At 72.2% G+C, this 57,671-nt stretch carries 42 protein-coding genes and 1 other RNA gene (1 of these 43 running past the window's edge); 14 read left to right on the top strand and 29 right to left on the bottom strand.

Annotation, left to right across the window (positions count from 1 at the left end):
- From ACFVT1_RS24885 to ACFVT1_RS24860, 6 genes are all read right to left on the bottom strand, one after another.
- Positions 1-1,567, bottom strand: the 5' portion of a protein-coding gene (locus tag ACFVT1_RS24885) for a beta-N-acetylhexosaminidase (protein WP_389799203.1). It extends 95 nt beyond the left edge of the window; 1,567 of the gene's 1,662 nt are visible here — the first part of the coding sequence; it begins with the start codon at positions 1,565-1,567; its stop codon lies beyond the left edge, outside the window.
- Positions 1,568-1,571: 4 nt separating this feature from the next.
- Entirely contained in the window at positions 1,572-2,420 is an 849-nt protein-coding gene (locus tag ACFVT1_RS24880; protein WP_389799201.1) for a carbohydrate ABC transporter permease, read from the bottom strand.
- Positions 2,417-3,385, bottom strand: a complete 969-nt coding sequence (locus ACFVT1_RS24875; protein WP_389799198.1) for a carbohydrate ABC transporter permease — start codon at positions 3,383-3,385, stop codon at positions 2,417-2,419. Before ACFVT1_RS24875 ends, ACFVT1_RS24880 begins: the two co-directional genes overlap by 4 nt.
- A gap of 2 nt (positions 3,386-3,387) precedes the next feature.
- Positions 3,388-4,692 (bottom strand): extracellular solute-binding protein, encoded by a 1,305-nt coding sequence (locus ACFVT1_RS24870; RefSeq protein WP_389799196.1) that lies wholly within the window; start codon positions 4,690-4,692, stop codon positions 3,388-3,390.
- 211 nt (positions 4,693-4,903) lie between these two features.
- Positions 4,904-5,197: a DUF3039 domain-containing protein gene (locus ACFVT1_RS24865; RefSeq protein ID WP_072484142.1), complete on the bottom strand. Its 294-nt coding sequence runs from the start codon at positions 5,195-5,197 to the stop codon at positions 4,904-4,906.
- 30 nt (positions 5,198-5,227) lie between these two features.
- Positions 5,228-5,827 (bottom strand): YqgE/AlgH family protein, encoded by a 600-nt coding sequence (locus ACFVT1_RS24860; RefSeq protein WP_389799194.1) that lies wholly within the window; start codon positions 5,825-5,827, stop codon positions 5,228-5,230.
- A 288-nt stretch (positions 5,828-6,115) separates the two neighbouring features.
- On the opposite strand from ACFVT1_RS24860, the gene murA reads away from it, so the two are divergent.
- The gene (gene murA, locus ACFVT1_RS24855; RefSeq protein ID WP_362205375.1) at positions 6,116-7,456 is read left to right on the top strand and encodes a UDP-N-acetylglucosamine 1-carboxyvinyltransferase; all 1,341 of its coding nucleotides are present in this window, start codon (positions 6,116-6,118) and stop codon (positions 7,454-7,456) included.
- Positions 7,457-7,651: 195 nt separating this feature from the next.
- Here the strand turns inward: murA and ACFVT1_RS24850 are convergent, their stop codons facing one another.
- The 4 genes from ACFVT1_RS24850 to ACFVT1_RS24835 form a co-directional block, all read right to left on the bottom strand.
- Positions 7,652-7,933: an HU family DNA-binding protein gene (locus tag ACFVT1_RS24850; RefSeq protein WP_003968811.1), complete on the bottom strand. Its 282-nt coding sequence runs from the start codon at positions 7,931-7,933 to the stop codon at positions 7,652-7,654.
- A gap of 389 nt (positions 7,934-8,322) precedes the next feature.
- Positions 8,323-9,759, bottom strand: a complete 1,437-nt coding sequence (locus ACFVT1_RS24845; protein ID WP_389799192.1) for an NAD-dependent malic enzyme — start codon at positions 9,757-9,759, stop codon at positions 8,323-8,325.
- 501 nt (positions 9,760-10,260) lie between these two features.
- The gene (locus ACFVT1_RS24840; RefSeq protein ID WP_389799190.1) at positions 10,261-12,681 is read right to left on the bottom strand and encodes a HelD family protein; all 2,421 of its coding nucleotides are present in this window, start codon (positions 12,679-12,681) and stop codon (positions 10,261-10,263) included.
- Between the two features lie 144 nt (positions 12,682-12,825).
- A complete protein-coding gene (locus tag ACFVT1_RS24835) occupies positions 12,826-13,479 on the bottom strand; it encodes a CGNR zinc finger domain-containing protein (RefSeq protein ID WP_389799187.1) in 654 nt (217 codons plus the stop codon).
- Between the two features lie 121 nt (positions 13,480-13,600).
- On the opposite strand from ACFVT1_RS24835, the gene ACFVT1_RS24830 reads away from it, so the two are divergent.
- Positions 13,601-14,155 carry a GNAT family N-acetyltransferase gene (locus tag ACFVT1_RS24830; RefSeq protein ID WP_389799184.1) on the top strand — a complete coding sequence of 185 codons (555 nt, stop codon included), beginning with the start codon at positions 13,601-13,603 and terminating at the stop codon, positions 14,153-14,155.
- Between the two features lie 72 nt (positions 14,156-14,227).
- Here the strand turns inward: ACFVT1_RS24830 and ACFVT1_RS24825 are convergent, their stop codons facing one another.
- Both ACFVT1_RS24825 and ACFVT1_RS24820 read right to left on the bottom strand, forming a co-directional pair.
- Positions 14,228-14,794 carry a GNAT family N-acetyltransferase gene (locus ACFVT1_RS24825; RefSeq protein WP_389799182.1) on the bottom strand — a complete coding sequence of 189 codons (567 nt, stop codon included), beginning with the start codon at positions 14,792-14,794 and terminating at the stop codon, positions 14,228-14,230.
- Positions 14,795-14,817: 23 nt separating this feature from the next.
- Positions 14,818-15,192 carry a DUF4259 domain-containing protein gene (locus ACFVT1_RS24820; protein WP_389799181.1) on the bottom strand — a complete coding sequence of 125 codons (375 nt, stop codon included), beginning with the start codon at positions 15,190-15,192 and terminating at the stop codon, positions 14,818-14,820.
- Positions 15,193-15,352: 160 nt separating this feature from the next.
- On the opposite strand from ACFVT1_RS24820, the gene ACFVT1_RS24815 reads away from it, so the two are divergent.
- Positions 15,353-15,931, top strand: a complete 579-nt coding sequence (locus ACFVT1_RS24815) for a DUF1772 domain-containing protein (protein WP_389799179.1) — start codon at positions 15,353-15,355, stop codon at positions 15,929-15,931.
- Here ACFVT1_RS24815 and ACFVT1_RS24810 read toward each other — a convergent pair.
- Complete coding sequence (locus tag ACFVT1_RS24810; RefSeq protein WP_389799695.1) at positions 15,880-17,022, bottom strand: uroporphyrinogen-III synthase; 1,143 nt, start codon at positions 17,020-17,022, stop codon at positions 15,880-15,882. The two genes, ACFVT1_RS24815 and ACFVT1_RS24810, sit on opposite strands and share 52 nt — an antisense overlap.
- A gap of 234 nt (positions 17,023-17,256) precedes the next feature.
- Positions 17,257-18,201, bottom strand: a complete 945-nt coding sequence (locus tag ACFVT1_RS24805) for a LysR family transcriptional regulator (RefSeq protein WP_389799693.1) — start codon at positions 18,199-18,201, stop codon at positions 17,257-17,259.
- Positions 18,202-18,389: 188 nt separating this feature from the next.
- On the opposite strand from ACFVT1_RS24805, the gene ACFVT1_RS24800 reads away from it, so the two are divergent.
- Positions 18,390-19,619 (top strand): MFS transporter, encoded by a 1,230-nt coding sequence (locus tag ACFVT1_RS24800; protein ID WP_389799691.1) that lies wholly within the window; start codon positions 18,390-18,392, stop codon positions 19,617-19,619.
- 79 nt (positions 19,620-19,698) lie between these two features.
- Here the strand turns inward: ACFVT1_RS24800 and ssrA are convergent.
- From ssrA to ftsE, 5 genes are all read right to left on the bottom strand, one after another.
- Positions 19,699-20,068: a transfer-messenger RNA gene (gene ssrA / locus ACFVT1_RS24795) on the bottom strand.
- A 125-nt stretch (positions 20,069-20,193) separates the two neighbouring features.
- Entirely contained in the window at positions 20,194-20,682 is a 489-nt protein-coding gene (gene smpB / locus ACFVT1_RS24790; protein ID WP_072484162.1) for an SsrA-binding protein SmpB, read from the bottom strand.
- Positions 20,683-20,700: 18 nt separating this feature from the next.
- Positions 20,701-21,888 (bottom strand): S41 family peptidase, encoded by a 1,188-nt coding sequence (locus ACFVT1_RS24785; protein ID WP_389799177.1) that lies wholly within the window; start codon positions 21,886-21,888, stop codon positions 20,701-20,703.
- 67 nt (positions 21,889-21,955) lie between these two features.
- The gene (gene ftsX / locus ACFVT1_RS24780) at positions 21,956-22,873 is read right to left on the bottom strand and encodes a permease-like cell division protein FtsX (protein WP_389799175.1); all 918 of its coding nucleotides are present in this window, start codon (positions 22,871-22,873) and stop codon (positions 21,956-21,958) included.
- Between the two features lie 23 nt (positions 22,874-22,896).
- A complete protein-coding gene (gene ftsE, locus ACFVT1_RS24775; RefSeq protein WP_362205399.1) occupies positions 22,897-23,586 on the bottom strand; it encodes a cell division ATP-binding protein FtsE in 690 nt (229 codons plus the stop codon).
- A 269-nt stretch (positions 23,587-23,855) separates the two neighbouring features.
- Here ftsE and ACFVT1_RS24770 point away from each other — a divergent pair, with 269 nt between their 5' ends.
- Positions 23,856-24,056 (top strand): hypothetical protein, encoded by a 201-nt coding sequence (locus ACFVT1_RS24770; protein ID WP_266746502.1) that lies wholly within the window; start codon positions 23,856-23,858, stop codon positions 24,054-24,056.
- Positions 24,057-24,168: 112 nt separating this feature from the next.
- Here the strand turns inward: ACFVT1_RS24770 and ACFVT1_RS24765 are convergent, their stop codons facing one another.
- The 4 genes from ACFVT1_RS24765 to ACFVT1_RS24750 all read right to left on the bottom strand — a co-directional run bounded on the left by ACFVT1_RS24765 (position 24,169) and on the right by ACFVT1_RS24750 (position 29,886).
- Positions 24,169-25,128 (bottom strand): hypothetical protein, encoded by a 960-nt coding sequence (locus tag ACFVT1_RS24765; protein WP_389799173.1) that lies wholly within the window; start codon positions 25,126-25,128, stop codon positions 24,169-24,171.
- A 405-nt stretch (positions 25,129-25,533) separates the two neighbouring features.
- Positions 25,534-26,640: a peptide chain release factor 2 gene (gene prfB, locus ACFVT1_RS24760; RefSeq protein WP_389799171.1), complete on the bottom strand. Its 1,107-nt coding sequence runs from the start codon at positions 26,638-26,640 to the stop codon at positions 25,534-25,536.
- 173 nt (positions 26,641-26,813) lie between these two features.
- The gene (locus tag ACFVT1_RS24755; RefSeq protein ID WP_389799168.1) at positions 26,814-28,052 is read right to left on the bottom strand and encodes a serine/threonine-protein kinase; all 1,239 of its coding nucleotides are present in this window, start codon (positions 28,050-28,052) and stop codon (positions 26,814-26,816) included.
- 181 nt (positions 28,053-28,233) lie between these two features.
- Complete coding sequence (locus tag ACFVT1_RS24750; RefSeq protein WP_389799167.1) at positions 28,234-29,886, bottom strand: serine/threonine-protein kinase; 1,653 nt, start codon at positions 29,884-29,886, stop codon at positions 28,234-28,236.
- 521 nt (positions 29,887-30,407) lie between these two features.
- Between ACFVT1_RS24750 and ACFVT1_RS24745 the strand changes: the two genes are divergently transcribed.
- The 6 genes from ACFVT1_RS24745 to ACFVT1_RS24720 all read left to right on the top strand — a co-directional run bounded on the left by ACFVT1_RS24745 (position 30,408) and on the right by ACFVT1_RS24720 (position 42,570).
- On the top strand, positions 30,408-34,010 hold the full coding sequence (locus ACFVT1_RS24745; RefSeq protein ID WP_389799165.1) for an FHA domain-containing protein: 3,603 nt from the start codon (positions 30,408-30,410) through the stop codon (positions 34,008-34,010).
- Between the two features lie 138 nt (positions 34,011-34,148).
- On the top strand, positions 34,149-35,516 hold the full coding sequence (locus ACFVT1_RS24740) for an ABC transporter substrate-binding protein (RefSeq protein ID WP_389799163.1): 1,368 nt from the start codon (positions 34,149-34,151) through the stop codon (positions 35,514-35,516).
- A 4-nt stretch (positions 35,517-35,520) separates the two neighbouring features.
- Positions 35,521-36,939 (top strand): carbohydrate ABC transporter permease, encoded by a 1,419-nt coding sequence (locus ACFVT1_RS24735; RefSeq protein WP_389799161.1) that lies wholly within the window; start codon positions 35,521-35,523, stop codon positions 36,937-36,939.
- Positions 36,936-37,865 carry a carbohydrate ABC transporter permease gene (locus tag ACFVT1_RS24730; protein ID WP_389799158.1) on the top strand — a complete coding sequence of 310 codons (930 nt, stop codon included), beginning with the start codon at positions 36,936-36,938 and terminating at the stop codon, positions 37,863-37,865. The genes ACFVT1_RS24735 and ACFVT1_RS24730 overlap by 4 nt, the downstream gene beginning before the upstream one ends.
- A gap of 174 nt (positions 37,866-38,039) precedes the next feature.
- On the top strand, positions 38,040-40,340 hold the full coding sequence (locus ACFVT1_RS24725; protein ID WP_389799155.1) for a CDP-glycerol glycerophosphotransferase family protein: 2,301 nt from the start codon (positions 38,040-38,042) through the stop codon (positions 40,338-40,340).
- Between the two features lie 55 nt (positions 40,341-40,395).
- Complete coding sequence (locus tag ACFVT1_RS24720) at positions 40,396-42,570, top strand: CDP-glycerol glycerophosphotransferase family protein (protein WP_389799153.1); 2,175 nt, start codon at positions 40,396-40,398, stop codon at positions 42,568-42,570.
- Positions 42,571-42,597: 27 nt separating this feature from the next.
- Here ACFVT1_RS24720 and ACFVT1_RS24715 read toward each other — a convergent pair whose 3' ends face one another.
- The 5 genes from ACFVT1_RS24715 to ACFVT1_RS24695 all read right to left on the bottom strand — a co-directional run bounded on the left by ACFVT1_RS24715 (position 42,598) and on the right by ACFVT1_RS24695 (position 51,760).
- A complete protein-coding gene (locus ACFVT1_RS24715) occupies positions 42,598-42,972 on the bottom strand; it encodes a hypothetical protein (protein WP_389799152.1) in 375 nt (124 codons plus the stop codon).
- A 70-nt stretch (positions 42,973-43,042) separates the two neighbouring features.
- Positions 43,043-44,557 carry a methyltransferase domain-containing protein gene (locus ACFVT1_RS24710; RefSeq protein WP_389799150.1) on the bottom strand — a complete coding sequence of 505 codons (1,515 nt, stop codon included), beginning with the start codon at positions 44,555-44,557 and terminating at the stop codon, positions 43,043-43,045.
- Positions 44,558-44,597: 40 nt separating this feature from the next.
- Positions 44,598-45,644, bottom strand: a complete 1,047-nt coding sequence (locus ACFVT1_RS24705; RefSeq protein ID WP_389799148.1) for a hypothetical protein — start codon at positions 45,642-45,644, stop codon at positions 44,598-44,600.
- Positions 45,645-46,003: 359 nt separating this feature from the next.
- Entirely contained in the window at positions 46,004-49,570 is a 3,567-nt protein-coding gene (locus ACFVT1_RS24700; protein ID WP_389799689.1) for a CDP-glycerol glycerophosphotransferase family protein, read from the bottom strand.
- Between the two features lie 150 nt (positions 49,571-49,720).
- Positions 49,721-51,760, bottom strand: a complete 2,040-nt coding sequence (locus ACFVT1_RS24695; RefSeq protein WP_389799146.1) for a CDP-glycerol glycerophosphotransferase family protein — start codon at positions 51,758-51,760, stop codon at positions 49,721-49,723.
- Between the two features lie 101 nt (positions 51,761-51,861).
- On the opposite strand from ACFVT1_RS24695, the gene ACFVT1_RS24690 reads away from it, so the two are divergent.
- Positions 51,862-55,464: a CDP-glycerol glycerophosphotransferase family protein gene (locus ACFVT1_RS24690; protein WP_389799143.1), complete on the top strand. Its 3,603-nt coding sequence runs from the start codon at positions 51,862-51,864 to the stop codon at positions 55,462-55,464.
- A 24-nt stretch (positions 55,465-55,488) separates the two neighbouring features.
- On the opposite strand, the gene ACFVT1_RS24685 is transcribed toward ACFVT1_RS24690, so the two are convergent.
- Positions 55,489-56,094, bottom strand: a complete 606-nt coding sequence (locus ACFVT1_RS24685) for a TetR/AcrR family transcriptional regulator (RefSeq protein WP_389799140.1) — start codon at positions 56,092-56,094, stop codon at positions 55,489-55,491.
- A 128-nt stretch (positions 56,095-56,222) separates the two neighbouring features.
- Between ACFVT1_RS24685 and ACFVT1_RS24680 the strand changes: the two genes are divergently transcribed.
- Together ACFVT1_RS24680 and ACFVT1_RS24675 are read left to right on the top strand one after the other, a co-directional pair.
- On the top strand, positions 56,223-57,164 hold the full coding sequence (locus tag ACFVT1_RS24680; protein WP_389799138.1) for an ABC transporter permease: 942 nt from the start codon (positions 56,223-56,225) through the stop codon (positions 57,162-57,164).
- Positions 57,157-57,671, top strand: a 515-nt coding sequence (locus ACFVT1_RS24675; RefSeq protein ID WP_389799136.1) for an ABC transporter ATP-binding protein, incomplete at its 3' end; no start/stop codon positions are given. The genes ACFVT1_RS24680 and ACFVT1_RS24675, both read left to right, overlap by 8 nt.

The raw sequence follows: 57,671 nt of genomic DNA, 5'->3' as shown, positions 1-57,671 counted from the left end.
CGAGGGCGTCGAGCCGGGCGTAGTGCGTGGTCATGCGCCGTTCGAAGTCCGCGAAGTCGCGGTCGGCGGAGGCGCGCAGGGGGGACCAGGCGACCTCGGCGAACGCCGCGAGGCGCGGGAAGACCTGGTAGTCGACGCGGGACCGGTTCTGCATGACCTCGGTCCAGACATTGACCTGGGTGCCGAGGATGTGACGGGCCGCCGCCTCGGAGAGGCCCGGGGGTACGGGTTCGAAGCGGTAGACGTCCTCCAGGGTGCGGACGAAGCCGATGGGCATCGGCTCGTCGGGGCCGCCGTCCTGACGGTGGTCCAGGTAGACGTGCTGTTCCGGGCACATCACCACGTCGTGGCCTGCCTCGGCGGCCGTGATGCCTCCGCCGTAACCCCGCCAGGACGACACGGCGGCGCCCGCCGGGAGGCCGCCTTCGAGGATCTCGTCCCAGCCGATGAGCCGGCGGCCGCGGGCGGTGAGCCAGGTGTCGAAGTGCCGGATGATCCAGGACTGCAGCTCGTCCTCGTTGGCCAGGCCGAATTCGTCGATCCGGGCCTGGGCGGCCGGGGACTCCTTCCACTGGTCCTTGCGGCACTCGTCGCCGCCGATGTGGATGAACGGCGAGGTGGCGGCGGGGAAAAGAGCCAGGACCTCTTCGAGGACGCCCTCGAAGAAGCGCAGGGTGTTGTCGGTGGGGGCGAGTACATTCGCGTTGATGCCCCAGGTGTCCCAGACGGAGAGGGCGGTGGTGTCGACGACGTCGGCGTTGCCCAGTTCGGGGTAGGCGGCGATGGCGGCCTGCGAGTGGCCCGGGATGTCGATCTCGGGGACGACCCGGATGTGCCGCTCGGCCGCGTACGCGACGATCTCGCGGATGTCGTCCTGTGTGTAGTAACCGCCGTGCGGGGTCTCGTCCCAGAGCTCGGAGGCCCGGTGTCCGTGCTTGGTACGGGACCGCCAGGAGCCGACCTCGGTGAGCCGGGGGTAGCGCCTGATCTCGATGCGCCAGCCCTGGTCGTCGGTGAGGTGGAAGTGGAAGACGTTCAGCTTGTGCGCGGCGAGGAGGTCGAGATAGCGCAGGACGTCGTCCTTGGGCAGGAAGTGCCGCGCCACGTCGAGCATCATGCCGCGCCAGGCGAAGCGGGGGCCGTCCTCGATGTCCGTGACGGGGACGACGGGCCCGCTGCCGGGGCTGACGGGTGCGCGGCGGAAGGCTTCGGGCCCGAGGAGCTGACGGAGGGTCTGCGCGCCCCAGAAGACTCCGGCGGCGCTCCCTCCGGTGATCTCGACGCCGGTGGCCGGTCCCGCGCACAGCCGGTAGCCCTCGGGTTCCAGGGCCGGGTCCAGGCGCAGCCGGACGGTGTTCGCGGCGCCCCCGGCGTCCCTGCCGCCCGGTGCGAGCGGCAGGCCGAAGGCGGCTCCGAGCGTGGAGCGCAGCCAGCGTTCGGTGCTCTCGGTGCCCGGGGCCGCCGTGAGGGTGGTGGACGGGTCCAGCACGAATCCGGCCCGCCCCTCGTCACCGGTGTCGGCGCAGCCGCCGATGTGCACGGGGGCCGGAATCAGTTCCATGTCCATGGGGTCAGTCCTTTACCGCTCCGCCCAGTCCCGAGACCAGGCGGCGCTGTACGAGTACGAAGAAGACCAGCACGGGAATGGTCATCACCGTCGAGGCTGCCATGATCCCTCCCCAGTCGTTCTCCTCGGGCTTGAAGAAGACCAGCAACGCCATCGGGAGCGTCGACTGGGAGATGTCGCTGATGATGAACGACTTCGCGAACAGGAAGTCGTTCCAGGTCGAGATGAAGGAGAAGACGCTGGTCGCCACCAGGCCGGGGAAGACCAGCGGGAAGAGGATCTGCCACAGGAAGCGCGTGCGGCTCGCGCCGTCGACGCAGGCGGCTTCCTCCAGTGCTTCCGGGACGGCCTTGACGAAGCCGCGCAGCATCCAGATCGCGAACGGCAGCGAGAAGGCGAGGTGCGGCAGGATCAGCGAGCCGAGCGTGTTCAGCTGGCCGAAGTCCCGCATCAGGAAGAACAGCGGGATGGTCAGCGCCTCGACCGGCACCATCTGCGCGACCAGGAACATGATCAGCAGCGTGGTGCGGAAGCGGAATCTGAACCGGGTCACAGCCGTCGCCGCCAGGAAGGCGATCAGCGCGGAGACGATGACGACCGTGCCGGCGACGAGCAGGCTGTTGAGGAAGTACCGCCCGAAGTCGTGCTGCTCGAAGACCCGGCGGAACGAGTCCAGGGACGGTGACAGCGTCCACGGGCGGGGGTTCGCCGACTGGATCTCGCCGGCCGGTTTGAGGGCGGAGAGAACCATCCAGTACAGCGGGAAGGCGACGGCGGCGGCGATCAGCAGGGTCGCGGCCTCGGCGGCCAGCCGGCCGGGACGGCGGATACGCGGCACGCTCCGTGCGCTCACAGTTCCTCCCCCTGACGCCGCACCAGGCGCAGATGGACGAGCGTGACGGCCAGCAGGATCACCAGCATCACGACGCCGATCGCCGAGCCGAGGCTGTACTGCGAGGACGCGAACGCCTTCTGGTACGCGTACACGTTGAGCACCAGGTTCTGGCCGGCGATGCCGCCGCCGTTCGTCATGACGTAGATCTGGGTGAAGATCTTGAAGTCCCAGATGATCGACTGGATCGTGACGACGACGAGGATCGGCCGCAGCATCGGGGCCATGACCGACCGCCAGATCCGCCACTGCGAGGCCCCGTCCAGCGCGGCCGCTTCCAGCACCTCGGTGGGGATCGCCCGGATGCCCGCGTACACGGTCACCATCACGAACGGGAACGAGCACCACAGGACTTCGAGGAGCACCAGGGCGAAGGCGCTGTAGCGCCCGTACGTCCAGGAGAAGTCACCGAGCCCCAGCACCCGGTCGACGGGGCCGAAGTCCGGGTCGAAGAGGAACACCCAGACGGTGGAACCGGTGATCGCGGGGGTCGCCCAGGCGCCGAGCGCGGCCATCATCAGCGCGAGGCGCGGCACGGCCCGGACCCGGGTGAGCAGGACGGCGAGCGCGCAGCCGACCAGCAGGGTGGCCAGTACGCAGACCGCGGCGAAGACCACGGTCGCCAGGAGCACCTGCCGGAACTGGCTGTCGGCGAAGAGCGTCGCGTAGTTCCCGAACCCTTGGAAGGTGGTCGGTTCACCGCCGCTGACCTGGGCCTGGGTGTACTCCAGGAAGGAGATCAGGCCGAGCTGAAAGATCGGGTAGACGAGCAGCCCGCCGAGGAGGACGAGCGCGGGCAGGAGGTAGAGCCAGGGGGTCCAGCCGGGGTGGCGCGCGGACGGGGCCGGGCGGCGGGGCGCCCGGGGGGACGTGCCGCCCGCCCCCGGGGTGCCGGGCGTCTTGTACGCCGTGCTGTTCGCGGTCATCGTCAGCCCGCTTCGGAGAACGCCGCGTCCATCTTCTTCGCCGCGTCGTCCGAGGCCCTCGCCACGTCCTTGCGGCCGCTGACGATCTCCTGGAACATCGTCGGCAGGACCAGCGAGGAGTCGATCCGGCCCCAGCCGGGCGAGGCCGGGACGGACTTGGCGCCCGCGTCGAGCGTCCTGACGAACGGTTCGGCGAACGGTTCCTTCTTCGCGACCTCGGCCCGCACGTCCGTGTACGTGGGCAGGAAGCCCATCGCGTCGAACATCTCCGCCTGGGTCTGCTTGCCGGTCAGGGACTTCATCAGCCCGACGGCGAGGGTGCGGTGCGAGCTGCTCCTGAGTACGCCGATGTTGTTGCCGCCCGCGAACGCGGGGGCGATGGAGCCCTCCGCGACGCCGGGCAGCGGCACCACCGCGTACCTGCCCTTCACCGCGCCCGCCTCGACGGCGGCGTGGCTGAAGTCGCCGCCGATCGCCATGGCGGCCTTGCCGGAGGCGAAGGCGGTGACGGTCGCGTTGCCGCCCATGGCCGCGCACTTGGCGGCCGGGCAGTTGTCGTCGCCGAAGAGCGAGGTGTACGCCTCGATGCCCTTGCGGGCCTCGTCGCTGTTGATGGCCGCCTTGTACGTGCCACCGCTCTCGTCGGCCAGTTCGCCGCCGCCGGCCCAGATGAACGGCATGGCGCCGTAGGTGTAGGCGCCGCCGACCGCCAGCCCGTACAGGTCCGGCTTCTTCCTGTGGATCTTCTTCGCGGTGGAGATCAGCTCGGCCTGGGACTTGGGGGCCTCGATCCCCAGGTCCACGAAGACGTCGGTGCGGTAGTACAGCGCGCGTACGCCGACGAAGAGCGGCGCCCCGTAGACCTTGCCGCCGACCGTCACGGACTGCCGGGCCGCCGGGTCGGTGTCCTTGGCCTCGTCCCAGGCGGCGAACTCGGCGCCCACCTCGGCGAGTCCCCCGTCCTTGACGTATCCGGCGGTGTCCGTGTTGCCGTACTCGATGAGGTCCGGGGCGCTCTTCGGGTCGTTGAACGCCGCCTTGATGCGCTGGGCCCGGGTCTCGACCGGTATGTACTCGACCTCGGCCTTCGCGCCCTTGTGGGCCTTCTCGAACTCCGCGACCGCCGCGTCGACGACCTGCTCCTTGGGCTTGTTCCCGACCTCCTGGAACAGCCAGACGCGCAGCGTGCCGGTCTTCTCGTCCCCCTCGGCCCCGGTGCCGGAGGTCTGCGGCGCACAGGCGGTGGCGGCGAGACCCGCCAGCACAAGCGCCGCGGCCGGGGCGGCAGTTCGGGCAGACAGCTTCATGCGGAACCCCTACCGGTAGGCGTTGCAACATGCGCAACGTGCATTTCGTTCTGCACAACTGGCAGGAGAGTAGGTGCGCGCGCAGACGCCGACAAGTGGTCTCAACCACTCTGTGACCCGGTGAAGCAGCCCGTGCAACGCGAAAAGCCCCCGGGGCACGCGTGACGCGCGTCCCGGGGGCCCGAAGCAAGAGTGGCCGAACGGCCCCGGACTACTTCTTGTCCTTGCCGCCCTTGCCCTTGTCCTTGTCGCCGCCGGCGCCCATGGACTCGTAGATCTCCTTGCACATGGGACAGACCGGATACTTCTTCGGGTCGCGGCCCGGTACCCAGACCTTTCCGCACAGTGCGACCACGGGTGTGCCCTCCAGGGCACTCGCCATGATCTTGTCCTTCTGGACGTAATGGGCGTAGCGCTCGTGGTCGCCGTCGCCGTTCGACACCTGCGGCGTCGGCTCTACGAGGGTGCCCGTACCTGCCCCGCGCTCGGGCTCAAGAGTGCTCATAACCGCCAAGGGTACTGAAAGCCCGGCGGATCAGTTCAGCGAAGGGTCGTCCGGATAGGTGGCGATCATCGCCAGTTCGCTGCGCTGGCGGCGCAGGACCGCCCGCCAGAGGTGCTCCGGACGCGGGGAGGAGACGTCTCCGGGCTCGGACTCGACGACGTACCAGGCCCCCTCGGACAGTTCCGTCTCCAGCTGCCCGGGGCCCCAGCCGGCGTACCCGGCGAAGATCCGCAGCGAGCCGAGCGCCGCGGCCAGCAGCTCCGGCGGGGCCTCCAGGTCCACCAGGCCGATCGCCCCGTGCACCCGGCGGAAGCCGACGGGGTCCGCCCGGTTCGATCGGGGCCGCGCGCTCGGGGAGGGGCCCTCGTCGCCGGGGATGACGGCCACACCGAGTGCCGAGTCGAGCGAGACCGGGCCGCCCTGGAAGACGACGCCCGGTTCACCGGTCAGACCGGCCCACGATGTGAGGATGTCGCCCACGCCGACCGGGGTCGGCCGGTTCAGGACCACGCCGAGTGAGCCCTCCTCGTCGTGGTCGAGGAGCAGCACCACCGCGCGGTCGAAATTCGGATCCGCGAGCGCGGGTGTGGCCACGAGCAGTCGCCCTGTGAGCGAGGACACCTCGGTCATGGCAGAAATGATCCCGCATCTTCGGTCTCCGCGGGCACCAAGTGGGCCGACCGGCCACCGGGGAGAGCCGAGCCCGGCTCAGGGCGCAGCTCAGGGCGCACGGACGCATGGGGAGCGCACCCCTGGGAGGCGTTTGCGGATGGTAACCCTCCGCAAGAGTGGGGGAGCAGAGCGTGTTGTGGCGAATTCATGACGTTCGCGCACCCCCCGTCCCCTTACGGAAGGGGGGCCGCGGGCCATTACCCTTTCGGTTGGCCCCCTGCCCGACCACTCCGGAACGCGAGATTCATGACCGGCACAGACGATGTCCTGCTTGTCCACGGCGGAACCCCGCTGGAGGGCGAGATCCGCGTCAGAGGCGCCAAGAACCTGGTGCCGAAGGCAATGGTCGCCGCGCTGCTCGGCAGCGGGCCCAGCCGGCTGCGCAATGTGCCCGACATCCGCGACGTGCGGGTGGTGCGAGGACTGCTGCAGCTGCACGGTGTGACGGTCCGGCCGGGTGACGAACCGGGCGAGCTGATCCTGGACCCGACCCATGTCGAGAGCGCCAACGTCGCCGACATCGACGCCCACGCGGGCTCGTCGCGCATCCCGATCCTCTTCTGCGGCCCGCTGCTGCACCGGCTGGGTCACGCGTTCATTCCGGGACTCGGCGGCTGCGACATCGGCGGCCGGCCGATCGACTTCCACTTCGACGTGCTGCGGCAGTTCGGCGCGACCATCGAGAAGCGGGCGGACGGCCAGTACCTGGAGGCGCCGCAGCGGCTGCGCGGCACGAAGATCCGGCTGCCGTACCCGTCGGTGGGCTCCACCGAGCAGGTACTGCTGACGGCGGTGCTCGCCGAGGGCGTCACCGAACTGTCCAACGCGGCCGTGGAGCCGGAGATCGAGGACCTCATCTGCGTACTGCAGAAGATGGGCGCGATCATCTCGATGGACACCGACCGGACGATCCGGATCACCGGTGTCGACCGGCTGGACGGCTATACGCACCGGGCGATCCCGGACCGCCTGGAGGCGGCCTCCTGGGCGTCCGCGGCACTGGCCACCGAGGGCAACATCTACGTGCGGGGCGCACAGCAGCGCTCGATGATGACGTTCCTGAACACCTTCCGCCGGGTCGGCGGCGCGTTCGAGATCGACGACGAGGGCATCCGCTTCTGGCACCCGGGCGGCGCACTGAACGCCATCGCCCTGGAGACGGACGTGCACCCGGGTTTCCAGACCGACTGGCAGCAGCCGCTGGTCGTGGCCCTGACCCAGGCCTCGGGCCTGTCCATCGTCCACGAGACGGTGTACGAGTCCCGGCTCGGCTTCACCTCCGCCCTCAACCAGATGGGCGCACACATCCAGCTCTACCGCGAGTGCCTGGGCGGCTCCGACTGCCGCTTCGGGCAGCGCAACTTCCTGCACTCGGCGGTCGTGTCCGGACCCACGAGACTGCAGGGTGCGGATCTGGTCATCCCGGACCTGCGCGGTGGTTTCTCGTACCTGATCGCCGCCCTGGCGGCACAGGGCACGTCGCGGGTGCACGGCATCGACCTGATCAACCGCGGCTACGAGAACTTCATGGAGAAGCTGGAGAAGCTCGGCGCGAAGGTGGAACTGCCGGGCGGCGCGCTGGTCTGAGAAGAGCGGCCGCAGGGCTGCTGACGGGGGTTCGGGGCGCTGCCCCGGGCCCCCGTTTCCCGTCCCGGGCCCGGCCCGGGGCGCGGAGGCCCGCTCGACAAGGGCGGCAGAGGGCCAGAACGGGCCCTCTCGGGCCGGTGCGCGGAAGGGCGGTCACCCTGGTCGGGTGACCGCCCTTCATTGCGCCTGTGGGGCTTACTTGCCCTTGGCGGCTTCCTTGAGCTTGGAGCCCGCGGAGACCTTCACGCTGTAGCCGGCCGGGATGTTGATCGGGTCGCCGGTCTGCGGGTTACGAGCGGTGCGAGCGGCACGGTGGGTGCGCTCGAAGGTCAGGAAGCCGGGGATGGTGACCTTCTCGTCGCCCTTGGCGACGATCTCACCGACGGTCTCGGCGAGGGCGGCCAGCACGGCGTCGGCGTCCTTGCGAGTCACCTCGGCGCGGTCGGCCAGGGCGGCCACCAGCTCACTGCGGTTCATGTTGTTACTCCCGTGTTCTTCTTGCCTGTGAGGCGTGAGATCGAAGCCGATGCTGCCAGGGCCCTCGGACAGTCCCCGGACCCGGGTCTGTCTCCAGACCCTCGCGCCCGATTACGCATCCTGCCCCCACCTGCGGCGGGAAAGCCAATCCGGCACCCTCCGGAGTCGCACGAAAGGCACCCTCGCCTCGTCGTGGTGACGTTCCGTCGACTCCCCGAAAGCGGTCCGCAGCGGATGCGGGGCTCTGCGGGACGCGCCGCCCGCCCACCCTAAAGGGGCGTTTGGGGCACCGCGACCCGCGACGCGCCGTACGTCGGACCAACGTGCGCGGCACCACCGCCGTGCGCGCCGCCGACCGGGGCCGTGCCGGGGTCGGCGCGCGGGCGGTCTCAGCCGAGGCCGCCCGGGGACGGCGCGGCGCCGCCCACCGTCTTGGCCGCGTCGCGGACGGCACCGGCGACCGCTCCCGCGACCCTGTCGTTGAAGACCGACGGGATGATGTAGTTCGCGTTCAGCTCGTCCTCGGCAACGGTCTCGGCGAGGGCGCCCGCCGCGGCGAGCATCATCTCCGTGTTGACGGTGCGGGACTGGGCGTCCAGCAGACCGCGGAAGACACCCGGGAAGACCAGCACGTTGTTGATCTGGTTCGGGAAGTCGGAGCGGCCGGTGGCGACAACTGCCGCCGACCGGCGGGCGATTGCCGGGTCCACCTCGGGGTCCGGGTTCGCGAGCGCGAACACGATCGCACCGTCGGCCATGGCGGCGACATCGGTGCCGTCCAGCACGTTCGGGGCGGAGACGCCGATGAAGACGTCGGCGCCCACGACGGCCTCCTTGAGCGTGCCGGTGACGGACTCGGGGTTGGTGTTGTCGGCGATCCAGCGCAGCGGCGAGTCGGCGTCGGCGGAGACCAGGTCCTCGCGGCCCGCGTGCACCACGCCGTGGATGTCGGCGACGACGGCGTGCTTGACGCCCGCGGCGATGAGGAGCTTCAGGATGGCCGTACCGGCCGCCCCGGCGCCGGACATGACGACCCGTACGTCCCCGATTCCCTTGTCCACCACGCGCAGCGCGTTGGTCAGCGCGGCCAGGACCACGATCGCGGTGCCGTGCTGGTCGTCGTGGAAGACGGGGATGTCGAGGGCCTCGCGCAGCCGTGCCTCGATCTCGAAGCAGCGGGGTGCGGAGATGTCCTCCAGGTTGATGCCCGCGAAGCCGGGGGCGATCGCCTTGACGATCTCGACGATGGCGTCGGTGTCCTGGGTGTCCAGGCAGATCGGCCAGGCGTCGATGCCGGCGAACCGCTTGAAGAGGGCCGCCTTGCCCTCCATCACCGGAAGGGCGGCCATCGGGCCGATGTTGCCGAGGCCGAGCACCGCGGAGCCGTCCGTCACAACTGCGACGGAGTTGCGCTTGATGGTGAGGCGGCGGGCGTCCTCGGGGTTCTCGGCGATCGCCATGCAGACCCGGGCCACACCCGGGGTGTAGATCATCGAGAGGTCGTCGCGGTTGCGGATGGGGTGCTTGGACGCCATCTCGATCTTGCCGCCGAGGTGCATCAGGAACGTACGGTCGGAGACCTTGCCCAGCACGACGCCCTCGATGCCGCGCAGGTTCTCGACGATCTCGTCGGCGTGCGCGGTGGAGGTGGCCGCGATGGTGACGTCGATCCGCAGCTTCTCGTGGCCGGAGGCGGTCACATCGAGGCCGGTGACCGAACCGCCGGAGGACTCCACGGCCGTGGTGAGCTGGGAGACCGCTGTGCCGCTCGCGGGCACCTCCAGCCTGACCGTCATCGAGTACGAGACGCTGGGCGCCGTTGCCATGGCCGAGTCCTTCGCTTTCCTTAGCTTCATTGCCGCGCGGCCGGGGCGCTCACCTCGGTCACGCTTCCCGATCGTCGCACCTACTGGTCGGTAGCCGGTAATGACTGCCACGTTTCGGAAAGTGATTTCCACCATACGAGATATGACCGCTTCGACGGAACCCCCGCCGCCTCCGGCCGAACCGGTTTCGCAAGGCCCGCACCGGCCCACCAGGCCCCGTCGGGCCGCGCCGGACCCGTAGACAACAGGCCCCGTAAACAAGAACAGACCCGCGCCACCGGAAGGTGACGCGGGTCTGTCTTCTTGGTCAAGCGGCACCGACCCGCCATGCTCGCCTCGCGGCAAGTGGTCGCTCGAAGCGACGAAGGTTGGGCCCGGGGGCTTGGATCGAGCCGGTGCCGACACCAGGCTAACAAAGACCCCGCAGAAGTGATTCCCGTGGGACGGATCGGTTCGGAAATCCGTCCGCCCGGCGGTGCCTCCGCTCCGGCCCGGCCCGCCTCAGTCCCTCAGCAGGTCCGGGACGCCGTCCTCGTCGGGCAGGTCCCGCTCCCCCGAGACCACCGTGAGCTGCTGCGTCGCCCGTGTCAGCGCCACGTACAGCACCCGCAGGCCGGCCGGGGACTCGTCCGCGATCTCCGCGGGCGAGACGACCACCGTGGCGTCGTACTCCAGGCCCTTCGCCTCCAGGCTGCCCAGGGCCACCACCCGCTCGCCGAGGTCGGCCAGCCAGTCGCGGGCCTGTGCCCGGCGGTTCATCGCGACGACCACCCCGACCGTGCCGTCCACCTCGGCCAGCAGCCGCCGCGCCTCCTCGCGCACCGAGGCGGCCAGATCGCCGTCCCGCACGGTCTCGAAGCGCGGCTTCACGCCCGTGGAGCGGACCGCGGCCGGTGACTCCATTCCGGGCATCGCGAGCGCCAGGACCTTCGAGGCCAGCTCGGCGATCTCCGCCGGGTTGCGGTAGTTGACCGTGAGGGTGAAGTGGCGGCGCGGCCGGTTGCCCAGCGCCTCGTCGCGCGCGCGGGCGGCCTCGTCCGGATCGGACCAGGAGGACTGCGCCGGGTCTCCGACGATCGTCCAGGTGGCGTGCCGGCCGCGGCGGCCGACCATGCGCCACTGCATGGGCGTGAGGTCCTGCGCCTCGTCGACGATGACATGCGCGTACTCCGTACGCTCCGCGGCCAGCCGCTCGGCCCGCTCGCGCTGGGTCTCCTCACGCTGCGGCATGAGCTCCTCCAGACCGGAGAGCTGGTCCAGCGGGTCGAGTTCGCGCTTCTTCTTCGGCCGGTGCGGGGTGCCCAGCAGTGTCTGCAGCTCGTCGAGGATCGCCACGTCGTGCACGGAGAGCGGCCCGTTGCCCTCCTTGTCGAGCCGCTTCAGGGATCGGGCCAAGCGGCGCACCTCGCCCTGGTTGAGCACCCGGCGCGCCCAGCGCCCGAGCCGCTTCTCGTCGGCCATCGCGGCGAGCACCCCGCGGGGGGTGAGCTCGGGCCACCAGGCGTTCAGGAAGTCCAGGAAGGGGGCCTCGGTGGCGACGTCCTCGTCGAAGGAGGAGCGCAGTTCGGCGGCCAGTTCGGGGTCGGTGTAGCGGCCCCGGCCGGAGGATTTGTTCCACAGGGCGTCCAGGAGCATTCTGCGGGCGCGCGGGCGCAGCAGGTTGACCGGGGCGGTGCCGCCGAGGACGGAGTGCCGGATGCGGTGCAGTTCGTCGGCGTTCAGTTCGACCCGGGCGCCGAAGGCGACGACCCGCAGCCGGGTGGGGGTGGCCGGGGCCCCGCCGGTTCCGTCGTCCGCTCCCTCTGCTCCGGCTGCTCCCTCCGCTTCGTCACCGAAGGACAGCTGGCCGTTCCGGTCCGCCGCCGCCCTGCGGCGGGTGCCGGGCTGTTCCAGGGCACCGCGTGACGCCTTGCGCAGCACCTGGAGCATCCGGGAGGAGCCCTTGATCCGGGCGACGGCGGGCTCGTCGTACGTGGTGGCGCCCTGGACGCCGGCCGCCTCGTCGGAGAGCGAGCCGACCGCGCGGATCGCCACCTGCCCCTCCTCGCCCAGCGAGGGCAGCACGCCTTCGGTGTACGCGACGAGGAGCGGGGTCGGCGAGACGACGAGGATGCCGCCCGCGTAACGCCGCCGGTCCTGGTAGAGGAGGTACGCGGCACGGTGCAGGGCGACGGCCGTCTTGCCGGTGCCGGGGCCGCCGGAGACCTCGGTGACGGAGGCGGCGGGGGCCCGGATCACCAGGTCCTGTTCGGCCTGGATGGAGGAGACGATGTCCCGCATGGTGTGGCTGCGGGCCTGACCGAGCGCCGCCATCAGGGCGCCGTCGCCGATGACGGGGAGCCTGTCGCCGCCCAGATAGGCGGTCAGCTCGGGGCGCATCAGGTCGTCCTCGACACCGAGGACCCTGCGGCCCTTGGAGCGGACGACCCGGCGGCGTACCACCCGGCCCGGTTCCTTCGGCGTCGACCGGTAGAACGGGGCGGCGGCCGGTGCGCGCCAGTCGATGACCAGCGGCGCGTAGTCGGAGTCGAGGACTCCGATCCGGCCGATGTGCAGCGTCTCCGCGATGTCGGCGGACCGGTCGTCGCGCACGGCGTCGTCGGCCGGTTCTACGGAGGTGTACGCGCCGTCCGGGCCGCGTTCACCGTCCTTGCCGAGCAGCAGGTCGATCCTTCCGAAGAGGAAGTCCTCGAACTCGCTGTTCAGCCGGTTGAGGTGGACTCCGGCCCGGAACACCTGGGCGTCGCGCTCGGCGAGCGCCCCCGGGGTACCGACCTGGCCGCGCTTGACGGCGTCGTCCATGAGAAATTCCGCCTCGTGGATCTTCTCTTCGAGGCGGTGATAGACGCGGTCGAGATGTTCCTGCTCGACACCGATTTCCCGGTCCCGCAACGAATCGACAGCGGCATCCTGCGCGGCCACCGAGGCCCCCTTCTGACGTGCATTGGGCAGCCGTCAACCTTATGCGAAGGGGGGCCCGCCGCGCACCTGCCGCGCGTATCGAAATGACACGGCACGGTCTCGATCGGGCGTACGGAGAAGGGCCGCGGTCCGTTCGGACCCGTTTCAGGATTCGCTCCGGTACGCCGCTCCCGCGTCCGCCCCCTCCACCGCGACCACGGCCGCGTCCACGGCCGCCACCGCCGCCCTGCGCCGGTGCCGGGCCACCCGCTCCCGGTTCCCGCACACCTCGCTGGAGCACCAGCGGCGCCGGCGACCCCGCGAGGTGTCCAGGTAGAGGCGCCGGCAGTTGTCGGCCTCGCAGCGGCGCAGTCCGGCCCGCGCCACAGGATCGGTCAGGAGCTCGACGACATCACGGGCGACGGCGGCCAGCAGCGCCCCGCATTCGGGATCGGCGCTCAGCGCCCGTACCAGCGTGCCGCTCCTGCCGCGCACGGCCCGCAGCCCCGGCGGGGCGGCCGCGGCGAGCGCGTTGACCCCCTCCAGGGCGCCTTCGGCCCCGCGGCCGCCGAGCTCGGCGGCCAGCAGACGCTCGACGCCGGTCCTCAGCTGCCGGAAGCGCACCACCCAGGTGTCGTCCACGGCGTCGAGGCGGGTGCCGCCCGGCACGAGTCCGGAGGCGACCAGCCACTCCGCGAGACGCTCGGCGCCGTCGAGCAGCTCGCAGGCGCCGGAGGTGCCGGTACCCGTGGCCACCAGGTCCAGGCAGGGGCGCCCGGAGTCGAACCGCCAGTCGTACGAGCGCTTGCCCGCCGCCATGCGTGAGTCACCGCCTCGGGGTCTCCGGTCGAGGTCTCCCCCAGAGTGCTCCTCGGGGCGCCACCCCGGAACCCCTGCTGCCGCGCGGCCCGGCACCGGCGGGAACTCGTACGGTGTCCCCATGGACGACGATCTGCGTACCGCCACTCTCGCGGCCGGACCACTCCTGCTCCGGCCCTGGCTGCCCGAGGACATACCGACCCTCATCGAGGCGTACCGCGATCCCGCGATGCGCGCCATGCTGGTGAGGCTGGTCGAGGACGAGGCGGAGGCGCGGCACTGGCTGCGGGTGGAGCAGGAGGGCCGGGAAGCCGGCAGCCGCTTCGGCTTCGCGGTGATCGATCGCGATCTCGACGGCGAACCGGTCGGCAATGTGGTGCTCAAATACCCCGCGCCGGGCTCCGAAAGCGGCGAGGTCGGCTACTGGACGGCGGCACGGGCGCGCGGGCGCGGGGTCGCACCGCGGGCGCTCGGGGCGCTCACCGACTGGGCGTTCGAGGCGTTCGCCGGGGACGGCCTCGTGAGGCTGGACCTGCTGCACCAGGTGGACAACGACGCGTCCTGCCGGGTCGCGGAGAAGAGCGGTTACGGCTTCGCGGAGGTGCTTCCGGCGCAGGCGCCGTGGCCGCTGGACGGGCACCGGCATGTGCGGTTGCGTTCCGGGGACGTCCGGTAGCCGTTTCTCGCCCGCCTCCGGTCGGCCCCGGCCTTCACGTCCGCCCGGCGAGATGAGGCCCGTCCGGGCCCGTCACCCCATCAACGACGAACCGTCGTGCAGGATCCGCTGGAACATCCGGTGGTCGCGCCAGTCGCCGTTGATGTGCAGGAAGCGCGGGGCCAGTCCGTACTGCTCGAAGCCGCACTTGGCGAGCACCCGCTGCGACGCCACGTTGTCCAGCATCGTCCCCGCCTCGACCCGGTGCAGGCCGAGCCCGTCCCTGGCCACCTCGCAGACCCGCTGCACGGCGGCCGTGGCCAGGCCGCGGCCCGCGTACTCGACATCGATCCAGTAGCCGAGAATCGCGCTGCGGGACGGCCCGAGCACCATGGCGGTGAGGTTGAACCCACCCACCGCGCGGTCCTGTTCGTCGGCGAGCACCCACGGCATCGCCCGTCCCGCCTCCCGGTCCGCGAGCATCCCGGCCAGCCGCTCCTGCTGTCCCCGCTCGGTGTAGAAGGCGTCGGGCCGCTCGGGCTCCCAGGGCCGCATGTACGCGCGGCTGCGGGTCAGGGCCGCGGCGAGGGAGGCGGCGTCGGCCGGGGTGGCGGGGCGGAGTCGTACCTCCGCGTCGATCCGGTGTATGTCGTCGATCACCCCTTCACGCTATCCCGGCCTCCTCACGCCGCCTCCGCCGAGGCCAGCCCTGCCAGCCGGTCGAAGGTGCGGATCAGCTCCGCCCGTCTCTTCTCCTTGTACTCCGGCTTGGGTTCAAGATCGTCGATGGTCCGCTCCCACACGTCCATGAAGGTCTTTTTCCAGCCCTCGACCACCACCGCACCGGGTACCACCGCACCGACGTGGTGCTGCTCGGCGATCAGGCACAGCAGCTCGATGTTGCACGGCACCGCGACGCCCCAGTAGTCGTCGGGCTCCAGGCCCACCGGGTCACCGGCCATCGCCTCCTCGATCTCCGAGAGGAGCCGCCCGGTGATGTCCGACAGGTGATCCGCCGCCGTGTCGCTGTCGAAATTCCCACTGCCCCAGGTACCCACAGGTCCCCCTCCACTCGCCGCCCTTTGCCTATGACTGTTCTAGCAAGCCGCACTGACACCAGCGGGCGGACCGAGTGCCGCGCTCCCTCTGGACGCTCGCGTAGGAAACTGCGCGTCCGGGCCATGGAGCGCGACCGCCCCTGCCGCTTCACTGGGAGGCATGACAACCACCCGGCCCACACACCCCTCCCGCACCCTGGACCACCTCGTGCTCGGCGGCGCGTCCGTCACCACCGGCCTGATCGCGGGCGCGTTCTATGTGTTCTCCTGCGCCGTCATGCCGGCCCTCGGGCGCAGCGACGACCGGACCTTCGTCGAGGTCATGCAGAACATCAACGACGTCATCGAGAATCCGGTCTTCTTCGCCGGTTTCTTCGGCGCGCTGGTCCTCACGGCTGTCGCCGCCTGGCAGCAGCGCCGGTCCCCGGGTCCGCGGCGGTGGGTCCTCGCCGCCCTCGCCGCGTACACCGTCGCCTTCCTGCTCACCTCGGGCGTCAACGTCCCGCTGAACAACGCCCTTGCACACGCCGGGGATCCGGCGCGGATCGCCGATCCCTCAGCCGTGCGCGAGAGGTTCGAGGACACGTGGGTGGTCTGGAACGCCGTCCGGGCAGTCCTGTGCACCGCCGCTCTCGCCCTTCTCCTGCGTGCCGCGTTCCTGACGGCACGGCAGCGTCCGCGGCACCCTCAGGAATCGTCGTACTCGCTGTCCGGCGCCGGGTCCAGCGCCAGCCGGTAGCCGCGCTTGACGACCGTCTGGACGAGGCCGGGCGCGCCCAGTGCCGTACGCAGCCTCGCCACGGCCGTCTCCACCGCGTGTTCGTCCGCGCCGCCGCCGGGCAGCACGCGCAGCAGGTCGGCGCGGGACACCACCCAGCCCGGCCGGCGGGTCAAGGTGCGCAGCAGGGCCATTCCCGCGGGCGGCACCGGGCGCAGTACGCCGTCGACGACCACGGCGTGGCCGCGGATCTGGACCCGGTGCCCGGCGAGCGGCAACGTGTATGCCCTGGCGGGGAGTTCGCGGCACAGCAGCTGGACGAGCGGGGCGAGCCGGAAGCGTTCCGGCTGGACGGTGCCGATCCCGCGGGCCCGCAGCGGGAGGGCGGTGACCGGTCCGACGCAGGCCACGAGGACGTCGTCCCGCAGGGCGCTCAGAAGCTCCGGGAGCAGCCCTCGCCTCTCGGCCCGGCCCAGCAGTGACGCGGCGGCCGGGGCACTGGTGAAGGTGAGGGCGTCCAGGTCCCGGGCCAGGACGGTGTCGAGCAGCCGGTCGAGCGGCGCGATGTCCTCGGGGGCCTCCCAGCGGTAGACGGGTACGGCGATCACCTCGGCTCCCGCGCCGCGGAGCGACTCGATGAAGCCGGGAATCGGTTCGCCGTGCAGCTGGACGGCGATACGGCGGCCCTCCACGCCCTCGCCCAGGAGCCGGTCCAGCACCTCGGCCATGGACTCGGAGGCGGGTGACCACGCCTCGGTCAGCCCGGCGGCCCGGACGGCGCCCTTGGCCTTGGGGCCGCGGGCCAGCAGCTCGACACCGCGCAGGACCGCCGTCAGCCGGTCGCCGAGACCCCAGCCGTCGGCGGCCTCGATCCAGCCCCGGAAGCCGACGGCGGTGGTGGCGACGACCACGTCGGGGGCGGAGTCGACGATTCCCCGGGTGGCTGCGAGGAGTTCGGTGTCGTCGGCGAGCGGCACGGTGCGCAGGGCGGGCGCGTGCACGACGGCGGCGCCGCGCCGCTCCAGCAGCGCGCCGAACTCCGCCGCGCGCCGCGCGGCGGTGACCCCGACGGTGAAGCCCGCGAGCGGCCCGTGGTGTTCGTCCTCGTGCATGTGGTCTACCCGGCTCTCGTCCCGCTGCTGCCCGATGGTGCCGACGGCCGAGCCTGCCAACGGCACGTGACGGATCTGGTTCATCCGTATGTCCCGCACGTTACGTCCGAGGGCACCGAACCGTCGTGACTCACGCGCGGCACCGCCAGTCCGCGGCTCGGCCGGTCCGCGGCTCGGCGGGTCCGGGTGCGGTGGTCCCGGCCCGGCGAAGGTATACCGCCCCCGGTCCACCGGTCAGTCGGTGCCCAGCATGAGCGCCGCGTCGGGCCGGGGCAGCCAGCTCCCGCCGGGCCGCACCAGCCAGCCCTCCTCGGAGCCGAGCCGGGCCGCGGCTTCGCGCAGGGCGTCGAGGCCGGGGTGGCGCAGCCCCCTGCGCCAGACCAGCAGGAGCGGGGAGACCGGTACGGGGCGTACCAGCGGACGCACCACGGTGCCCGGTATCGGAGGGAAGTCGACGACACACAGAACAGGTCGGCGCGACTTCGCCATGACCCGCTGGAATTCGGCCACGCCGACCGCGAGCGGAACGGGCGGTGCCAGTTCGATGCCCCACTCGGCGAAAAGCAGCCGGGCGAGGTCCGTCCATTCCCCGGTGCGCGGGTTCCCGGCGCCCGCGTACACGGTCTCACCGGCCAGGTCGGCCAGGGCGACGCTCTCGTGCGCGGCGAGCGGGTGAGCGGCCGGGAGCAGCACGGCCATCGGCTCGTACCGCACCGGCTGCACACCGAGCCGCGCCCGCACCGCGGGGTCGAGTCCGGCGGCGCGGCCGAAGGAGACGTCGAGCCGCCCGGCGAGGATCTCGCCCGCGGCCCAGGTGAGCCCGCTCTCGAAGCGCGCCATCAGCTCGCAGGCGGGAGCCAGCTCCCGGGCGCGGGCCAGCACCCGGGCGGCCGCCATGCCGTCGGTGTTGAGGTCGACGAAGAGCGGCCGGGCGGCGGGGTCGGCGAAAGCCGCGGCAAGATCGTCGTGCGCCTCCAGCACCCGCCGGGCGTACGGCAGGAGCCGTTCGCCGTCGGCGGTGAGGGAGACCTGCCGGGTGGTGCGCACGAAGAGTTCCGCACCCAGTTCGCGCTCCAGCCTTCGGATGTCCCGGCTCAGCGCCTGCTGGGCGACGTAGAGCCGGGCGGCGGCACGGGTGAAGTGCAGCTCCTCGGCGACGGCGGCGAAGGCGCGGAGCAGCCGGGGGTCGGTGGGGGTACGGGGATGGGGGTGCGTCCGGGGGGTGCCCGGGTCGGCAGCGGAGGAGGACACACCAAGAATTTACAACACAGATGCGTTAATCGGTACGGAGAAGGTGTTGGACCCCATGGGCCGTGCGCCCCGAGGGTTGATCCATGCCGTACGACAGAACGCCGCCCACCGACCCCATGCTCACCGTCTCCGGGGACCTGCTGATCATCGCCCCGCGCGCCCCCGCCCCCGCACGGCCGGCCCCCACCAACCCGTACCGCCGGCTGCTCGCCACCCCAGGTGCCCGCGCCTTCACCGCGGGCAATCTCCTCGCCCGGCTCCCCATGGGCATGTTCAGCGTCAGCGCCGTGATCATGATCGCCGGGGCGCGCGGCTCGTACGCCCTGGCCGGGGCCGTCACCGCGACCGGCCTCGCCGCCACGGCGGTGGTCGCGCCCTGGACGGCCCGGCTGGTCGACCGGTACGGACAGGCCCGGGTCGCCGTGCCCGCCACCGCGATCGCCGCGCTCGGATCGCTCGCGCTGCTGCTCTGCGTGCACTACGGCGCCCCGGCCTGGACGCTCTTCGCCTCCTACGCCGCGACCGCCACCACCCCCAACACGGGCGGGATGTCCCGGGCCCGCTGGGCGCACCTGCACCGGGGCGATCCCGCCGCCCTGCACACCGCGAACTCCTTCGAACAGGCCGCCGACGAACTCTGCTTCATGCTCGGCCCGGCCCTCGCCGCGCTGCTCTGCGCGGCGCTCTTCCCGGAGGCCGGAACACTCGTCGGAGCGGTCCTGCTGATGACCGGCGTGCTGATCTTCGCCGCCCAGCGCGCCACCGAACCGCCGGTGGCACCCCGCACCGCCCGCACCGGCTCCCCGTTCCGCACCCCCGGAATGCCGGCCCTGCTCGCCGCCTTCCTCGCCACCGGCGCGGTCTTCGGCGCGATGGAGGTCGTCACGATCGCCCACGCCGGGGGCGCCGTCCTGGCCCTCCAGGCGGCCGGTTCGTGCGTGGCGGGACTGCTGTACGGATCGCTGCGCCCGGCCGCGGACGTCCGGCGCCGACTGCTGGGCTGCCTGGCGGGGATGACGGCGCTGATGTCCCTGCCGCTGCTCGCCACCTCCGCGACCGATTCGCTGCTCGCCCTCGCGGGCGCGCTGCTGCTGGCGGGCGCCGCGACGGCACCGACGATGGTGACCGGCATGACCCTGGTGCAACGCCTCACCCCGGAGGGCCGGTTGAACGAGGGCATGACCCTGGCCGTGACCGCGATGCTGGGCGGGATCGCCGCCGGTTCGGCGACCGGCGGCTGGATGGTCGAGCACACCGGGCAGACGACCGGCTATGCCGTACCGGTGTGCGCGGCAGGACTGGCACTGGCGATCGCGGCAGCCGGGGTCCGGGTCCCCCGGGCGTGATACCCGGACGCGGGGCTCCGCGCAGAACGACGAGAACCCCGCTGCCGGTCGGCAACGGGGTTCTCGTTTCACATGGGAATTGTGGAGATGGCGGGAATCGAACCCGCGTCCAACGGTGCAGAATCAGGGCTTCTCCGTGTGCAGTTCGCTGTGCTTTTCTCGGCCCCGGTAGTCACGCGAACAAGCTACCGACAGGCCCAGCCACTGTTTGATTTCCTTCCAGGCCCCGTGACCGGGTCTAGAAGTTTAGATCCCTTGATGATGCCAGGATCCGGGTCGGGATCACCCCCGGGCTGACACTTCGCAAGTCGCTACTTAGGCAGCGAGGGCGAAGGAATCGCGCTTGGAATTGGCGATTATTGGTTGCGACATATGGTTTACGAGATCATTGTCGCTTCCTCGACACGCTTCCCCTGCTTCGACATCCGCTGTCGAAACCGATCATCCCCATGCTGGTGTATTTAATTGTCAACCGCTCCATGCGTGCACCCGTTGTGAGGTGCAGTGCCATCGTACGTGACCAACGAGCGACAGTGCCAGCCTATTCCTGCCGGCCGGCCCGCCCGCTTCCCGGCTAGGCGCTCCGCTGGCGCCGGCGCGCCGCCGAGATGGCCCGGTTGGTCTCCCGCGTGTCCTGCTTCTCGCGCAGGGTCTGCCGCTTGTCGTACTCCTTCTTGCCCTTGGCGAGCGCGATCTCGACCTTGACCCGGCCGTCCTTGAAGTACAGCGCGAGCGGCACGATGGTGTGGCCCGTCTCGCCCGACTTCGACTCCAGCTTGTCGATCTCCGCCCGGTGCATCAGCAGCTTGCGCTTCCGCTTGGCCGAGTGGTTGGTCCAGGTCCCCTGCACGTACTCCGGGACGTGGATGTTGTGCAGCCAAGCCTCGCCGCCGTCGATCTGGACGAAGCCGTCCACGAGCGAGGCCCTGCCCAGCCGCAGCGATTTGACCTCGGTACCCATGAGTACGAGACCGCACTCGTAGGTGTCGAGGATGTGGTAGTCGTGTCGCGCCTTCTTGTTCTGCGCGATGAGCTTGCGCCCGGTGTCCTTTTCCTTAGCCATAGTGCAGCCATTTTCGCACTACGACCCACCCCCGAGGCCACTCAATACCGTCTCGGCCCGCTGCTCGGCCCCGGAGCTCACCGCGAGGTCCGGGGTGATGCCGCGGCCGTCGACTCCGCGGCCCGCCGGGGTGCGGTAGTGGCCGACGGTCAGCTCGGCCACCGAGCCGCCCGGGAGCTTGCTGGGCATCTGGACCGAACCCTTGCCGAAGGTGCGCGAGCCGACGGTGACGGCGCGGCCCCGGTCCTGGAGCGCGCCGGTGAGGAGCTCGGCGGCGCTCATCGTGCCGCCGTCGACGAGGACGACGAGGGGCCGGGCGGTGTCACCGCCCGGCTGCGCGTAGAGGGCGCGCTGCTCTCCGTGCACGTCGTACGTGGCGACCAGGCCGCCGTCCAGGAAGGCGGAAGCCGCGGTGACGGCCTCGGTGACCAGGCCGCCGGAGTTGCCGCGCAGATCGAGGAGCACCCCGGCGCCCGCCGGTGCGTCCCGGACCGCGTGGCGGACCCGGTCGCCCGAGCCCTTGGTGAACGAGTCGACCTCGATCAGCACGGCCTCGGAGGGATCGGAAGGCTTCGGTCCGATCCTCCGGACGGTGACGGGCTCAGTGGTGAGCGTGGCCCGGCGCAGTGTCTCGGTGCGCAGCACGGCGCCCCGCTGGACGCCCAGGACGACGGCGGTGCCCGCGGACGCCTCCGTGCGGTCCCCGCGCAGCAGGGCGACGACCTCGGCGACGGGGCGCCTGTCGATCCGGTGGCCGTCGACCGTGCGGAGCAGATCGCCCGGCTCGACGCCGGCCCGGTCGGCGGGGCCGCCGGGCTGGACCCGGGCCACCTCGACCAGCCCCTCGGCGGAGCGCCTGGCGGAGATCCCGACGCCGGTGTACGAGCCGCCGAGAGCCTGCTCGAACTCCTCGTACTGCCGCTCGTCGTACACCGCGCCCCAGCGGTCCCCGCTGCGGCTGACGGCCTCCTCGGCCGCCTCCTTGCCCGACTTGCCGTCGGCCACGGCCCGTGCGGCGGCGTCGGCCACCTCGTCGCCGTCGACCGCGGAGGCGACGTAACGGGTCGCCGGGTCCGGGGACTTCGAGCCGCCGCGCGGCAACGAGCCGGTGGCCGCCGCGGTGGCCAGCACGCTCGCGAAGACCAAGGTCAGGGCCGCCCCGCGGCGTACGCCGCGGGGCCCGAAACACTGCGCGGGACCCGACATGGCGATGAGTCTAGGACAACGCCCTTGCGGCACACGGCCGGTTGACCATGTGCCACCAGGGCGCTTGTCACACCTTCAGGTACTTGCGCAGCGCGAAGAGAGCGGCAACGGCGGGCATCAGCAGACCGATCGCCAGGACCAGGGGCAGCTTGGTGAAGACCGCGTCCCAGCCGATGAAGTCGATCAGGTTCAGCTTGCTCTGCAACGCCAGCCCGCCGTCGATCAGGAAGTACCGGCCGGCCAGCAGCATCACACAGGCGAGGACGCCACCGATGAGGCCGGCGAACGCGGCCTCCATGATGAACGGCATCTGGATGTAGAACCCGGAGGCGCCGACGAGCCGCATGATGCCGGTTTCGCGCCGCCGGCTGAACGCGGACACCCGCACGGTGTTCACGATCAGCATCAGCGCGATGACCAGCATCAGCGCCATCACGAAGAGCGCGGCCACATTCATGCCGTTCATCAGCTGGAAGAGGTTGTCCAGGATCGATCTCTGGTCCTGGACGGACTGCACCCCGTCACGCCCGGCGAAGGCGGTGGCGACGACCTTGTACTTCTTCGGGTCGTGGAGTTTGACCCGGAACGACTCCTGCATCTGGTCCGGCGTGATGTCGCCCGCCATGGGCGAGTCGCCGAACTGCTCCTGGTAGTGCTTGTACGCCTGATCGGCCGACTCGTACGTGACCGTCTGGACGGCGTCCATCTTCTTGAGGTCGGCCTCGATCTCCTTCTTCTGGTCGGCGGTGACCGCCCCCTTGGCGCACTTGGGCGTCGAGGTCACATCGCTCTTGCTGCAGAGGAAGATCGAGACGTTGACCTTGTCGTACCAGTAGTCCTTCATCGTGCTGACCTGCTCGCGCATGAGCAGCGCGCCGCCGAACAGGGCGAGCGAGAGGGCGACGGAGACGACGACGGCGAAGGTCATCGTGAGGTTCCGACGGAGGCCGACGCCGATCTCCGACAGGACGAACTGGGCGCGCATGGCGTCCTTTCAGTGCTCGATGCTCAGTGCTGGTAGCCGTAGACGCCGCGGGCCTGGTCACGTACGAGACGGCCCTGCTCCAGCTCGATGACGCGCTTGCGCATCTGGTCGACGATGTTCTGGTCGTGGGTCGCCATGATCACAGTGGTGCCGGTCCGGTTGATCCGGTCCAGCAGCTTCATGATGCCGACGGAGGTCTGCGGGTCGAGGTTGCCGGTCGGCTCGTCCGCGATGAGCAGCATGGGGCGGTTCACGAACGCCCGCGCGATCGCCACGCGCTGCTGCTCACCGCCGGAGAGCTCACCGGGCATCCGGTCCTCCTTGCCGCCGAGGCCGACCAGGTCGAGGACCTGCGGCACCGCCTTGCGGATCTCACCGCGCGGCTTGCCGATGACCTCCTGCGCGAACGCCACGTTCTCCGCGACGGTCTTGTTGGGGAGGAGCCTGAAGTCCTGGAAGACCGTGCCCAGCTGGCGGCGCATGTGCGGCACCTTCCAGTTGGACAGGCGGGCGAGGTCCTTGCCCAGGACGTGCACCGAGCCCGTGCTGGCGCGTTCCTCGCGGAGGATGAGTCTCATGAAGGTGGACTTGCCGGAGCCGGAGGAGCCCACCAGGAAGACGAACTCGCCCTTCTCGATATCGAGCGACACATCCCGGAGAGCGGGACGGCTCTGCTTCGGGTAGGTCTTGGAGACGTTGTCGAATCGGATCACGGATGCACCACGGTCGGCCGGGAGTAGGTGTGCGTGACCATACGCGAACCGGCCTGGGGCGTGCAGGCGCACGTCCCGGCATGGGTGATTTATGGCGGAACGGCACGGGCCGGGAGCGCGGCCGAAGTGCTACGGAACGGGCGATCTCCGGCGGGCCGCGCCGAAATCCGCGCGAGCTGGCACAGTGGTAGGGGGAACGGTTGCGTTCCCATGAGCGTTGTGCGGAGCGAGGACGTCTGCGGCCCCGCCGCGCGGGAGGAGGAAAGCGCATGACCTATGACCGACTGGTGTGCGCAAACTGCGCGGCGCCCGTGAACGAGGGCCGCTGCCCCGTGTGCCGGGCAAGCCGTGAGCGGCTGCAGCAGGAACAGGAGCAGGGGATCTTCGCGGGGCTGAGCCCCGTGACGCTGGTGGCCCTGCTGGTGGTGCTGCTGGGCGCGCTGGCACTGCTGGCGCATCAGACCGTGTAGCACCGGACCGCGCAGCCGAGGCCGTCCGCCCGCCTGCGAAAGCGTGTACGTGTACGCGGAGGGGCCCGGGATGCCGACTGGCGTCCCGGGCCCCTCTGTGCACAGGTGGCCCTTAGGCGACCGTACGGCCGTTCATCAGGCGCGGCAGGATCCGGAAGCCGATGCCTCCGGCAATCATCGTCGCGGCGCCGACCAGCAGGAACGTGGTCTCGGCGGCACCGGTCTCGGCGAGCTCGTCCTTGCCCTTGCCCTGCTCGACCGGCTGGTTGCCGGCCGAGTCGGGGGTGGTGTTGTCCGCGCACTTCGCGCCGTCGAGGTCGACGGTGCAGCCGTCGCCACCGGTCGCGGAGCCCGAGGAGGCACTACCGGTGGTGCCGCCGTTACCGGTGGTACCACCGTTGCCGGAGCTGCCGCCATTGCCGGAGCTGCCGCCGTTGGCGCTGGTGCCGCCGTTGTTGCCGGAGCCACCGTTGTCCGACGCGCCACCGTTGTTGCCGGAGCCGCCATTGTTGCCGGAGCCGCCGTTGTCGGACGCGCCGCCATTGTTGCCGGAGCCGCCGTTGTTCGACGCGCCACCGTTGTTGCCGGAGCCGCCGTTGTTGCCGGAGCCGCCGTTGTCGGACGCGCCGCCATTGTTGCCGGAGCCGCCATTGTCGGCAGCGCCACCGTTGTCCGCAGCGCCTCCGTTGTCCGCAGCGCCGCCATTGTCGGCAGCGCCACCGTTGTCCGCAGCGCCTCCGTTATCGGCAGCGCCACCGTTGTCCGCAGCGCCACCGTTGTCCGCAGCGCCACCGCTGTCCGCAGCACCGCCATTGTCGGCCGCGCCACCATCGGTGGTCGTACCGCCCTGGCCACCGTTGTCGCCGCCGCCGGCCGCATCGCCGCCGGACTCGCCGAGATCGGCGTCGACACCCAGACCGCCTTCGTCGGCGTGAGCCTTCGCGGAGAGACCGCCGACGTCGACGCCGATGCCGACGGCCGACGCCGCACCAGCAGCGGTGAGCGAAGCACCCGCGGCAATCACCGCACCTGCGGCTATCCGCGCGACGCGTACACGCGTCTTCTTGGTCATCTGCTGCTACCCCCAGTAGCTGTTCTCGTCATGGAGCAGCCATATGCGGGCCCCGGCTCTGCGGAGTTTGCTCCGAACGGCGCCACATGGAGCCGTGGTCATGCCGCCCGCCCCCGTTCACACCCGTCCCAGACATACGCATGCTGCCCTAGCACCCTGTCCACAGTTAAGGACTACGTCAAGGCCGTTCCGTCGAATCTGCACCGATTTAGTGGCAGTTGACCTTCATTCAGAATCACGACTGTGACGCACTCACCACGGCGCCCGCGCAACTCGGAACCCCAACTCCCCATCAGCGGCAGCTCGTACGCGTCCGCGACGAGAACGGCGGTGCCGGAAACCCGTGGGTTTTCCGGCACCGCCGTTCGAACATCCGGGAAACAGGCCGTCGCTGCGGCCTGCCGCCTACTTCTCCCGCTGCTTGCGCCAGCGGATGCCCGCCTCCAGGAAGCCGTCGATCTCGCCGTTGAAGACCGCCTCCGGATTGCCCATCTCGAACTCCGTACGCAGGTCCTTGACCATCTGGTACGGGTGCAGGACGTACGACCGCATCTGGTTGCCCCAGGAGTTGCCGCCGTCGCCCTTGAGGGCGTCCATCTTGGCCTGCTCCTCCTGACGGCGCCGCTCAAGGAGCTTCGCCTGGAGGACGTTCATCGCGGACGCCTTGTTCTGGATCTGCGAGCGCTCGTTCTGGCAGGAGACGACGATGCCGGTCGGGAGGTGGGTCAGGCGCACCGCGGAGTCCGTGGTGTTGACGCCCTGGCCGCCGGGGCCCGACGAGCGGTACACGTCGACGCGCAGCTCGGACTCGTCGATCTCGATGTGGTCGGTCTGCTCGACCACGGGCAGCACCTCCACGCCCGCGAAGGACGTCTGGCGGCGGCCCTGGTTGTCGAAGGGCGAGATCCGGACGAGCCGGTGCGTGCCCTGCTCGACGGAGAGCGTGCCGTAGGCGTACGGCACCTGGACGGCGAAGGTGGTCGACTTGATGCCGGCCTCTTCCGCGTACGACGTCTCGTAGACCTCGGTCTTGTATCCGTGCCGCTCGGCCCAGCGGATGTACATGCGCTGGAGCTTCTCGGCGAAGTCCGCGGCGTCGACGCCGCCGGCCTCGGCACGGATGTTGACCAGGGCCTCGCGGGAGTCGTACTCGCCGGAGAGGAGCGTACGGACCTCCATCTCGTCCAGCGCCTTCTTGACGGACTCCAGCTCGGACTCGGCCTCGGCCAGGGCGTCGGCGTCGCCCTCGTCGTGGGCGAGCTCGAAGAGGACTTCGAGATCGTCGATCCGGCCGCGGAGGGCCTCGGTCTTGCGGACCTCGGCCTGGAGGTGCGAAAGCTTGCTGGTGATCTTCTGCGCCGCCTCCGGGTCGTCCCAGAGGGAAGGCGCGGCCGCCTGCTCCTCGAGCGCGGCGATGTCCGCCCTCAGCGCATCCAGGTCCAGGACGGCCTCGATCGACCCCATGGTGGAGGAGAGGGACTTCAGCTCTTCGGAAATATCGACGACTGCCACGGGTCCAGCGTAACGGCTGTCGGCGCGGACATTCCTCGGGCCGCATGATCACGACTCGGTGACCGTGCGCGCGAGACCCCCGCGGGCCGTACGGCGGCGGGGGTGCCCGCCGGTTTCCCCCTCCGGCCCCGCACACCGCCGAAAGCCGCCGGGGACCGCCCGCGGGCCCCGGCTCAGGGTGCTCCGGGTGCCGAGTTCTTCGTGTCCTGCGCGGGCGCGTCCGTACTGTCGCCGCCCAGTGCGAGCCAGCCGCCCACGCCGAGGGCCACCACCAGCACCAGCGCCGCGGCGCCCAGCGTCAGCCGGCGCTTGCGGACGGCCGCGGACTTGTTGCGGGCCGAGCCGGGCCGGGGCCGGCCCGGGGAGCGGGGGGCCCGCGCGGTGCCCCGGGGGCCGCCGGAGAGCTCGTCGGGGGCCGGGACGCGCATGCTCGTGTGGGTGTCGCGGTTGGAGTCGGTGGACGAGCCGGGGACCAGGGGCACCGCGCCGCGGCGGCGGGGTTCCTCGGGCGCGGGGGTGTACTGCTGCTCGTCGTACGTCCGCGGCTCCGGTTCGGTCTCCGGCTCGTCCACGTCCAGCGGCGGGATGCCGGCCAGCTGCGGGAGCTGCTCGCGCAGCCGGGCCGCGAGCTCGGAGGCGCGCAGCCGGGAGGCCGGGGCCTTGGCCAGGCACTGGATCAGGAGCTGCCAGAGTTCCTCGGGGATGCCCGGGAGGGGGACGACCGTCTCCGTGACGTGCCGGCGCAGGACGGCGCCGGGGTGTCCGCCGCCGAAGGGTGTGAAGCCGGCGAGGAGTTCGTACAGGACTGTGGCGAGGGCGTAGATGTCCACCGCGGCGCGCGGCGGCAGCCCCTCGACTATCTCGGGGGCCAGGTAGTCCGGCGTGCCGATGATCTTGCTTGCCTTGGTGCGGCGCGGGGTGTCGATCAGCTTGGCCACCCCGAAGTCGGTGAGCAGCGCCGGGTGCGAGCCGCCGGGGCCGAGCGGTCCCTCCATGTCGAGCAGGATGTTCTCCGGCTTGACGTCGCGGTGGACCACTCCGGCGGCGTGGGCGGCGGCCAGGCCGTCGGCGACGTCCGCGATGATCGCGACGGCGGCCTCGGGCGCGAGACGGCGTTCGCGGTCGAGGCGGGTGCGCAGGTCCGTGCCGCGGACCAGGTTCATGACCAGTGCCAGGTCGTTGCCGTCCACCACGAGGTCGCGGACGGCGACCACATGGGGGTGGTCCAGGCCGAGCAGAGCGGTGCGCTCCTGGACGAAGCGGCCCACGAGCTCCTGGTCGGACGCCAGGTCCTCGCGGAGCAGCTTGATGGCCACCGGGCCCTCGGGCCCGTCGCCGAGCCACACCGTGCCGGCGCTGCCGCGCCCCAGGATCTGGTGGGCGGTGTACCGGCTGCCGATATTCCGTGCCAAGACTGCTCCCTCAGCGGCTGGCGATGGACCGTCGCTCATGACCCCCGGTCGACAAAGTTACGCGTCGATCGGGGGGTTGAGTGCCCGGGATGGGGCCAACCCTCACTTCCGCGGGCGAATTGCGGGGGAAACTGGCCCGCGGAAGTCGATATAGCTACAGAGTTGATGATGTGCCGGCGGCTCAGGAGCCGCTGCCGCCACCCAGTTCGGAGACCCAGTCGGTCACGCTGGAGACGGCGTCGCTGATCGCCCGCCAGAAGCTCTTGCCCTGGCCGATCCAGTCCTGCAGCGGCGTCAGTTCCCAGATCAGCCAGCCCGCGACGAACAGCAGCACCAGGGTGAACAGGCAGCCCTTGAGGCAGCCGAGGCCGGGAATCCTCATCGGGTTGGCACTGCGCTGCCGCGGCTCGCGGGGCTGCCGCGGGGCCGGCTGCTGCGGCTGCTGCGGTGGCTGCTGCTGCGGCGCGTACTGCTGGCGCTGGTACTGCTGTTGGGGCTGGTGCTGGGGTTGCGGCTGGTACTGCTGTTGCCGGGGCTGGGGGTACTGCTGCGGCTGCTGGTACTGCGGCGGCTGCTGCTGTCGCTGGGGCTGCCGCGGCTGCTGCTGCGGCTGGGGCCGCTGGGGGCGGCGGCGCAGCGGGTCCTGGTCCGGGCCGAGGTACTGGACCTGCGTCGGCTCGTTGCGGTCGCGGGCCGCCTGGAGCTGGGACTGCCAGGGGTGCGGCCCCTCGGGCTGCGGGGGGCCGTCGGGGTGCGGCGGCACGGGCGGCATGACCGAGGTCGGGTCGGCGTGCCCGCCCGCACCCGGGCCGGGGGCGTGCTGCATGACGCTGGTCGCGGCGTTCGGGTCGTACGAGCCCGCGTTGCTCGGCAGCACCTGTGTCGGGTCGGCGGCACCGGGGGTCTCCGGCACGGCCGCGGGCGCCGGGTCGGGCGCGAGCAGGGCGCCCACGCCGTCGGCCGCCGCGATCTGGGCGGAGTTGGCGTGCACGCCGATACCGGCCGCGACGGTGCGCAGTCCGCGGGCCAGGTTCTCGGCGCTGGGGCGCCGGTCCGGGTCCTTGCTCAGGCAGCGCTCTATCACCGTCCACAGCGGCGCCGGGACGGTGGCGGGGCGGCTGGGCTCCTCGCTGAGGTGCCGGTGCAGGACTTCGAGGGCGGTGCCGCCGGCGAACGGCGGGCGGCCGGTGACCAGCTCGTACAGCAGGATGCCCGCGCCGTAGATGTCGACGGCGGAGGTCTGCGGGCGGCCCTCGGCGGACTCGGGCGCCACATAGGCGGGCGTGCCGACGAACTCGTGGGTCCGGGTGAGTCCCGGGGAGTCCGCCAGGCGCGCGATGCCGAAGTCGGTGAGCATCGGGTGCATCTGGCCGTCGCGCTCGTCGAGCAGGACGTTGGCGGGCTTCAGGTCGCGGTGGACGACGCCGTCGGCGTGGCTGGCGGCGAGCGCGTCCGCGATCTGCGCGGTGAGCAGCGCGGCGGCGACCGGGGTGAGCGGGCCGTTCTCGCGGAGGTAGCGGTGCAGGTCCGGGCCGTCGACCAGGTCCATGACGAGGGCCAGGAGGTCGCCCTCGACGACCAGGTCGCGGGTGCGCACGATGTTCTCGTGGGTGAGCCGGAGCAGCACCGAGCGCTCGCGCAGGAACCGCATCACGATGTCCGCGTCGTTGGCGAGCTCCTCCTTCAGGACCTTGATCGCCACGGTCTCGCCGGGCTGACCGGCGACGGCCGCCTCGGCACCTGCGGTCTCCCGCTGGCGGGCACGCCAGACGGTGCCCGTGGCGCCGCGTCCCAGCGGCTCCTCGAGCAGGTACTTGCTGCCTACCGGCCGCACGTCATGCGCTCCCTGCGATCGTGGTGCTTGCGGTGCTCCCGGACACACCCGGGAGTTCCGGCCCACTCTAGTGGGGTGACCGGCGGGGTCGGGCCGCTCCGTCCGGTTGCCGTCACCCGTCCTGTCCGCCGTGCCCGAGTACCTCGCGCGGGAGGTAGTGGCCGGTTGCGGAACAAGACGCTCACACCGGACGAATGGTTGCCGCACACCCGTGCGACGAACTGTGCCGGACGCGCTCCTCGGACGGTCCCGCCGTGGCGGAAGAGCTTCCCAGCAGGCACGGGAGAAGGTTGCAAGCAGGCACGTATGGGCGCACAGCCGACCTTTCATGATCACTTAGCGGTGGCCCCCGGGCGTGTTGTCAGTGGCAGGTGCGAGGATGCCTCCAGCACGGACTGTGGGGTAGGGAGCCCCGCGGCACGTGACGAACCTGTACCGGACGACGCGTCCGTGTCGGGTGGGGGGAATCACAGGGCGTTTCCCCTGCCCGGCGCCCCGCGCAGAAGGGACCGCTGACGGCGATGCAGATCCGGCTGACCGTCCTCGCGCCGCGCAGCGGCCAGACCCCGGCGCGCGCCTGCGACGTGCTGGTCACCGCCCCGTCGGGGACGGCGCTCGCCACCGTGGCGTCCCATCTGGCCGCGGCCGTCTCCGGACCCGACGGCTCGCTCGGCGGCGGCGCGGTGGTGCTGTTCGCCGGGCGCGAGCGGCTCGACGCGCAGCGGTGCGCGCTGGGTGAGCCCCCGCTGGTCGACGGAGCGGTGCTCTCGCTCCAGGTCCCGGGCGAGGACGAGGCGGCGGACGACGCCGTCCCGGCGCAGCTGCACGTGGTCGCGGGGCCCGACGCGGGCGGGGTCCATCTGCTGCACGGCGGCCGGATCCGGATCGGCCGCTCCGCCGACGCGGACGTCCCGCTCGACGACCCCGATGTGTCCCGGCTGCACTGCGCGGTGACGGTCTCCGCGGACGGCCTGGTCTCGGTGGCCGACCTGGGCTCCACCAACGGCACCTCGCTCGACGGCACGGAGGTACGCGACCGCCCGGTCCGCCTGCGGCCCGGTGATCTGCTGCGGCTCGGCGAATCGACGCTCCGCCTGGCCTCCGGCGCGCGTACGCCGACACTGCCGACCGCCCCGGACGGCGAGGGGCATCTCCGGGTGTCCGGTACGGCGGGCGCCGCCGAGGGGGGCGGCTCGGGCCACGGGTACGCCCCGGCCGCCGCCCCCGGCTCCGGGCCCGACGCGCACGCGGGGCCCGGCGACCGCCGGGCGTACGGGAGCGGCGAGGACGGGCCTGCCGGCACCCGCCGCCCGTCCGTCCCCGGGCTTCCGGCCCGCGCCCCGGAGGAAGAGGCGCCCCGGCGCGGCGGGATAGGCGCCTGGGCGCGCAGACTCGCGGGCAACAAGGGCGAACCGGTCCACGAGGCGGCGCCCGACGAGACGGGCGCGGCCGCACAGCCCTTCACGGGCGGCGTCCCCGAGGCGCCCGCGAGGGGCGCCGGGGAGAGCACCTGGCCCGATCCCGCGGCCGTGCTGCTGACCGCGCTCGGCCCCGGCCCCCGGCTCTGGGAGCGCGACGCCGCGCACCCGGAGGCGCTCGTGGTGCGCCTGGGGACGACGGACCGGGCCGAGCTGCCCGCCGTCCCGGTGACCGTGGGGCTCCGGGAGACCGGTTCCCTCGGGCTCGCCGGGCCGCGGACCCGGCTGGCCGGACTCGCCCGCTCGACGGTCGCGCAGCTCGCCGCGCTGCACTCCCCCGCCGATCTGGAGATCGTGCTGATCAGTACGGACCGCGGCCGCGCCGCGGACGAGCGCAGGCGCGAGTGGGCCTGGCTCGGCTGGCTGCCCCACCTGCGCCCGATGCACGGCCAGGACTGCCGGCTGCTCCTCGCGTACGACCGCGAGCAGGCCCTCGCCCGTACGTCGGAGCTGGTGCGCCGGCTGGACGAGGGGCCGCTCGGGCCCGGCTGGCCGAGCCTGGACCGGGACACGGTCGCCGAGGCCGCCGCGCGGTACGCGGGGCCGTACACCGTGGTGGTCGTCGACGGCGACCCCGGCTCGGCCGTGCTGCGCGAGAACACCGCCCGGCTGGCCTCGGCCGGCTCCGCCGCCGGAATCCATCTGATCTGCCTGGCCGAGACCCCGGCCGCCACACCCACCTCGCCGGTCGCGGCGACGTACGAGGCCGCCTGCCACGCCTCGATCGCGTTCCGCGAGTGCGGGGCCGTGGCGATGCTGAGCGGCGATGTGGCGACGGCCCTGCGGCTGCTGCGCACGGCGGACGGGCGGGCCGCGGGCCGCGGCACGGTCGCGACCGTGGACGCCGTGTCGGCGCACTGGGCCGAGCGGTTCGGCCGGGCGCTGGCCCCGCTGCGTACGGAGGGTTCGGTGACGGCCCACGGCCGGCCGGCCTCGGCCGCGCTCCCGAGGACGGCCCGCCTGCTGGACGAACTGGGCCTGGCCCGCGCCACCCCGGCCTCCCTGATGGCCCGCTGGGCCTCCACCGCCGACGACCAGCCCGGCGCCACGGTCCGCGGTCCGGGCCGCTGGGCGGGCGGGGCGGGGAGCGCCGCCGGCGGCCCGGGACCGGCCGACGGGGCTGCCCGCGGTTCGGGCCGTACGGAGTACCCGCGCGGCGCGAGCTCCCGCGTGGGCGCCCAGCGCACGGGCGGCGGCCCGGGACCGGACGCCCCGGGACCGGGGCGCACCCCGTACCCCGGCAGCGATACCACCACGCACGTCGGCACGGTGAGCCACGGCCTCGCGCGCGACGAGGGCCAGGGCACCCGCGGCTCCGGGCGCACCCCGTACCCCGGCGCCGCCGCGCCCCGTGTCAGCGGCGGGCGTTACGGCGGCTCGCCCGGGGACACCCCGAGCTCCCGCACCGTTCCCGGGTCCGGTTCCTGGGGCGGCGGTGACGGCCAGGGCGCCGACGGCCTCCGTCCGGCCGGGTCCGGCCGGAGCGCGAACCGGGTCAGCGGGCCGCGCGGCGACGACACGCCCCAGATCGCGGCGCGGGCCGCCGTGGACCCGGGTACGGGCACCCCCGCGCCCGCCTCCGCCCCCGCCGAGGGCACCGTCCTCGTGGCCGCCGGGCGGCCCGTCGTGGTGCTCGGGGCCGGGCCCCGGGGCGCGGTCAGCGTGGATCTGTCGGAGGAGGGCCCGCATCTCCTCATCGAGGGTCCGGCCGGCAGCGGACGTACGGAGTTGCTGCGGGCCGTCGCCGCCTCGCTGGCCGCGGCCGCCCGCCCCGACCTGCTGGGCATACTCCTGGTCGACGGCGCTGGTGGGGAGCGCGGCGAGAGCCTGCGCCCGTGCACCGAGCTCCCGCACGCGTTCGCGCATCTGGTGGCCTGCGACCCGGTACGGATGCGGGAGTTCGCGCAGGCGCTGGGCGGCGAGCTGAAGCGGCGCGCCGAGCTGCTCGGCCCGTACGACTTCACCGAGTGGCACCACCGGCGCGAGGTGGCGCAGCGGATGGTCGGTCAGCGCCCGCCGACCGCCGCGGAGCAGCGCGGTGACGTGGACTCCGCGACGAGCGGGACACTCCGGCTGCGCCCCGCCGCCGCGCGGTCCGCGGAGTCCGGCCCGTCCCCGCTGCCCCGGCTCGTCGTCCTGGTCGACGACTTCGACGCCCTGGTCGCCCCGGCGCTCGGCAGCCCCGGCCGCCCCGCCGCCGGTTCGGTCGTGCGGGCCCTGGAGGCCGTGGCCAGGGAGGGCGGCCGGCTCGGCGTGCACCTGGTCGCGACGTCCGCCCGCCCCGACCGCACGGAAGACACGGACCTGGCCCACGGGGCCCGGCTGCGCATCGTGCTCGACGCCCCGGTCGTCCCGCCGTCACCGGAGGATCCGGCGCCCGGACGCGGCCGGCTGGGGCATCCGGACGGGCGGGTGACCCCGTTCCAGGGCGGCAGGGTGACAGGACGCATTCCGCGTACGGCGACCCTGCGCCCCACCGTCGTCCCGCTGGAGTGGGAGCGGATGGGCGATCCGCCGACCCGGCGCCCGGTGCGCGAGCTGGGCAACGGCCCGACGGACCTGGCGCTGCTGGCCAGTGCGCTGGAGCGGGCGGCCCGGTCGGTGAACGCCGAACCGATAGCCCCGTTCGGGCCCGTCCCTTCCTGAACCACGGCCCCGAACACGTACTGACATCACGTCACGAGCCCATCACGATCAAGGAGTTGAGGCCGGGAGCGGTATTGCGGCGCCCGTACACCCGGCGTAGGACTGTGCGCATACGACGATGTGAGAGACGGGGCAGCGATGCGCACAACCCTTCGGATCAGCAGGGCCGCCATGGTGTTCACCGCCATCGGCGCACTGGCCCTCACCGGCTGCAGCGACGACGGCGGCGGCGGAAAAGGCACGTCGGACAAGGACTCCGAGGGCGGCAAGGAGAGCTCGTCGAGCGTCGTACTACCGAAGCTGGACGGTGAGAAGCTCTCGGTCGCGGCGGTCTGGACCGGGGCCGAGCAGGCCAACTTCGTCAAGGTCCTCAAGGAGTTCGAGAACCGCACGGGTGCGAAGGTCACCTTCGTCCCGGCGCAGGACCCGATCGTCAACTTCCTCGGTACGAAGATCGCGGGTGGCCAGCCGCCGGACGTCGCGATGATCCCGCAGGTCGGCGCGGTCCAGCAGGCCGCGCGGAAGAAGTGGGCCAAGCCGGTCGGCGCTGAGGCCAAGGCCCAGCTGGCCAAGAACTACGCGAAGGTCTGGCAGGATCTCGGCGCGGTGGACGGCACCCAGTACGGCGTCTACTTCAAGGCCGCCAACAAGTCCCTGGTCTGGTACAACGCCAAGGCGTTCGAGAACGCGGGCGCGTCCGAGCCGAAGACCTGGAAGGACTTCCTGGCGACGGCCGAGACGGTCTCCGCCTCCGGTGTCACCCCGGTCTCCGTCGGTGGCGCGGACGGCTGGACGCTCACCGACTGGTTCGAGAACATCTACCTCTCCCAGGCGGGCCCGGAGAAGTACGACCAGCTGGCCCAGCACAAGATCAAGTGGACGGATCCGTCCGTCAAGGACGCGCTGACCACGCTCGCGCAGCTCTTCGGCAAGCCGTCACTGATCGCGGGCGGCGCCGACGGCGCGCTGCAGACCGAATTCCCGGCCTCGGTCACCCAGACCTTCACCGGCGGCGACCAGCCCAAGGCCGCGATGGTCTTCGAGGGCGACTTCGTGAGCGTCAACATCGCGCAGACGAAGGCGAAGATCGGGACCGACGCCAAGGTGTTCCCGTTCCCGGCGGTCGGCGCCGAGTCCCCCGTCGTGACGGGTGGCGACGCGGCGGTGGCCCTGAAGGACGGCAAGGGCGCCCAGGCCCTGCTGACCTGGCTGGGCTCGACCGACGCGGCGAAGATCATGGCCGAGCAGGGCGGGTTCATCTCGCCGAACAAGGCCCTGGACACCGCCGCGTACCCGAACGAGGTGCAGCGCACGATGGCGAAGGCGCTGATCGCGGCGGGTGACGCGGTCCGGTTCGACATGTCCGACCAGGCCCCGCAGTCGTTCGGCGGGACGCCCGGGAAGGGCGAGTGGAAGACCCTCCAGGACTTCCTGAAGAACCCGAAGGACATCGCGGGGACTCAAGCGAAGCTGGAGTCCGACGCGGCCAAGGCATACAAGAGCTGACGCGATGACGACAGCCGCAGCGGGGGGCGCCGACGCGGTGCCCCCCGCCGACAAGCATCCGTCCGGCCGGCCGCCGGTACCCGGGCCCAGGACGCCGTCCGACGGTCCGGCCGGCGGCCCCGGGCGCAGTCGCCGAAGCGTGACCGGCACCCGGCGGTTCATCGCGGCGCTGTTCCTGGCGCCCGCGCTGGTACTGCTGGGCGCGCTCGTGGTCTACCCGATCGTGTACTCCGTCTACCGGTCGTTCCTCGACCAGGCCGGGACGGGCTTCGCCGGACTCGACAACTACAAGGCGCTGTTCACGGACGACACCATCCGTACGGCGGTCAAGAACAACGCGATCTGGGTCGTCCTCGCACCGACGGTCTCCACGGCTCTCGGGCTGATCTTCGCGGTGCTGACGGAACGGATCCGCTGGGGTACGGCGTTCAAGCTGGTCGTCTTCATGCCGATGGCGATCTCCATGCTCGCGGCCGGCATCATCTTCCGGCTGGTGTACGACGCGGCCCCGGAGCGCGGGATCGCCAACGCCGTATGGGTGGGTGTGCACGACACGTTCACCGAGTCGGCGGGCTACCCGAAGGCGCATCCGCTGCCCGTCCACCCGCTCAGGGCGGGCGGCGGCGGCTCGTTCGTCACCAAGGCGCCGGTGCGGGCCGGACAGCCGGTACTGCTGCCGCTGGTCGGTGTGGCACCGGCGAAGATGCCGAAGGACGCCGAGCCCGCGAAGGCGGCGAAGGCCGGTTCCGGGGAGGTCACCGGGACCGCCTGGCTGGACTTCACCAGGGGCGGCGGCGGCCGGCCGAACGTCATCGACGTCAAGGAGCTGGGGCTCAAGGGCATCAAGGTCGAGGCCGTCAAGAAGGGCGAGGTGGTGGCCTCGGCGACAGCGGGCGCGGACGGTACGTTCACCCTGCCCGCCGCGGCCGACGGTGCCGAACTCCGGCTCCCCGCCTCGAACTTCAAGGAACCGTACAACGGCGTCCAATGGCTCGGCCCGACCCTCGTCACCCCGGGGATCATCGGTTCCTACGTGTGGATGTGGGCCGGATTCGCCATGGTGCTGATCGCGGCGGGCCTGGCGGGCCTGCCGCGTGAACTCCTCGAAGCGGCCCGGGTGGACGGCGCGAACGAGTGGCAGGTGTTCCGCCGGATCACGGTGCCGATGCTGGCGCCCGTCCTCGCGGTCGTGCTGGTCACGCTGATGATCAACGTGCTGAAGATCTTCGACCTGGTCTTCATCATCGCGCCCGGCTCCTCGCAGGACGACGCGAATGTGCTCGCGCTCCAGCTCTACCGCTCCTCGTTCGGCACGGACGCGGACCTGGGGATCGGCAGCGCCATCGCCGTACTCCTGCTGCTGCTCGTACTTCCGGTGATGTACATCAACATCCGCCGGATCCGGAAGGAGGGGCGCCGATGACGACGCCGAACACGGCCGCGGCACCGGGCCCGGCCGCCGCGACCACGACAGCCGGAGCCGGACCGGTGAAGGCCGAGCGGTCCCTCGGCGCGCGGATCGCCGCCCGTACCGGCGGCGGCGCGATGCGGGTCTTCCTCGTCCTGGTGGGCCTGTTCTGGCTGATGCCGACCATCGGGCTGCTGCTCTCCTCGCTGCGCGGCGCGGACGACATCGCCTCGACCGGCTGGTGGAAGGTCTTCACGGCCCCGTCCCAGCTCACCTTCGACAACTACTCCCGGCTGCTGGACAATCCGACCATCACGCACTCCCTCCTCAGCACGGTCATGATCACCGTCCCGGCGACCGTTCTGGTCGTCGTGATCGGTTCCCTGGCCGGATACGCCTTCGCCTGGATGGAGTTCCCCGGTCGCGACTGGTGGTTCCTGGTGGTCGTGGGGCTGCTGGTGGTGCCGGTGCAGGTCGCGCTGGTCCCGGTCTCCAAGCTCTTCGGCGCGGTCGGGATCTTCGAGACGACCTTCGGTGTGGTCATCTTCCACACGGCCTTCGGACTGCCCTTCGCGATCTTCCTGCTGCGGAACTTCTTCGCGGAGATCCCGAGGGAGCTGCTGGAGGCGGCCCGGCTCGACGGCGCGGGCGAGATCCGGCTCTTCACCCGGGTCGTGATGCCGCTGGGCGGACCGGCGATCGCCTCGCTCGGGATCTTCCAGTTCCTCTGGGTGTGGAACGACATGCTGGTCGCGCTGATCTTCGCGGACTCCGATTCCCCGCCGATCACGGTGGCCCTGCAGCAGCAGGTACGGCAGTTCGGCAACAACATCGACGTGCTGGCGCCCGGCGCCTTCGTGTCGATGGTGATTCCGCTGGCGGTGTTCTTCGCCTTCCAGCGCCAGTTCGTCTCCGGCGTGATGGCGGGCGCGGTGAAGTAGGCCGAGCGGAGCCGGTACGCACAGCCGTACGTCAACACGGGGCGGTCCTGTTGCTCACAACAGGGCCGCCCCACCTGCTGTTTTGCGGATTTGCCACATTTTGACGTAACCCTGTCACTCCCACGGACGTTTGCGGACCGCCCGCCCGCGCTGCGAACGACCCATGGATGTGTTGTGCCCCGGTTCAGTGTCATCGTGCCCGCGTACCGGGTTCAGGCGTATCTGCACGAGAGCCTGGACTCGGTGCTGGCCCAGTCCTTCGAGGACTTCGAGCTCATCGCGGTCGACGACTGCTCCCCCGACGCCTGCGGCGCCGTCATCGACGAGTTCGCCGCCCGCGACCAGCGGGTACGGGCCCTGCACCTGCCGGAGAACGTGGGCCTGGGCCGGGCCCGCAACGCCGGGATCGCGCAGGCCACCGGCGACTACCTGATCTTCCTGGACAGCGACGACACCCTCGCCCCCGGCGCCCTGCGGGCCGTCGCCGACCGGATCCGGGCGACCGGGGAGCCGGACGTCCTGGTCTACGACTACGCCCGCACGTTCTGGACCGGCGAGAGCGTACGCAACACCTTCGCCGAGCACCTCGCCGAGACCGGCCCCGCCACCTTCACGCTGACCGGCCGCCCCGGGCTGCTGAAGGTGCTGATGGTCGTCTGGAACAAGGCGTACCGCCGCGCGTTCGTCGAGGCCGAGGGGTTCGCCTTCCCGCCCGGCTACTACGAGGACACCCCGTGGACGTACCCGGTGCTGATGGCCGCCCGCTCGATCGCGGTCCTCGACCGGGTGTGCGTCGGCTACCGGCAGCGGCGCCAGGGCAACATCCTGGCCACCACCAGCCGCAAGCACTTCGACATCTTCGAACAGTACGACCGGGTCTTCGCGTTCATCGACGCCCGCCCCGGACTCGCGCCCTGGCGACCGGTGATCTACCGCAGGATGCTCGACCACTTCTGCACGCTGTTCACCGCCCGGGGCCGGCTGCCGCGCGACAGCCGGGCCGAGTTCTTCCGCCGGGCCCGCGCCCACTGCGGCCGCTACCGCGCCCCCGGCGCCCCCGCCCCGCGCCGCGCCCGGCTGCGCCACGGCCTGATCCGGCTGGGCGCGCACCGCACCTACCGTGCGCTGTGGGCCGCGCAGTCGCTGCACAGCCGGCTGCGGAGGGCCGGCGCGGCCGTCCGCCGGGTGCTGCGGGCCGCCGCCCTCCAGGCGTACTACCGCGTCCAGTTGCGGCTGCCCGTCCAGGCGGACCGGGCGGTGTTCGCCGCGTACTGGCACCGCGGCTACGCCTGCAATCCGGCGGCGATCGAGGCCAAGGCCCGTGAGCTGGTCCCCGGTCTGCGGACGGCCTGGATCTGCCGCCCCGAGGACGCGCACACCGTGCCCGCCGCGACGCGCCGGATCACCCCCGGGACGTACGGCTACTGGCGGGCGCTGGCCCGCTCCGGGTATCTGGTGAACAACGTCAACTTCGACCGGCGGCTGGTCAAGCGGCGCGGCCAGGTGCTGCTCCAGACCCACCACGGCACCCCGCTCAAGACCATGGGCCTCGACCTTCAGGACCGGCCGGCCGCGGCCCGCGGGACGGACTTCGGGCAGCTGCTGGCCAACGTCGACAAATGGGACTTCTCCCTCTCCGCGAACCGGCACTCCACCCTCGTCTGGGAGAGGGCCTATCCGTCCGCCTCCGCGCACTGCGCGATGCTGGAGTACGGGTACCCCCGCAACGACATCTACCAGCGGGCCACCGCCGAGGACGTGGCGCGGCTGCGCGCGTCGCTCGGCATCCCCGAGGGCGCCCTGGCCCTGCTGTACGCGCCCACGCACCGCGACTACCGGCGCGACCAGCGCCCCGGGCCCGACCTGGCACGCGTCCTGCGGGTCCTCGGACCCGGCGCCGTGGTCCTGACCCGCGCGCACTATTCGTACGGGGCCGTGCCGGCCGGCGAACCGCACCCGCGGATCATCGACGTCAGCGGCCACCCCTGCGTCGAGGCGCTCGCGCTCGCCTCGGACGCGCTGATCACGGACTACTCGTCGCTGATGTTCGACTACGCCAATCTGGACCGGCCCGTCGTCATCCACTGCGGCGACCGCGAGGCGTACGAAGCGGCCCGCGGCACCTACTTCGACCTGCACTCCTGCCCGCCCGGCGCGATCGCGCACAGCGAGGACGAGCTCGTCGACGTCTTCGCGACCGGCCACTGGCGCGGCGCCCGCTCCGCCCGGCTGCGGGAGGCGTTCCGGGAGCGCTTCTGCCCGTACGACGACGGGCACGCGGCGGAGCGGGTGGTGCGCCGGGTCTTCCTGGGCGACACGGCCGCACAGCCGCGCGTGATCCCGCCCGCCGAGCGGCGGCCGGCACCGGCGGCGGGCCGTCCGGCGCAGATCCCGGCCCCCGCCGCGGCCCCCGCGGAACCGCAGGCGCCCGCCGGCCTCGGCCTCGCCGCCGCCCGGCCCGCCAACCGCCCCTGACCGCGGCCTCCTCTCCCCGCGCACCCGAGAATCCCGAGTCCGAGAAAGAGCCCGTATGCCCCGGCTGAGTGTCGTCGTCCCCGTCCGCCGCGCCCGAGGGCAGCTGCGCGAGTGCCTGGAGTCGGTGCTCACGCAGTCGTTCACGGACGTCGAGGTGATCGGGGTCGACGACGGCTCGCCGGACGGTTCGGGGCTGCTCCTCGACGAGTTCGCCGCACGGGACAGCCGGGTGCAGGCCATTCATCTGCCGCCGGGGGCGGGCGCCGACGGCCGGCGCAACGCCGGGGCGGAGCGGGCCGTCGGCGACTACCTCCTCTTCCTGGAGGGCACCTTCGTCCACCTGCCGGGCGCCCTGCGGGCCGTGGCCGACCGGCTGGACGCCACCGGCGACCCCGAACTGCTGCTGTTCGGCCATCACCGGCGCCCGTTCCGGGGCCGCCCCCGGCCGACCCGCTCGCTGGAACTGCTCGGTGAGCTGCCCGGCGGCCGGCTCACCCTCGCCGGCCACCCGGGGCTCCTGGACATCGCACCGGTCTCCTGGAACCGCGCCGTGCGCCGCACCCTCCACGAGGGCGAGAAGCTGGCCTTCGGGCCGGGGCAGCACGGGGAGCGGATGTACGCGCTCCAGACCCTGGCCGCGGCCGAGTCCGTCGCCGTACTCCCCACCGCCTGCGTCGAACACCGCAGCCGGCGCCATCCGCCCGCCGCGGCCGACGCGGCGGAGCCGGCGGACGGCTCGACCCCGCACGAGCTCGTCGACGCGTACGCCGGTCTGCTGGAGTTCGTACGGGAGCGGCCGCGCCTGGACCCCGTACGCACCCCGCTCTTCGAACGGGCGGCCTGGGAACTCCTCGCCGGGTACCCGGCGGTGAGACGGCGGCGCAGACGCTACGTCCGGTCCGTGGCGGCGTTCCACCGCGCGCACCGGCCCGGGGGGCAGCGCTTCCCGGGCGGCGCCAAGGGGCTGCGGCCGCGGCTGATGGGCGGCGGCCGGTACATCGCCCTCGGCGCCCTCGACACAGTCCTGGCCCTGCGCCGGAGCCTGCGGGCGGCGCCCGGCGCGGTCCGGGCGCGGGCCGGGCGCACCCTGGCCGCGCGCTACTACTGGTGGCAGCGCAGGCTTCCGCTGGACCCGGGGCTCGCCGTCTACGCCGCGTACTGGAACCGCGGGGTGAGCTGCAATCCGGAGGCCGTCTTCCGCAAGGCCCGGGAGCTGGCCCCGCAGGTGCGCGGGGTGTGGGTGGTGTCGAAGAACCAGGTGGACGCGGTGGACGGGGACATCGACCACGTGGTGCCGGGAACCCGCCGCTACTGGCGGCTGCTGGCCCGTGCGACGTACTTCTTCAACAACGTCAACTTCCCCGACCATCTGGTCAAACGCCCCGGCCAGGTGCATGTGATGACCCATCACGGCACCCCGCTGAAGATCATGGGGCTCGACCAGCAGGACTACCCGGCCGCGGCCCAGGGGCTGAACTTCGACCGGCTGCTCCAGCGCGTCGACCGGTGGGACTGGAGCGTCTCCGCCAATCCGCACTCCACCGAGGTGTGGGCCCGCGCCTATCCGGGCGCCGCGCGGTCCCTGGAATCGGGCTACCCGCGCAATGACGTCTTCGCGACGGCGACGGACGGGCAGATCGCCCGGATCCGCGAGAGCCTCGGCATCCGGCCCGGCCGGCGCGCCATCCTGTACGCGCCGACGCACCGCGACTACGAGGCGGGCTTCGCCAGCCGGCTCGATCCCGTCCGGCTCTGCGAGGCGCTCGGCCCGGACACCGTGGTGATGGTCCGTGCCCACTACTTCTACGAGGGTGCCGGGCTGCCGGAGCACCCTTCGCTCCTCGACGTCTGCGGCCATCCGCGGATCGAGGAGCTCTGCCTGGCCGCGGACGCGCTGGTGACGGACTACTCGTCGGTGATGTTCGACTACGCCCATCTGGACCGCCCGATCGTGGTGCACGCCCCCGACTGGGAGACGTACCGCACGGTGCGGGGGGTCTGCTTCGATCTGCTGTCCGGCAAGCCCGGTGACACCCCCGGTGCGGTCTCCACCGACACCGAGGAGCTGGCCCGGATCTTCCTCGACGGCAGCTGGCGAAGCCCGGCGAACGAGGCGCTCCGGGCCGCGTTCCGGGCCCGGTTCTGTCCGTACGGCGACGGGCGGGCCGCGGAACGGGTGGTGCGCAGGGTGCTGCTGGGTCAGGTGGCGCCGGCCGGCGGACGGGTCTGAGGACGGGGCCCGTCCGGCGGCGGACGCTCAGCGCTGCTGGCCGGCCATCACCGTGGCGAGGCCGACGACCACGAGCAGCGAGCCGCCCCAGGTCCACATCGAGGTCCGCTCGTGCAGCACGGTCGCACCGGCCAGCACGATCAGCAGATACCCGAGGGCGTTGAACGGGTAGGCGATGGACAGCGGCACCTTGGCCAGGGTGGTCATCCAGGCGAGGGCGGACACCGCGAAGACCAGCAGGCCGAGGACGACCCACGGGCTGGCCGCGGCACGCAGGGCGACGGACCCCCCGCCCTGCGCGGCGGCGGTCGCGGCGCCCTTCATCCCGTGCTTGAGCATGATCTGGCCGCCCGCCGACGAGAACACGGCGAACAGCAGCAGCATCAGACTGGGGAGGGTCAAGACCTTGCTCCTGACTGCGGCGCCCGGGGTTCCGGACGCCGGGGCGGGGATGGGACGGGGGACGGCCTCCTCAGACGCCGACCCGGTCGGCAGGGGCGTGCTGTCGGTTGAGGATGTCCTGTACATCGACGTGCTCTCCAGCGATGATCGTCTCGGCCGCGTGCGGGGTGAGCAGGGCGACGTGCTGATAGCCGAACAGCGTCGGCCGGATCCGGGTGAGCAGCTTCGACATCCCGCCGAGGACCGCGGGGAGCGGTCCGCCGCCGAGCAGCGCCCAGAACGGGGCCCCGGTGGAGGCGATGTGGAGGACGTCGTAGCCCGCGCTCCTGACCGTACGGCGCAGGCTAGCCCGGGTGAAGAAGCGCAGATGCGTTTCGTCGAGGATGCCGCGCCGGTCGTAGTCGAAGACCCCGAGCGCGACCCGCAGCCTGGAGTACCAGTGGCTGAAGTTCGGTACGGAGAGCAGCACATGGCCGCCGGGGCGCAGCACGGTGGCGACCTCGGCGAGCACCCGCTCGGGGCGCGAGAGGTGCTCGATGACATCGCCGGCGACCACGTAGTCGTAGTCGGCGCCGATCTCCACGGGCAGCCCCTCCTCCAGGTCGGCGAGGTGGAAGCGGGTGCACTTCTCGCGTACGCCGGGGACCTCGACGTAGTCCACGCCCGTCACCTCGTGGCCGAGGGCTTCGAGGCGCTCGGCGAACAGGCCGCCGGAGCAGCCGAGATCGAGGACCCGGCCGGGCGGGAGGGCGCGCATCTTCTCCAGGATGACGGCGTGCGAGGAGCCGTCGCCCTCCTTGAACGCGTACTCGACGGGTTTGGGGATCCAGGCGCAGGTGCCGAAACCCTTGACGGCGAGCCGGTATTCGAGGACGTCCTTGACGACGTCCTTCGCGTACTTCATGCCGTTGACGTAGCAGATCTCGTCGCCGTAATAGGTGGGAACGGGGATCTCCTTGATCCGCATCCCTTCGTTGAGCAGCTGGACGATGATCTGGGTGTCGAAGTCGAACGCATCGGTGTTCCGGTGGATGGGCAGTTTCTTGAGTGCCGCGACGCTGTAGGCGCGGTAACCGGAGTGGAATTCGGTGAGCCGCGAGCCGAGGAGGGTGTTCTCCACACGGGTGAGAATGCGGTTGCCGAGCCATTTGTACAGCGGCATGCCGCCCTTCAGCGCGGATCCGGATTTCATCATCCGTGAGCCGAACACGGCCTCGCATTCGCCGCGTTCGATCGGCGCCACCATCTCGGGAAGGAATTCGGGGGCGTACTGCCCGTCGCCGTGCAGCAGGACGACGATGTCGAGTCCGTGTTCGGCGGCCAGCGCGTATCCGGCCTTCTGGTTTCCGCCGTAGCCGAGGTTCTTGGTGTGCCGTATCACCACGGTCCGCGGCATTCCCTCCGTCTGCGACCAGCGGCAGCCCGCGGTGAAGGTCGCGTCGTGGCTCGCGTCGTCGAGGATGAGGACCTCGGCGACCTTGGACCGGAAGTCTTCCGGAATGCGGTCGAGGGTCCTCTCCAGCGTCGTCTCGGCGTTGTACGCGACCACCAGGATGCCGATCCTGGGGCTCGGGCTTTCCTTCACGGGACGTTCTCCAGTGTGCTCAGGGCTTGGCGGGGAGCGGTCAGTTGACGGCGGAGCCGGTGGGCTGCGCGGTGCGGGGCGCCTTGACCAGGGGCCGCTCGGCGCAGGATTGCGGGGGCACGGCCGCCGGCGCGGCGAGGATCTTGCGGATTCCGCTGAGGAGGCCCGCGGCAAGGACGAACCAGCCGGCCTCGCCGAAGTGCAGCACCGTTTCGCTCCAGCGCACGGCCGAGCGCCCCTGGTAGCCGAGGACCGCCGTCAGGCCGAGCAGGCAGCCGTACGCGGCGCCTTCCCAGAACCCGATGACGAACAGCCCGGCGGCCGCCCAGGTCAGGTACTGCAGGGCGGACGCGGTGGAGAGCAGCAGCAGGAGGCCCATCGTGACGCCGACGACGCCGGGCAGCTGCGCGGGCCGCAGCCAGGCGAGCCAGACCCCGGCCGCCACGCAGACCAGCACGAAGAGGAAGTGGCCCTGGCCCTGGACGAAGGTGATGAAGGACTGCGGCAGGCCGAGCGCGTCGGCGAACCGGACGAGACCCCACAGGCGGTAGCTGCCGCCCGCGTACTCCAGGACGTTCTCCTTGAGGTTCTGCGGCACGGTCACCAGGACCGGCCCCCAGACGAGGGCGATCAGGGCGGTGAACCCGGCGGTGAACCGGACGAGTGCGGGCCGGCCGGCCCGCAGCGCGACGACGAAGAGCGCCGGGATCACCACCACCGGGACGAACTTGACGCTGATGGAGAGCGCCGCGGCCACCCCGGCGGCCAGCGGTGCCTTCCGGTCCACGAGCAGATGGGCGGCGGCCAGGGCGAACGTGATCGCGACCGCGTCGGTGTTGCCGTGGTAGCCGGACGTGGCGATCAGCACGGGGCTGAGGGCCACGCCCGCCCCGCAGGCGACCGCCGCGCCGAGGGAGCCTCGCCGCCGCACGATCTCGAACACGATGAGCGCACAGCAGAAGTCGGCGATCGAGGCAGGTGATCTGATCAGCGTTCCGAACGGGATTCCGAGCTCGGAGAGCCTGTCCAGTCCGAGGAGCATCCAGCCGGCCAGCGGCGGATGATTGTAGACGGGCAGTCCCGGCAACGGCTGTTCGTAAATCCGAATGGGGCCGTAGCGCACGACGGCCTGCGCGAATCCATGAAAGATCCGCACGTCGGCCGGGCCCGGCATATTCGCCGCGATCAACATTCGGATCAGGAGTCCGACGGCCGCGGCGATGAGCACCACCGTTCTTGCCCGTCGTACGTCCCAGTTTTCGCATCGCATTCGGATACCCATGAAAACAGAACGTAGCAACCGGAGGACGCTGAGCAACGCACCGTCGGCCATACTTATGGGGACCGCGACTTCGATGCCCCGTCCATGTGCGCAGACGTCCGAATTCTCGAATCACTCGAACGGTTCAGGCGGCGCGTGACGCCCCCGGGCCGCCGCCCGGCCGGTCAGGGCCGGGCGCGGTCCTGGAGCATCCGGTCGACCACCCCCGCCGCCGCGTGTCCGTCGTCCAGGTCGCAGAAGTCCCGGCGAAACGCCTCGTACGCCTGCGCGTGTCCTGCGGTGGCGCGCTCCGGGTCGCGCAGCGCCTCGATCAGTCCGTCGGAGCCGGGGATCAGCGGGCCGGGGGCGCGGGCCTCGAAGTCGAAGCAGAACCCGCGCAGGGTGTCGCGGTAGTGCGCCAGGTCGTAGGTGTGGAAGAGCATCGGGCGTCCGGTCTGGGCGAAGTCGAACATCAGCGAGGAGTAGTCGGTGACCAGTGCGTCGCTGACCAGCATCAGCTCGCCGACGTCCCCGTAGCGCGAGACATCACGGACGAAGCCGCTGCCGCTGTCCGGCAGGCGGTCGGTCACCAGGTAGTGGCGGCGCACCAGCAGGACGGTGTCCGCGCCCAGTTCGCGTTCGGCGGCGGCCAGGTCGAGCCGCAGGTCGAGGGCGTAGCGGCCACCGCCCTGCGGCCGGTCCTCGCGCCAGGTCGGCGCGTACAGCACGACCCGCTTGGCCTCGGGGATGCCGAGCCGCTCCCGGACCGACGCGGCGACCTTGGCCCGGTCGGAGGCGTGGAACAGGTCGTTGCGGGGACAGCCGCACTCCAGGACCTCGCCCCGGTAGCCGAACGAGCGGCGCAGGACGGGGGTGGAGAAGCGGTTCGGGGAGACCAGGATGCTCCACTGCCGGGCGCGCTGCTCGATGGAGGCGAGGTAGGCGGCGTTGGCGTGGGCGGTGCCCGCGAGGTCGAGGCCGATGCGCTTGAGGGGGGTGCCGTGCCAGGTCTGGACGACGCACTGGCCCTCGCGCCGCTCGAACCACTCCGGCAGCTGGGTGTTGGTGACGAGGTGGCGGCTGGTGGCCAGCGCCTCGTGCCAGGCGGTGGAGCCGTGCTCGACGGCCGTGGCCCCGGCCGGGACGCGGGCCTGCTGGTCGCTCACCACCCACAGGTGCTCCGACTCGACGCCCCTGCGGGTCATTTCCTCATGGATGGCGCGGGGCGAGTCGGAGTACTGGCGGCCGTCGAAGCTGCTGTACAGCACGGTGTCGCGCAGGGGTGCGGTGCGTCGGCCCCGGTACGCCTCGCGCAGCAGCCGCTTGCCGCGCGCGCCGCGTTCGGCGGGGGTGAGCACCGACGCGCTGTCGATCAGCAGCTGGTCGTGGTAGCGCCGTTCGACGAGGTACGTCCGGCCGCTGAGGGTGCGGGCGGCCGGCAGGGCGCGGTGGGCGGCGGCCGGGATGCGCAGCGGGGCGTCGTACGCGTCGTCCCGGGCGCCCTTCTCGTGGAGGAAGAGGTACCAGTGGCCCTCGCCCAGCGGCACCTTCCCGCCCGGTCCCGCGACGGCGTCCGGCCGGAGCGCGACTCTGAACCGGCGTGCGCCGACGGCCCCGGAGAGGGTCAGGGGGAAGACGGCCTCCTCGCCGTGTCCGCTGTGCCGGGCCACCAGTTCGACGGGCCGCTGCGGGTCGTCGGGGAAGGTGCCCTCCAGGAGGAGTTGTCCGTCCTCCGTCCAGGTCGCCAGGTCGACGGCGGGCTGCACGGTGCGGTCGCTGATCAGCAGGTTGCCTCGCGAGCTCGCGGTGAGACCGAGCTCGCGCCGCCGGCCGCCGCCCCCGCCCAGCGGGTAGCGGCCCGGCGGTACGGGCCCCGGGACGTCGATCGGCGTCCTGCGCCCGTCCGGGCCCACGAGGTGCAGGCTGTACGGGACCTGCGCGGCATCCGCTCCCTCCCCCGCGCCCTCGCGGGCGTCGGCGAAGGCGGCGAGCGGGACGTCGGTGGTGAAGCGGCGCCATCCCGCCGCCGAGGGCACGGCCCCCTCGTGCACGGCCACCGGGCAGTCGAAGGAGGTGCCGGAGGCCCGGTGGGTGAGGGCGAGGCGCAGCGGCCCCGTGCCGAGGCGGTCGCGGATCATGCCGTCGATCACCACGGTGGCGGCGCCGTCGCCCGTGTCGCCCGCGCGGTGCGTCTCGAAGCGGGCGTCGATCCGCTCGGCGTGCAGCACCAGCCTGCCGTTCTCGAAGGCGGGCACGATCCGGTGGTCGCCGTCGGGGCGGTGCGCGGGCGGCGGTGCGGCCGCCTCGTTCGTCGAGAGGCCGGAGCGGCGCAGCATGCCGTGTCCGGCGATGCCGATCTCCAGGCGCCAGGTGAGCCGCTCGACGCCGCCGTCGGCGCCGATGCGGAGCCTGGCCGGGTCGATGACGGTCTCGAAGCCGGAGCGGTCGTAGTCGTGCAGACTCTGCCGGGACCGGACGGTGGCCTCGGGCTCGGCGACCGTACGCAGCCGGAGCGGCACCACGTGCCGTCGCCCCGCCCGCAGCCAGCCGGCCCGGAACTCGCTGCCGCGCGAGGTGGCGGGCAGGTTCCGGATGTAGGCGTACCCCTTGAGGTGCAGCCTGCCGCCCTGCCAGTGGGCGTCCCGCAGGCGGGCGGTGAGCGGCAGGTCCCGGTCGGTGACCCGCAGCACCGGGCGCGGCACCGGCCGGGTGAGGGCCGGGAAGGAGGCGCTGCGGCGGCGCACGCCCCGTACCGCGAACGCTCCGGGCTCGGCCTTGTCGGCGGCGAGCAGCGCCAGCAGTTCGCCGGTCCGCCGCTCGCGCACGAGGTGCCACATCAGCCGCAGCCGCAGCGGGAGCGCGTCGAGGACGGCGGGGTCGACCTGGTCGGTGAACTCGTTGGCGTACGTGAGGAAGGCACGCCGGTACTCCTCGTCGCCGTCGGGCAGCGCCTCCATGAAGTACCAGAGGTCATGGGCGAGGACGTGGGCCTCGTAGCGCCGCTTGTCGGCGGCGCCGCGGTGCTCGTCGAGGAAGGTGGAGACGCCCAGCACGTGCGAGGCCCGGTCCTGGACACCGCGGACGACGGCACGGCGGGTGGTGATCGAGCCCGCGCGGTCGCGCCAGTGGTAGACGGCGTCCTTCAGCACGTCGACGGAGCGGGCCAGGAAGTGGGCGGGCAGGACCACCGGGATGTCCTCGTAGAGGGCGCCGACCGGGAAGGCGAAGGCGTGCTCGTCCCAGAAGGACCGGCGGAAGACCTTGTTGCAGGCGATCCGGTCGGCCGCGAGGTCCCAGTCGCGGGAGATGTGGGTGCGCAGCCGGGTCGTCGCCATCGGTTTGCGGAAGTTGGGCGACTGCTCCAGCTTGCCGGAGGCCCGCAGCCGCAGCACGTTGCCGGACGCGAGGTCCGAACCGGTCTCGTCCAGGGCGCCGACGAGGAGTTCGTACGCGCGGGGCGGCAGCACGTCGTCGCTGTCGACGAAGGCGAGATGGCGGGCGCCCGGGTCGCAGTGGCGGACCCCGGTGTTGCGGGCGTGCCCGAGGCCGCCGTTCTCCTGGCTCACCAGCCGGAACCGGCCGTCCTGCGCGGCGAACCCGGCGGCCAGGTCGGCACTGCTGTCGGTGGACCCGTCGTCGACCATCACCACCTCCAGGTCGGCCATGGTCTGCTCCGCGAGGGACTTCAGGCAGTCCGTCAGATAGAGCTCGACGTTGTGGACGGGTACGACGACACTGAGCCGTGGCGGCATGTTGAGCACGTCCGTTCATCGGGGGGCCTGGTTGTCCGTACGGCTCAACCCCGTGACGGGCCGGGGGTCACCGGTCGCGGTCTCTCCCGAACGGGTGACATCGGCTGCGCCGGGCTTACGGTCTCCCCCGGGAGGCCGCGGGGGAGGCCGTTACGTTCCGTCGCTCAGGAAGAGCCGCCGCACCACGCGTTCGGCCGCGCGCCCGTCGTCGTACGGGCAGAAGCGTTCGCGGAACGCCGCCCGCAGCTCCGCCGTCCGCGCCGAGCGCCACTCGCCCGTCCTGAACAGTTCCAGCAGCTCGTCCTCGGTGGTGGCGACCGCGCCCGGGGTGTCGCCGGGGCGCCCCGAGAGCAGGTCGAAGTAGGTGCCGCGCGAGGCCCGGTAGGCGGCCCAGTCCGGGGTGTGGCTGATGATCGGGCGGTCCAGGCAGGCGTAGTCGAACATCAGCGACGAGTAGTCGGTGATCAACGCGTCGGAGACCAGGCAGAGTTCCTCGACGGACGGATGTGCCGTCACGTCCACCACCCGGGGGCTGTCCAGCCCCGCCGAGCGGCCGTAGAAGTAGTGCGCGCGGACCAGTACGACGTACTGCGGCCCGAGTTCACGGGTCAGCCGGTCCAGGTCGAGGTGGGGGACGAAGCCCTTGCGGTAGTCGCGGTGGGTGGGCGCGTACAGCAGCACGGTCCGGCCGGGGGCGAGGGAGAGGCGCTGCCGGATCGCCGCGACCTGCTCGGGGGTGGCGGTGAAGAAGATGTCGTTGCGCGGGTAGCCGAGGTTCAGATGCTCGTACCGGGACGGGTAGACCCGGTCCCAGATCTCGGTGGTGTGCGGGTTGGCGGAGAGGGAGAAGTCCCACTGGTCGGCGTGGGCGACGATCCGCTCGAAGCTGATGCCGTTGGTGAGGGCCGGGTAGGCGCGCTGGTCCAGGCCCATGGTCTTCAGCGGGGTGCCGTGGTGGGTCTGGAGATAGCGCTGGCCCGGACGTTTGGTGAAGCCGCCGGGGAAGCTGGAGTTGTTGATCAGGTACGTGGCGGTGGCCATCGCCCGCCAGTAGGCGCGGGAGCCCTCGATGACGTACGGGATGCCGGGCGGCACGCGGTCGCGGTGACGGGACGAGACGGCCCAGACGCCCCGGATGTGCGGGGCGAGTTCGAGGGCCTTGGCGTGGATCGCCGCCGGGTTGCAGGCGACGCCCCGGTTCCAGTAGGCGCCGTACACCGCGAGGTCGGGGTCCAGGGGGCGGTGCAGGTCGGCGCGGTAGGCGGCGCGCATCACGCGGGCCCGGACCGTCTTCTTGCCGCGGCGCAGGGCGGTCCGGGCCCGGACGCGGCCGGTGCGGGCGGCCTCCCGGGCGCGGTGGACGGGATGGCTGCCGGGGAGGGCCGCGGCGCGGTGGAAGGCGGCGCGGTCCCCGGGGGCGATCCGGCCGGGGTCGGCGAGGACGGCGCGCAGGTGGCGGGTGCGGGCCGCCCGGATCCGCGGGTCGTGGCCGGTCGCGGCGAGCAGCCGTTCGTACGCTTCGAGGATCGCGAAGTGGTGGCGCCCTGGGGTGGTGGCGAAGGTGCCGGAGCGGCGGATGCGGTGGCGGACGCAGATCCGGTCGAGGGCGTCGAGGGTGCCGGCGTCGGAGGCGAGGAGGGTGGCGCGCAGGACGGGGAGGACGTCCTCGTAGGGGCCGTCGGTGAAGCGGAGGCCGTGTGCGGTCCAGAAGGCGCGGCGGAAGAGGCGCGGGGTGCCGACGGAGAAGGCGCCGGCACGGAGGCCGTCGGCGCCGGATGCGGGTGCCGGGGGCGCGGGTGCCGGCGGCGGGACGTCGCCCCACCAGTCGATGTGGTCGTGGCCGAGGAGGAGTACGTCCGGTTCGCTCCCCGCCAGCCGGTCGCCGATCGCTTCGAGCGCGCCGGGGCGCAGCAGGTCGTCGCCGTCGAGGAAGAGCAGGTAGCGGCCGCGCGCCCCGTCCGCCCCGGCGTTGCGGGCCGGACCCGCGCCGCGGTGCTCGGGGAGGGTGAGCACCCTGACCCTCGGGTCGCGCGCCGCGAACTCGGCGGCGATCCGGGCGCTGCCGTCCCGCGACCCGTCGTCGACGACGAGCAGTTCCAGTCCGCCGGGGGCCCGGCCGAGCACGGACTCCAGGGTCGCCCTGAGATATCCCTGAACGCGGTGGACGGGCACGACAACACTGAGGAGCATGGCAGCCGAGCGTAATCGCGCATCCACCGCGCACCGAATCGCGTGTTCACCCGTTCGGGGCAGTGTCGGTGACCCGGGGCGTCCGCCCCGGTTGAGCGGGCATGAAGCCGCGCCTCAGTGTCGTCGTCCCGGTCTACAACGTCGAGGAGTATCTGGAGGACTGCCTGCGCTCGGTGGCCGAACAGTCGGCCACCGACATCGAGGTGGTCCTCGTCGACGACGGTTCGACGGACGGCAGCACGGCCGTCGCCCAGACGTTCGCCGCCCGCGACCGCCGCTTCCGCTATGTCCGCCAGCCCAACGCGGGGCTGAGCGCGGCCCGCAACACCGGCGTGCGGCACACCAGGGCGGGCGTGCCGTACCTGGCGTTCGTCGACAGCGACGACATCGTCGTCCACGACGCCTTCGCGCGGATGCTGGCCTCGCTGGAGTCGACCGGCTCCGACCTCGCGACCGGCAATGTGTGGCGGCTGAACGAGCAGGGGCGGCAGCAGGCCTGGCAGTACCGCTGGCTGACCGCCACCCGGACGCGCACCCACATCAGCCGCGATCCGCGGCTGCTCGCCGACCGGGTCGCCTGGAACAAGGTGTTCCGGCGCTCCTTCTGGGACCGGCACGCCTTCGCCTTCCCGGAGGGCAGGCTCTACGAGGACACCCCGGTGATGATCCCGGCGCACTTCCTCGCCGGCGCGGTCGATGTGCTGCACGAGCACGTCTACTACTGGCGGGTGCGCGAGGGGTCGATCACCCGGCGCCGTACGGATGTGCGGGGCGTACAGGACCGCATCTCGGCGTGCGAGCAGGTCAGCGCGTTCCTGGCGGGCCGGGGCGGGGGGGCGAACAGCGGGGCGCGGCGCCGCTACGACCTCTCGTGCCTGCGGGACGACTTCGTGTACTTCCTGGAGGGGCTCACGATGGGCGGGCCCGAGTACCGGGCGGCGTTCATGGCGGGCGCGGGGGCGTTCCTGGACCGGATGGAGCGGATGGACGGCGCGGCCAGATCGAGCCGGGCCGTGGCCCATGAGCTGCCGGCGGAGCTGCGGATCAAGTGGCGGCTGGTGAAGGAGCGCCGGCTCACGGAGCTGCTGGCCGTGCTCGCCTTCGAACGGGCCAACGGCGCCGGAACGTTCCTGGTCGGCGGTGTGCCGGGGCGGCGGCAGGCCGACTTTCCCGGCATCCCGGACACCACCCGCCTCGCCCGTACCGATCTCCCGGCGGTGGCACGGCTGCTGGAGGCGCAGTGGGGCGACGACGGCAAGCTGCGGCTGCGCGGATACGCGTACATCCGCAATCTGCCGACCACCTCGCCGCGCCACTCGCTGAAGGTGGGCATGGTGCGCGCGATCCGCGGCCAGCAGTTGCGGACGGTGCCGGTACGGAACGTTCCCGCGCCCGAGGCGACCATCAACTCCGGTCAGCAGTCGCACCGTTACGACCACTCGGGCTTCGAGCTGACCCTCGACCCGCGCCGGCTGCGGCCCGGTGGCTGGCTGGTGGGCATGATGGTGGCCGCCCACGGCACGGTCCGCCGGGTGGCCGTGCGCGCCGTGGAGTCGGGGGCGGTCCAGCCCCACGTACGCGACCTGGGTGACGGGCGGCGCGCGGTGCTCGACTACCTGGGCGGGCGGCTCCGGCTGACCCTGGCGCAGCTGCCGGCCCGCTGCGAGGACCGGCGCATCGGCGCGGAGCTGGAGCTGACCGGCCGGCTGTACGGGGGCGACCGGCCGAAGGCCCTGGTGCTGACCTGCGACGGGGTGGCGGACCAGGAGTTCGGCCACCCGGTCGAGTGCCGGGCGGACGGTCGTTTCACGGTACGGATTCCGCTCGCCGACCTCGCCGGGATGGCGGCCGCGCCCCGGGCGCCGCACCGGGCGCCGCGCGAGGTCGAGCCGGAGCCCGACGGGCGGTGGCGGGCGCGGCTGGTGCTGGCGGACGGGGCGCGGGTGCCGCTGGCGGCGGCCCCGGAGCTGGCGCCGCCGGTCGTGGCCGATGCGGCGGGCGAGCTGGTGCTGGACCTGAGCGGGCAGCCGTTCGTGGACGGGGCCGTGTGGACCTCGGACGGGGCCCTGCGGATGGAGGGGGTGACCGGCGCCGGGGCGGGCGTACGGCAGGACGGGGGGCCGGCCCACCTCGTCCTGCGGCACGAGACGCTGCGGGAGACGGTGACGGTCCCCGTCACGCACCACGAGGAGCCGCGCGCGACGGCGTACGAGGAGGCGTGCGCGGGAAAGCCCGAAGGGGGGCGCGAGAGAGCGCCCGAGGGGCCGCAGACGGAGGCGGGCGAGGGAGCCGAGCCGGCGTACGCGGGGCACCGCTTCACCGCGTTCCTCGCACCCTCCGTGGCCGCGGGGCTGCACGAGGGCCGCTGGGACGCCTGGCTGGGCGGCCGGCCGGTCCGGGTGCTGGCCGCCCTCGGCACCCGGCTGCCGCTCCGCCGCACCGGCGCGCCCACCGCGGCCCACGCCCCCGCCCCCGGCCGGGAGTTCGCCCTGGACCGCCGGTTCGGCGACCGGCTGACCGTGCAGGCCGGGCCGGTCCTCGCGGTCTCCGAGCAGGGCGCGTACCACCGGGCCGAACTGCGCGGCACGTACTATCCGGCCCGGCGCGCGCTGCCGCTGCGGGACGCCGTCCTCTACACGGGCGGCGACTCACCGCGCGCCGTCCACGCCGAACTCCTGCGCCGGGGAGTGGAGTCGGAGCACCTCTGGGTCACCGACGGGCTCCACGGCCACGTCCCGACCACCGCCGCCCCGGTCGTCGAGCACAGTGCCGCCTGGCACGAGGCGCTGGCGCGGTCCCGCCGGATCGTCACCGCCGAGCAGCTGCCCGAGTGGTTCGAGCGGCGGCCCGGCCAGATCGTCGTGCAGACCTGGCACGGCACCCCGCTCGGCCGCTTCGGCGCGGACCTGGGCGGCACCCTGTACGCCGACCACCACGAGCTCGCCTCGCTGCCGCACCGGGCGGCGCAGTGGTCCGTGCTGGTCTCCCCGAGCCGCCACTCCACCCCGCTGCTGCGCCGTGCGCTCGCCTACCGGGGCGAGGTCCTGGAGGCCGGTTCCCCGGCCAACGACCTGCTCTTCTCGGCCGACCGGGCCAAGACCGCCGAGCGGGTCCGGCACCGGCTCGGCATTCCGGACGGCCGCCGGGTCGTGCTGTACGCGCCGACCTACCGCGACCAGCTGGCCCACCCGCCCGGTACGGGCGGCGAGCGGCCCCGCTACCGCTGGGATCCGGCGCTCGACCCGGCCGCCCTGGCGCGGTCCCTCGGCGACGGCCACACCCTGCTGGTGCGGCGTCATCCCCGGGTGACCGGGAGCGTGCCCGAGGGGCACGGCGTACGCGACGTGTCCTCGCACCCGGACACCGCTCAGCTGCTGCTCATCGCCGACGTGCTGGTCACGGACTACGCGGGGCTGGTGTTCGACTACGCGCACACGGGCCGCCCGATGCTCTTCCACACCTACGACCTGGAGCACTACCGCGACACGGCGCGCGGATTCTGCCTGGACTTCGAGACCCGGGCGCCGGGGCCGCTGCTCACCGGCACGGACGAGGTCGCCGGGGTCCTGCGCGACGCCGGCGCCCTGACCGCGTCGGCGGCCCGGCACGCGCAGGCGTACGAGAGTTTCCGCCGGGACTTCTGCGACCTGGACGACGGCGGCGCGGCGGCGCGGGTCGCGGACCGGCTGCTGGCCGAGGGGTGAGACCTCCCCGGCCCGCGAGGGCGCTCAGCTCCTGAGCGCGGCGACGGCGGCCGCGGCCAGGTCGTCGAGGTAGCCCTTGGGCAGCGGGGCGCGGACGACGGCGAGCCGCCAGTAGAGCGGCCCGACGATCAGGTCCAGCGCACGGTCCGGGTCGCTGCCCTCGGGCAGTTCGCCGCGTGCCACGGCGTCCCGTACGACGACGGCGGCGATGCCCTGCTGCGGGTCCAGCAGGGCGGCCTTGATCGTGTCGGAGATCTCCGGACTGCGGGCCGCCTCGACCAGCAGGTCCGGGATGACCTGCGAGGCGACGGGGTGGCGCAGGGCGTAGGAGGCGAGTTCCAGTACGGCGCGCACGTCCCCGTACAGCGAACCGGTGGCCGGAGCCGGCATGCCCTGGACGGCGACGGCGGAGACCAGGTCGAGGACCAGGGCCAGCTTGGACTTCCAGCGGCGGTAGACCGCGGTCTTGCCCACGCCCGCCCGCCGGGCGATGCCCTCGATCGACATCCGGGCGAAGCCCACCGCGGCCAGTTCCTCGAAGACGGCGCTGCGAATCGCGTCGGTGACGTCCTCGCGCAGCACGGCGGCTCCGGCGGGGACGCGGCGGCGGGTTCCCGGGTCGGTGGTCATGGCCGAATCATAGTCCGTAGCGACGAAACGGTTGCGTTGCGACGCGGATGCGCCCTACTCTCAGCGTTGCGACGATACGGTCCCGTCCCGTCGGCCGTCGTGATCCCGCCCTCCCGTCGAAAGCGATCGTGGTGAGCCAGACAACAACCCCAGCGGCCCCGGCCGACACCCCTGCCGCGACACCCTTCCCGGTGTACGCGCCGGGTGAGCTCGCCGCGCTCGCCGCCCGGCACGGACTGACCATGAGCGGGGCCCGGCCCACGCTCGGCGCGTACATCCGGCAGCTGTGGGGGCGGCGGCACTTCATCACGGCGTTCGCCACCGCCAAGCTGACCGCGCAGTACAGCCAGGCGAAGCTCGGCCAGATCTGGCAGATCATGACGCCGCTGCTGAACGCGACGGTCTATTACTTCATCTTCGGCGTCCTGATGAACACCAAGCGCAACGTCGAGGACTTCGTTCCGTTCCTCGTCACGGGCGTCTTCATCTGGACCTTCACCGCCAGCTCGATCACCGCGGGGACCCGTGCGATCAGCGGCAACCTGGGCCTGGTCCGGGCCCTGCACTTCCCGCGTGCCTCGCTGCCCGTCGCGCTGGCCCTCCAGCAGCTCCAGCAGCTGCTGTTCTCGCTGGCCGCCCTGGTGCTGATCCTGGTGGGGTTCGGGCAGTTCCCCAAGCCGTCCTGGCTGCTGGCGGTTCCGGCACTGCTCCTCCAGGCCGTGTTCAACACCGGTCTCTCCATGGTGGTGGCGCGGCTCGCCGCCCGGACGCCGGACATCGCCCAGCTGATGCCGTTCATCCTGCGCACCTGGATGTACGCCTCCGGCGTCATGTGGAGCGTCGACACGATGCTCAAGGGGGACCGGGTCCCGCACTACGTGATGGTGATGCTGGAGTGCAATCCGGCCGCCGTCTTCATCGACCTGATGCGGTTCGCGCTCATCGACAGCTTCGGCGCGTCCCATCTGCCGCCGCATGCGTGGGCGATCGCCGCGGGCTGGGCACTCGTGTGCGGAGTGGGCGGCTTCGTGTACTTCTGGCAGGCGGAGGAGCGGTACGGACGTGGCTGACAACCTGGCCGGCAACCCGGCCGGCAACGACGAGCGGGTACCGACCGTCGTCGTGGACGACGTGCACATCACGTACAAGGTCAACGGCGCCCGTACCGGAAAGGGCAGCGCCACCTCGGCGCTCAGCCGGATCGTCTCGCGCCGGCAGACCCCCGGGGTGCGCGAGGTGCACGCCGTGAAGGGGGTGAGCTTCGCCGCGTACAAGGGCGAGGCCATCGGCCTGATCGGTTCCAACGGCTCGGGGAAGTCGACGCTGCTGAAGGCCGTCGCCGGGCTGCTGCCCGCGACGAAGGGCCGGGTGCACACCCAGGGCCAGCCCTCGCTGCTCGGGGTGAACGCGGCGCTGATGAGCGATCTGACCGGCGAGCGCAACATCGTGCTCGGCGGCCTCGCGATGGGAATGACACGGGCCGAGATCCGCGAGCGCTACCAGGGGATCGTGGACTTCTCCGGCATCAACGAGAAGGGCGACTTCATCACCCTGCCGATGCGGACGTACTCCTCCGG

It is taken from the genome of Streptomyces sp. NPDC057963 (genome assembly GCF_042887155.1).
In the GTDB taxonomy this organism is placed as follows: domain Bacteria; phylum Actinomycetota; class Actinomycetes; order Streptomycetales; family Streptomycetaceae; genus Streptomyces.
Note: the sequence above shows the minus strand (reverse complement) of the source record. Positions and strands in the feature narration are given on the sequence as shown.

Bases quoted from the DNA above. Each gene is read 5' to 3' on its own strand.
- ACFVT1_RS24875 (WP_389799198.1), bottom strand. From the start codon at position 3,385: ATGACCGCGAACAGCACGGCGTACAAGACGCCCGGCACCCCGGGGGCG.
- ACFVT1_RS24870 (WP_389799196.1), bottom strand. From the start codon at position 4,692: ATGAAGCTGTCTGCCCGAACTGCCGCCCCGGCCGCGGCGCTTGTGCTG.
- ACFVT1_RS24865 (WP_072484142.1), bottom strand. From the start codon at position 5,197: ATGAGCACTCTTGAGCCCGAGCGCGGGGCAGGTACGGGCACCCTCGTA.
- ACFVT1_RS24860 (WP_389799194.1), bottom strand. From the start codon at position 5,827: ATGACCGAGGTGTCCTCGCTCACAGGGCGACTGCTCGTGGCCACACCC.
- murA (WP_362205375.1), top strand. From the start codon at position 6,116: ATGACCGGCACAGACGATGTCCTGCTTGTCCACGGCGGAACCCCGCTG.
- ACFVT1_RS24850 (WP_003968811.1), bottom strand. From the start codon at position 7,933: ATGAACCGCAGTGAGCTGGTGGCCGCCCTGGCCGACCGCGCCGAGGTG.
- ACFVT1_RS24845 (WP_389799192.1), bottom strand. From the start codon at position 9,759: ATGGCAACGGCGCCCAGCGTCTCGTACTCGATGACGGTCAGGCTGGAG.
- ACFVT1_RS24835 (WP_389799187.1), bottom strand. From the start codon at position 13,479: ATGGCGGCGGGCAAGCGCTCGTACGACTGGCGGTTCGACTCCGGGCGC.
- ACFVT1_RS24830 (WP_389799184.1), top strand. From the start codon at position 13,601: ATGGACGACGATCTGCGTACCGCCACTCTCGCGGCCGGACCACTCCTG.
- ACFVT1_RS24815 (WP_389799179.1), top strand. From the start codon at position 15,353: ATGACAACCACCCGGCCCACACACCCCTCCCGCACCCTGGACCACCTC.
- ACFVT1_RS24810 (WP_389799695.1), bottom strand. From the start codon at position 17,022: ATGCACGAGGACGAACACCACGGGCCGCTCGCGGGCTTCACCGTCGGG.
- ACFVT1_RS24800 (WP_389799691.1), top strand. From the start codon at position 18,390: ATGCTCACCGTCTCCGGGGACCTGCTGATCATCGCCCCGCGCGCCCCC.
- smpB (WP_072484162.1), bottom strand. From the start codon at position 20,682: ATGGCTAAGGAAAAGGACACCGGGCGCAAGCTCATCGCGCAGAACAAG.
- ACFVT1_RS24785 (WP_389799177.1), bottom strand. From the start codon at position 21,888: ATGTCGGGTCCCGCGCAGTGTTTCGGGCCCCGCGGCGTACGCCGCGGG.
- ftsX (WP_389799175.1), bottom strand. From the start codon at position 22,873: ATGCGCGCCCAGTTCGTCCTGTCGGAGATCGGCGTCGGCCTCCGTCGG.
- ACFVT1_RS24770 (WP_266746502.1), top strand. From the start codon at position 23,856: ATGACCTATGACCGACTGGTGTGCGCAAACTGCGCGGCGCCCGTGAAC.
- ACFVT1_RS24765 (WP_389799173.1), bottom strand. From the start codon at position 25,128: ATGACCAAGAAGACGCGTGTACGCGTCGCGCGGATAGCCGCAGGTGCG.
- ACFVT1_RS24745 (WP_389799165.1), top strand. From the start codon at position 30,408: ATGCAGATCCGGCTGACCGTCCTCGCGCCGCGCAGCGGCCAGACCCCG.
- ACFVT1_RS24740 (WP_389799163.1), top strand. From the start codon at position 34,149: ATGCGCACAACCCTTCGGATCAGCAGGGCCGCCATGGTGTTCACCGCC.
- ACFVT1_RS24735 (WP_389799161.1), top strand. From the start codon at position 35,521: ATGACGACAGCCGCAGCGGGGGGCGCCGACGCGGTGCCCCCCGCCGAC.
- ACFVT1_RS24730 (WP_389799158.1), top strand. From the start codon at position 36,936: ATGACGACGCCGAACACGGCCGCGGCACCGGGCCCGGCCGCCGCGACC.
- ACFVT1_RS24720 (WP_389799153.1), top strand. From the start codon at position 40,396: ATGCCCCGGCTGAGTGTCGTCGTCCCCGTCCGCCGCGCCCGAGGGCAG.
- ACFVT1_RS24700 (WP_389799689.1), bottom strand. From the start codon at position 49,570: ATGCCGCCACGGCTCAGTGTCGTCGTACCCGTCCACAACGTCGAGCTC.
- ACFVT1_RS24695 (WP_389799146.1), bottom strand. From the start codon at position 51,760: ATGCTCCTCAGTGTTGTCGTGCCCGTCCACCGCGTTCAGGGATATCTC.
- ACFVT1_RS24690 (WP_389799143.1), top strand. From the start codon at position 51,862: ATGAAGCCGCGCCTCAGTGTCGTCGTCCCGGTCTACAACGTCGAGGAG.
- ACFVT1_RS24685 (WP_389799140.1), bottom strand. From the start codon at position 56,094: ATGACCACCGACCCGGGAACCCGCCGCCGCGTCCCCGCCGGAGCCGCC.